This is a genomic window from Roseibium sp. SCP14 (genome assembly GCF_040329475.1).
GTDB lineage: Bacteria > Pseudomonadota > Alphaproteobacteria > Rhizobiales > Stappiaceae > Roseibium.
Window position 1 is genome coordinate 279,138 of record NZ_JBDZYH010000006.1, and the last position, 43,099, is coordinate 322,236.

General features: G+C 55.6%; 33 protein-coding genes, 1 tRNA gene and 1 pseudogene (1 of these 35 running past the window's edge). 17 read left to right on the forward strand and 18 right to left on the reverse strand.

The window, feature by feature from the left end:
- A protein-coding gene (locus ABLQ08_RS24285) for an adenylate/guanylate cyclase domain-containing protein (RefSeq protein WP_352947564.1) crosses the window boundary here: on the forward strand, nt 1-565 show its 3' portion. Its footprint begins 494 nt before the window's first position; the window shows 565 of its 1,059 coding nt (coding positions 495-1,059); the start codon falls outside the window, past its left edge; it ends in the stop codon at nt 563-565.
- Between the two features lie 37 nt (nt 566-602).
- Here the strand turns inward: ABLQ08_RS24285 and ABLQ08_RS24290 are convergent, their stop codons facing one another.
- The 5 genes from ABLQ08_RS24290 to ABLQ08_RS24310 form a co-directional block, all read right to left on the reverse strand.
- Nucleotides 603-3,485 carry an AsmA family protein gene (locus ABLQ08_RS24290; RefSeq protein ID WP_352947565.1) on the reverse strand — a complete coding sequence of 961 codons (2,883 nt, stop codon included), beginning with the start codon at nt 3,483-3,485 and terminating at the stop codon, nt 603-605.
- Between the two features lie 232 nt (nt 3,486-3,717).
- On the reverse strand, nt 3,718-4,887 hold the full coding sequence (locus tag ABLQ08_RS24295) for a DUF1513 domain-containing protein (protein ID WP_352947567.1): 1,170 nt from the start codon (nt 4,885-4,887) through the stop codon (nt 3,718-3,720).
- The gene (locus ABLQ08_RS24300) at nt 4,868-5,941 is read right to left on the reverse strand and encodes an imelysin family protein (RefSeq protein WP_352947569.1); all 1,074 of its coding nucleotides are present in this window, start codon (nt 5,939-5,941) and stop codon (nt 4,868-4,870) included. The genes ABLQ08_RS24295 and ABLQ08_RS24300 overlap by 20 nt, the downstream gene beginning before the upstream one ends.
- A complete protein-coding gene (locus tag ABLQ08_RS24305) occupies nt 5,941-7,470 on the reverse strand; it encodes a di-heme oxidoredictase family protein (protein ID WP_352947571.1) in 1,530 nt (509 codons plus the stop codon). The genes ABLQ08_RS24300 and ABLQ08_RS24305 overlap by 1 nt, the downstream gene beginning before the upstream one ends.
- Nucleotides 7,471-7,560: 90 nt before the next feature.
- Nucleotides 7,561-8,823, reverse strand: coding sequence for an imelysin family protein (locus ABLQ08_RS24310; RefSeq protein WP_352947573.1), 1,263 nt, complete (start codon nt 8,821-8,823; stop codon nt 7,561-7,563).
- A gap of 301 nt (nt 8,824-9,124) precedes the next feature.
- Between ABLQ08_RS24310 and ABLQ08_RS24315 the strand changes: the two genes are divergently transcribed.
- The 3 genes from ABLQ08_RS24315 to ABLQ08_RS24325 all read left to right on the forward strand — a co-directional run bounded on the left by ABLQ08_RS24315 (nt 9,125) and on the right by ABLQ08_RS24325 (nt 11,712).
- Nucleotides 9,125-9,601: a TerB family tellurite resistance protein gene (locus ABLQ08_RS24315; protein WP_352947576.1), complete on the forward strand. Its 477-nt coding sequence runs from the start codon at nt 9,125-9,127 to the stop codon at nt 9,599-9,601.
- 87 nt (nt 9,602-9,688) lie between these two features.
- Nucleotides 9,689-10,444 (forward strand): glutamine amidotransferase, encoded by a 756-nt coding sequence (locus tag ABLQ08_RS24320; protein WP_352947577.1) that lies wholly within the window; start codon nt 9,689-9,691, stop codon nt 10,442-10,444.
- A gap of 158 nt (nt 10,445-10,602) precedes the next feature.
- Nucleotides 10,603-11,712, forward strand: a complete 1,110-nt coding sequence (locus tag ABLQ08_RS24325) for a calcium:proton antiporter (protein ID WP_352947581.1) — start codon at nt 10,603-10,605, stop codon at nt 11,710-11,712.
- A gap of 72 nt (nt 11,713-11,784) precedes the next feature.
- Here ABLQ08_RS24325 and ABLQ08_RS24330 read toward each other — a convergent pair whose 3' ends face one another.
- Nucleotides 11,785-12,735 (reverse strand): DMT family transporter, encoded by a 951-nt coding sequence (locus ABLQ08_RS24330; RefSeq protein ID WP_352947583.1) that lies wholly within the window; start codon nt 12,733-12,735, stop codon nt 11,785-11,787.
- An 80-nt stretch (nt 12,736-12,815) separates the two neighbouring features.
- Between ABLQ08_RS24330 and ABLQ08_RS24335 the strand changes: the two genes are divergently transcribed.
- Nucleotides 12,816-14,210 carry a PLP-dependent aminotransferase family protein gene (locus ABLQ08_RS24335; protein WP_352947584.1) on the forward strand — a complete coding sequence of 465 codons (1,395 nt, stop codon included), beginning with the start codon at nt 12,816-12,818 and terminating at the stop codon, nt 14,208-14,210.
- Between the two features lie 102 nt (nt 14,211-14,312).
- On the opposite strand, the gene ABLQ08_RS24340 is transcribed toward ABLQ08_RS24335, so the two are convergent.
- Both ABLQ08_RS24340 and pyc read right to left on the reverse strand, forming a co-directional pair.
- A complete protein-coding gene (locus ABLQ08_RS24340; RefSeq protein ID WP_352947587.1) occupies nt 14,313-14,909 on the reverse strand; it encodes a cytochrome P460 family protein in 597 nt (198 codons plus the stop codon).
- Nucleotides 14,910-15,099: 190 nt separating this feature from the next.
- Nucleotides 15,100-18,540: a pyruvate carboxylase gene (gene pyc, locus ABLQ08_RS24345; protein WP_352947590.1), complete on the reverse strand. Its 3,441-nt coding sequence runs from the start codon at nt 18,538-18,540 to the stop codon at nt 15,100-15,102.
- A 799-nt stretch (nt 18,541-19,339) separates the two neighbouring features.
- Between pyc and ABLQ08_RS24350 the strand changes: the two genes are divergently transcribed.
- The 5 genes from ABLQ08_RS24350 (at nt 19,340) to ABLQ08_RS24370 (ending at nt 25,524) form a co-directional block, all read left to right on the forward strand.
- Complete coding sequence (locus tag ABLQ08_RS24350) at nt 19,340-22,459, forward strand: helicase-related protein (RefSeq protein WP_352947591.1); 3,120 nt, start codon at nt 19,340-19,342, stop codon at nt 22,457-22,459.
- Between the two features lie 20 nt (nt 22,460-22,479).
- A complete protein-coding gene (locus ABLQ08_RS24355) occupies nt 22,480-22,860 on the forward strand; it encodes an RNA-binding S4 domain-containing protein (RefSeq protein ID WP_352947594.1) in 381 nt (126 codons plus the stop codon).
- A gap of 225 nt (nt 22,861-23,085) precedes the next feature.
- Entirely contained in the window at nt 23,086-23,418 is a 333-nt protein-coding gene (gene fdxA / locus ABLQ08_RS24360) for a ferredoxin FdxA (RefSeq protein ID WP_352947596.1), read from the forward strand.
- Nucleotides 23,419-23,872: 454 nt separating this feature from the next.
- Entirely contained in the window at nt 23,873-24,457 is a 585-nt protein-coding gene (locus ABLQ08_RS24365; RefSeq protein WP_352947599.1) for a CarD family transcriptional regulator, read from the forward strand.
- A 203-nt stretch (nt 24,458-24,660) separates the two neighbouring features.
- Nucleotides 24,661-25,524, forward strand: a complete 864-nt coding sequence (locus ABLQ08_RS24370) for an RNA polymerase factor sigma-32 (protein ID WP_352947602.1) — start codon at nt 24,661-24,663, stop codon at nt 25,522-25,524.
- 24 nt (nt 25,525-25,548) lie between these two features.
- On the opposite strand, the gene ABLQ08_RS24375 is transcribed toward ABLQ08_RS24370, so the two are convergent.
- Nucleotides 25,549-26,601 (reverse strand): alpha/beta hydrolase family protein, encoded by a 1,053-nt coding sequence (locus ABLQ08_RS24375; RefSeq protein ID WP_352947604.1) that lies wholly within the window; start codon nt 26,599-26,601, stop codon nt 25,549-25,551.
- A gap of 144 nt (nt 26,602-26,745) precedes the next feature.
- Here ABLQ08_RS24375 and ABLQ08_RS24380 point away from each other — a divergent pair, with 144 nt between their 5' ends.
- Nucleotides 26,746-27,846 (forward strand): helix-turn-helix domain-containing protein, encoded by a 1,101-nt coding sequence (locus tag ABLQ08_RS24380; protein WP_352947606.1) that lies wholly within the window; start codon nt 26,746-26,748, stop codon nt 27,844-27,846.
- A gap of 38 nt (nt 27,847-27,884) precedes the next feature.
- Here ABLQ08_RS24380 and ABLQ08_RS24385 read toward each other — a convergent pair whose 3' ends face one another.
- Both ABLQ08_RS24385 and ABLQ08_RS24390 read right to left on the reverse strand, forming a co-directional pair.
- Nucleotides 27,885-29,366 (reverse strand): M48 family metalloprotease, encoded by a 1,482-nt coding sequence (locus tag ABLQ08_RS24385; protein WP_352947609.1) that lies wholly within the window; start codon nt 29,364-29,366, stop codon nt 27,885-27,887.
- Nucleotides 29,367-29,382: 16 nt separating this feature from the next.
- Complete coding sequence (locus ABLQ08_RS24390; protein WP_352947612.1) at nt 29,383-30,204, reverse strand: hypothetical protein; 822 nt, start codon at nt 30,202-30,204, stop codon at nt 29,383-29,385.
- Nucleotides 30,205-30,607: 403 nt separating this feature from the next.
- On the opposite strand from ABLQ08_RS24390, the gene ABLQ08_RS24395 reads away from it, so the two are divergent.
- Both ABLQ08_RS24395 and ABLQ08_RS24400 read left to right on the forward strand, forming a co-directional pair.
- Nucleotides 30,608-30,684, forward strand: a tRNA-Arg gene (locus tag ABLQ08_RS24395).
- 69 nt (nt 30,685-30,753) lie between these two features.
- On the forward strand, nt 30,754-32,313 hold the full coding sequence (locus tag ABLQ08_RS24400) for a HEPN/Toprim-associated domain-containing protein (protein WP_352947615.1): 1,560 nt from the start codon (nt 30,754-30,756) through the stop codon (nt 32,311-32,313).
- A 443-nt stretch (nt 32,314-32,756) separates the two neighbouring features.
- Here ABLQ08_RS24400 and ABLQ08_RS24405 read toward each other — a convergent pair whose 3' ends face one another.
- Nucleotides 32,757-33,629: a hypothetical protein gene (locus tag ABLQ08_RS24405; RefSeq protein ID WP_352947618.1), complete on the reverse strand. Its 873-nt coding sequence runs from the start codon at nt 33,627-33,629 to the stop codon at nt 32,757-32,759.
- Nucleotides 33,630-34,192: 563 nt separating this feature from the next.
- On the opposite strand from ABLQ08_RS24405, the gene ABLQ08_RS24410 reads away from it, so the two are divergent.
- The 3 genes from ABLQ08_RS24410 to ABLQ08_RS24420 are packed head-to-tail and all read left to right on the forward strand — an operon-like array spanning nt 34,193 to nt 35,545.
- The gene (locus tag ABLQ08_RS24410) at nt 34,193-34,507 is read left to right on the forward strand and encodes an ArsR/SmtB family transcription factor (protein WP_352947621.1); all 315 of its coding nucleotides are present in this window, start codon (nt 34,193-34,195) and stop codon (nt 34,505-34,507) included.
- Entirely contained in the window at nt 34,504-34,893 is a 390-nt protein-coding gene (locus ABLQ08_RS24415; RefSeq protein WP_352947624.1) for an SRPBCC family protein, read from the forward strand. Before ABLQ08_RS24410 ends, ABLQ08_RS24415 begins: the two co-directional genes overlap by 4 nt.
- A 46-nt stretch (nt 34,894-34,939) precedes the next feature.
- On the forward strand, nt 34,940-35,545 hold the full coding sequence (locus ABLQ08_RS24420; protein WP_352947627.1) for an ATP-dependent Clp protease proteolytic subunit: 606 nt from the start codon (nt 34,940-34,942) through the stop codon (nt 35,543-35,545).
- A gap of 100 nt (nt 35,546-35,645) precedes the next feature.
- Here ABLQ08_RS24420 and ABLQ08_RS24425 read toward each other — a convergent pair.
- From ABLQ08_RS24425 to ABLQ08_RS24435, 3 genes and pseudogenes are all read right to left on the reverse strand, one after another.
- Nucleotides 35,646-35,990 (reverse strand): annotated as a pseudogene (locus tag ABLQ08_RS24425) (IS6 family transposase); the annotation flags it as partial.
- Nucleotides 35,991-36,137: 147 nt separating this feature from the next.
- Nucleotides 36,138-39,287, reverse strand: a complete 3,150-nt coding sequence (locus ABLQ08_RS24430; protein WP_352947630.1) for an efflux RND transporter permease subunit — start codon at nt 39,285-39,287, stop codon at nt 36,138-36,140.
- A 4-nt stretch (nt 39,288-39,291) separates the two neighbouring features.
- Complete coding sequence (locus ABLQ08_RS24435) at nt 39,292-40,431, reverse strand: efflux RND transporter periplasmic adaptor subunit (RefSeq protein WP_352947633.1); 1,140 nt, start codon at nt 40,429-40,431, stop codon at nt 39,292-39,294.
- Nucleotides 40,432-40,624: 193 nt separating this feature from the next.
- Here ABLQ08_RS24435 and ABLQ08_RS32670 point away from each other — a divergent pair, with 193 nt between their 5' ends.
- Nucleotides 40,625-40,879 carry a DDE-type integrase/transposase/recombinase gene (locus tag ABLQ08_RS32670; RefSeq protein ID WP_417714946.1) on the forward strand — a complete coding sequence of 85 codons (255 nt, stop codon included), beginning with the start codon at nt 40,625-40,627 and terminating at the stop codon, nt 40,877-40,879.
- A 149-nt stretch (nt 40,880-41,028) separates the two neighbouring features.
- On the opposite strand, the gene ABLQ08_RS24445 is transcribed toward ABLQ08_RS32670, so the two are convergent.
- The 3 genes from ABLQ08_RS24445 to ABLQ08_RS24455 all read right to left on the reverse strand — a co-directional run.
- Nucleotides 41,029-41,460 (reverse strand): cysteine rich repeat-containing protein, encoded by a 432-nt coding sequence (locus ABLQ08_RS24445; protein WP_352947636.1) that lies wholly within the window; start codon nt 41,458-41,460, stop codon nt 41,029-41,031.
- 122 nt (nt 41,461-41,582) lie between these two features.
- Nucleotides 41,583-42,224 (reverse strand): hypothetical protein, encoded by a 642-nt coding sequence (locus ABLQ08_RS24450; protein ID WP_352947639.1) that lies wholly within the window; start codon nt 42,222-42,224, stop codon nt 41,583-41,585.
- 565 nt (nt 42,225-42,789) lie between these two features.
- Nucleotides 42,790-43,099, reverse strand: a 310-nt coding sequence (locus tag ABLQ08_RS24455) for a helix-turn-helix domain-containing protein (protein WP_352947642.1), incomplete at its 5' end; no start/stop codon positions are given.

The window sequence follows — 43,099 nt, forward strand, 5'->3', positions numbered from 1 at the left end:
CGAAAGCGTCTCGGTCGTAATGCTGGACTTCGTGGACTTCACCAGGTTCGCCGCCGAACACGACCCGACAGTCACATTGGGTGAATTGAACGACATATTCACCGCCTTCGACCGGATCGCCGAACAGTTCGGTTGCGAACGGATCAAGACCATTGGCGATGCCTATCTTGCCGTTGCAGGCATGCCGGAACCTTCCCCGGACCATACACGTGCGGTTGCCAATTGCGCCGTGCGTTTCATCCGGTATCTCGACCGGCGGAATCAGAGCCACCAATACAAGTGGCAGGCCCGCATCGGTCTTGGCACCGGTTCTGCCGTCGGCTCCGTCGTCGGAATCCAGAAATACGTTTATGACGTCTTCGGTTCAGCGGTTAACCTCGCGGCCCGCCTGCAGGAATTTGCCAATCCCATGTGCATTGTCGCCCCGGACGAGATGAAGGAATTCCTCGTAGATGAATTTCATCTCGTTGACCTTGGCAAACAGGACATCCGCAGTTTCGGCGAAATGCGCCTCATGCGTGTCTCGCCAGGCATCGAACTGGCACGCAAGGCACGGCAGTATTAACCGGTGACCAGGGTCGGTACGTTTGCTTCGGCAGACGTCAGTTCTCTTTCTTCTTCTTGCCGAAGACATTGCCGAGAAGGCCCGAAGGCAGCCCGAAGCCCTCTTCGACCGCCTTCAATACTTCTTCATCATCGACGTCGCCTTCAATAACCTTCTGGACATCGATCTGCGTCCGTCCTCCGGTCGCGCGATTGATGACCTGGTTTGCAGTATCAACGAGTTCCTCCGACGGGGCCTGCTTGCCCTGAAGAATTGAGATCAGTTCACCACCGGTCTCTTGAAGCTGCTTGTAAGCAGCCTCCGGGTTTTCCAGAATACCCGCAATGTCGGGATAAATGCGCGGATCGCTCCAGGGCCCCTCGATCAGGATCGGCACGCCAAGTCCTGACATTTTTTTGTCTGCGCCCTTGCGGCGCGGTACCGGAGCCTGACCTTCCAATGTTGCGACGATCTTCGGCTCGACTCTCCAGTTGAGGGTTTGTCTGGGCATATCCGTCTTGCCCTTGCCGGTCATACGCACCAGCGGACCGGCCATGGCAAGATCTTCGGTACGGGCGACGCCGTCTGCAATCTTGAAGGTTGCTCCGAGAGAGCTGAAGTCGGTCTTTTCTGACTGGTTTTCCTGCCAACCCAGCAAGGTTTCGACGGAAAGCCCGCGCACCATCTTTGGCACATTGATGCCCCGGATCGCACCGTCGACGAATTCAAAATCCGCATCGCCGTTCAATCCCTGAACAAGCGCCTGTTCGCTTCCGCCTTTTGAGCTGACGGCCAGGTTGATTGCCGAAGTGCCTTCGATCCAGTCGAAATCGGCCGCGTCACGCAGCAGCGGATAGGCATCGAGCCCGGACAGTGAGAACTTCGCCTCCACCTCTGGAATTGCCGCCGCACCATTCAGCTTGATGGTTCCTGTTCCGGCGCCTTCGTAAAGGGCAAGTTTTTCAAGATTGGCCGTCAGAACACCGTTCTGAATGGTCGTTGAAAGCGCACTTTCATCGACTTTGATCTTGTCCCAGCGAATTTCGCGTGTTGTGACCTTGAAGTCGACATCGACCGCCTGGAGTCCGGAGAAGTCGATGGGATCGGTGCTCCAACCGGAAGACGGGCCGGAGTTCTTGCTGCTGCTTCCGCTGTTCGAATTCCCGGAAGACCCCGAGCCGCCGCTTGCGGCCTTGGAACCGCCACCAAGGTAAGGATCGAGAACCAGCTCGCGCAATGCCAGTCTGGCGGTCACTTTGGGCTTCCCGCCAAATTCAACCCGTCCATTAGCTTCGCCGGAAGTCTCGTCCAGCGTAAATCGGGTTTCCTCAAACGAAATCGTATTTCCCTGCATTCCGAAGATGCCCGAAGCCTTGAATGTCTTCAGCCCGTCACCTGCTCCTATCGGCTGCCCCATCCAGGCCATCAAGCCACGTAGGTCCGCCGTTTCAACCCGAACGGCTCCATCAACAGAACCATTCATGGCCGCCCGGCCATCAAATCCGGCACTGACACGATTGCCTTTGACAGTCACTGAAACGGGGGCGGCATCCCCGGCGAGCAGGCGCGCCGTGTCGGCCTCGCCGGTCAAGCTGAAGCCTTCTCCGCGCCAGGACAGCGCACCGGTCAAGGCAACCGGGTTCTCAAGTCCTTCCAGTTCCACATCCATTGCAAGGTTGGTCAGACGATCGGCATTCGGATCGCCGCCGACCGAGGAGGCCAATCCCAAGCCGCCGATTTCACCATCGGCGATGGAAACCGACCCATTGATATCGAGCCCTGCTACAAGTTCTTCACCGGTAAGCCCCACGGTCTCAAACGCAAGGTCGGCACTCAGCTTGCCGCTCGCAGGCAGATCCTGTCCGGCAAGCAACAGCAGGTCGGCAATCGAACCTTCCTTCAGTACCAGGCGCCCGGAAATTTCCGGCAGCAACCCGGAGAGATCGGCGTCAGCGGCGCCACCGAGCGACAGTTGCCCGAGCATCACGTGCAGGTCCGCAACTGAAACAGCGGCCTCCGAACCGGAAATCTTTGCGTCCAGGGAGAACGCTCCGGGATCCGTCGCCAGATTTTGCCCTGCCAGTTGAGCCACCGCCTTGAGCGACGGACCGTTTCCTTCCACTGCGAGATTTGCCCTCAGCGGTTCCATTCCGGCATCGCCCGCGACCGTGATGGTGTTTTCGCCGGTGGAGACTGTCAGAGAGACCGGCACCTGCTCTCCGCCGACCAACCCAAGCGGATTGGTCAGGGATCCTGAGACGCTGAGCGGAATATCCTGCAAGGAGAAACTGGAGGCAAGGTCCGCGTCTCCGGCAAGATCCGGAGCCCGGAGCGTCAGATCCAGGTTGCTGATCTTGATCGGTGTCGTGGAGGCCTGGTCCTTGTAGGTCACCGATCCGCCGGTGATACGGAAGCTGTTGACGCCGATGCTCTTCAGATACCCTTCGGAAGACGTGACGGCCCGGGGTTTTTCAGTGTTTGACGGCACGCTTGAAGCATCCGGCTGAGCGGACGGTGCTGCCTCTGAAGCCACCGAAGCCTCGTCTGCCAGCCTCCGGCGCGGTTCCCAGCTGGTTCGCCCATCCGATCTGACTTCCAGATAGATGTCCGGCTGATCGAGAGATATGCCGTCAACCTGAACGTTTCCCGAGATCAGCCCGTCCCAACCGAGCGTGAATTCGACCCGCGAAGCCTTTGCGAATTCCACCCCGTCGGCACCGGCTTCCCCTGCTATGCCGATATCCTCGGCAACAAGCGAGAACCTGGGAAACAATGACAGGGAAACGGGACCGTCCAGCCGGACCCGCCACCCAAGGCGCTTGTCCACCTGTTCGACCACCTGATGCTTGATCTCTTCCTTGGGCAGGAACATCGGCACCACCAGAAGGATGGTCACCAGCACGATTACCAGGCTGCCCAGTCCGATCAAAAGCCTACGCATGTTGGAGCGTCTCCCTTACACGAATCGGCCTCAATGTAGACCAATCCGCCGTCAAAAATGCCCTCTGAATTTGACAAAAGCAGGAAATTTGCCGTTTCGCACTCATAGACGCGGCTCCCGCATTTGTTGAATGCAGGAGCTCTGCTCTCTTCCGGGGCAATAAATCTTTTCCGGACACCGAAAGCATGCTTTTTCGTTTCAGGCAAGTCCGGAACGTGCCGCAGGGTCAATATCAGCCGAACGCCGCCATGTGATTGTCCCAGGAAAATCCGGGGGGCCTGGCCAGGATTTCAGCCGGCTCTTCTGCATCGCTCACATATGACAAGCCGCCATTCCCGTCAGAAATAAGGAAACTGCCCTGATCAATTGGCGCGACGCCGCAACCGTCCGGAATGGCTTGCGTTCCAAGAAACGTACCGTTTGCCACGTCCCAGAACAACGTCTGCCCGCCGCGGGGCGCTGACGTAGCAATCACATCGCCAGCCGCATTGGCGGTCACCGAACCGATGTAGTTCTGTAGCCGCGACGCGACCGCTCCCGGCATCTCCCGAAGTTCCGGCATTTCATCGCGAGAGAAAACTGTGACCAACGGCGGCGTTTCGCTCAGCGCCCCTTGGAACTGTCCGCCGACCCAGGCCCTGCCATTTGCGTCCAGGGCCATATGGCGAAGTGAGAGCTGGTGAAGGGAAGCATCGAGACCATGTCTTGCCAGCAAATCTCCGTTTGCGGCGTCAAGAAACACCACGGAAGGAGACATGGTTTCCAGGTTGAGCTTTTCCCTGCCTTTATCCGGATGGGTTTCGATCCCGCCATTGGCAACGATCAAGGTACGTCCGTCATGGGACAGCAAGATGTCGTGGGGGCCAATGCCGTGGGTGTCGAGCTCGCCGATACGCCGGGTCTGCGGACCGCTGATGTCGTAGACACCGACCACGCCACGAGCTGCATCGAAGTCATTCTCAACGGCATAGAGCAATCTGCCGCCCTTTGAAAAACAGCCGTGCCCGAAATAGTGCCGGCCCGTGTCCGCAGTCAGCAACTCGGGCTCGGCCTGGTCGAAAGGCCGGAGGATGATCAGGAAGGTACCGGGGCGCCGGGCAAAAGCCGCAAGACGTGTTGCGTCCGGCGACACGGCAACGCCATGTCCACGCCCGGGAAGGGAAATCTGGGCAAGCACCTGGCCGAGTTCATCCACGATGCCAATTCCGAAATTCCCATCGGCTTTCTTGAAGGCACTTGCAAAGAGCGGCATGCTTTCCGCGGCATCGCGGCTCAACAGACTGTCAGCCAGCGGAGAACCGGAAAAGACAGTCGCAGCGGTAAGGCCGCCAAGAGCGGTCAGGAAACTCCGCCGCGATAAAGTGCATACCCGGCGGGAGGTTTCAGTCGCCATCAAGGGCATTGAAGCCTCCGGCCAGTTTCAGAGCTCCCGCGACCTCCTGGGCCATCATGTCTCTGATCGCGTTCAGCGTAACGGCGAGTGCGGCCGTCAGGTTGTAGCTGCCGTCTTTGCCAAAGTTCAGACGCAACGGCGGCGTCAGTTTGTCCAGATAGCTTTGCGCATTCTTGAATTCAAAGCCCAGCGTATCAAGAACCCAGCGGTCGCTTTCGGACATCAAAGGCTTCAGGTTCATGCTGTTGACAGCATCGCGGATACCGGAAAGCTCACCGGACAGGTAAATGATCGCGTTTCGGGAACGTGAAAACGGAAACCGGCGCGGCTTGGCTTTTTCCGCCGAAGACCCCAGCGCAGGCAGGATGTCCTGATCCCGCATGATGATCACTCCGGTCACCAATGCGTTGAAAACAGATTCAAGAGCTTCCTTGGAGGTGCGGAACCGTTCGTTGTCCGGGCCTGCCGACAACAGAACAGCGCTATATCCCTTGGGATCGGCCCATTCCGTTTCGAGTTTGGCAGCAATGGAAGCAACGTTGCGGGCAATCGCAGTTGCATAACCACAGTCGAAATCCCTGGTTTCATCCGAAGATCCAAGTACGACCTCTCCGTACTTGTTGAATGCGATCAGCTGCAGGGCTGTCAGCCCCTGGACCGCGACGCTTTTGTCGCGAAGGCTCTCTGGCGAAAGAACGGCAGGATCCTGGGCTGCATATATTTTTCTGATTTGACGCATGCCGGTTCCTCTCGGGTCCGGCATGAACGCCAGTCTGCTGAGGCGATCATCTTCGACAAGCGGTCCGAACCTGAGAAAATGAATTCGGGAAAAATCGCGTACCGTTTCTGTGAAAGCTTCGTAAAAGCCCGAGATCGTTGCCTTTTTTTCCTCGGCACAAATGGCCGAAACTGCGTCTGGAAGCTTCGCGGAGCTTTGGGAAAACTCTGCCACTGCGGGGCGGACATAGTCAGCAATAAAGTGCTCAAGGGGAGGATTGAACTCCTCGGAAGCCGCAGGATACGAAAAGCAAACTGCAATTGCCGCTATAACCAACCGCCGCATTATAAAGACTCCAAGAACCGGATCAGTGAACGACGGTCATCAGGTGTCAGGGACACGACAACGTCTCGAGCCGCCTGGGCTTCGCCGCCATGCCACAAGACCGCCTCCAGAAGGTTGCGCGCCCGCCCGTCATGCAGGAACCGGGTGTGATTGTTGACTGTCTGCGTGAGACCGATACCCCAAAGCGGCGGCGTGCGCCACTCCTGTCCGTTTGCATCCCCGACCGGACGGCCATCCGACAAGCCTTCCCCCATGTCATGAAGGAGAAGATCCGTATAGGGCCAGATCAGCTGAAACTGATGTGCCGGATTTTCGGCATCGCGCCGCGTGACGTATTTCGGCTGGTGACAGGAGACGCATCCGGCTTCGTAAAAGATCTGTTTGCCCTTCAACACTTGCGGGTCGTCAACATCACGGCGCATCGGGACAGCCAGGTTTTCCGAATAGAAAGTCACCAGGTCCATGACCGGGTCTGGAGCTTCGGACGGGCCAAGTTGAGCCTGTTCGCCGTGAGGCAATGCCCGGCATTCCTGTTGGGCATCGGTGCAATCGCCGTAATTGTCGGGCTTGTAAGGGGTGCTGATGCCGATGTCGCCAGCAAAGGCTCCGGCTGATTGGGCGCGAATGGTCGGATTGGATGCCTTCCAGCCGAAACGGCCGATCGTCAACTCTCCGGTTTCCATATCCCGGACCCGGCTGACCTTGCCGGAAATACCGTTTCCATTCAGATCGTCCGGGTCGGCAAGTGCTTTGATATCACCTGGATGTATGGCTTGCAGGAGCCCCAGACCGATCATTGGAGGCGCAACGCGCGGTGACGTCATCGTATCTGGATGCATCTCGCCGAAACCGAGATCCCGGACCTTGTATGTCGGCTTTTGCAGAACGGCGATTTCACCACCATTCAGCTCGACCTCAATATTCTCAAGCTCGATATCGAACTTGCCTTCCGCCGAAAGGCCTGGGACGGCGAATGCCTGGAATTGCCCGCCGTAGGTCGGCTCGGGAACCGACAGGATCTCTTTGGCGTCAAGGGCCTGCCGATCTTCATCGCTCTGAGGGGGAATGGACAGGCGCAGGAACAGGGAAACCGCCTCATCGCCGGGACGCGGCGGCCGTCCACGGCCGTCCTTCAAATGGCATCCCTGGCAGGATCTTGCATTGTAGAGCGGGCCGAGACCGTCAGACGCCTGCGTCGATGAAGGCGAGGATGCCCAGAGCTTTTTGAAGAGCCCGTTACCGACCTTGAACGTGTGCTGCTCTTCAAAGGTCAGATTGGTATTTGAATGAGAAAAGGCATCTCTGTTGGGCCGTCTCTTCGACGTGCCCGCACCACCTTGCATGGGTTCGAAAAGTTCCGGTTTCTCAAAGTCCGCCGGGCTCTTCAGCACCTTGACGGCCTTCGCTTTGTCCTTGGCGGACAGATCGCCTCTGTGAGACAGGGTCTCTTCTGCAATCGCAGAACCGGTAGAAAGTAAAATAGCCAACATGGCGCCGGAAAAGGCGCTGGTCACGGGGGCCAGTCCCATAAGTCGCATCCTGAACTGTTGTCCGCGAGCCCCAATTCGCAGACATGAAAGAAACGTCAGGCGGCTTTGACACCGCCTGACGCAAAGATCTTATTCGAAGACAGCGCCCGGGTTGTCCAGGCTGTCGGAGCCTTCAAACGCGATTTCGTCCAGTTCGAGAACCTTGACGACGCGCTCGATGGAAGAAGTCTGGTCAACCAGGGCGTCGACGGCAGCCTGAATGACGGCATTGCCCTCTTCGTTGCCTTCACCGATCATCTGATCGTATGCCTCACCGCCTTCAGCACGTGCCTTCATCGTTTCGAATGCTGCGAGCGTGGCATCGAGCTTGGTTTTCATTTCTTCAGCAAGTGCCGGATCCTTCGCGGCAACGAGCTCTGCAAGCGAAGCGCCGGAAACATTGTTGCCGAGCGGGCTCTTGTACTCACCGAAGTAAACGTTCCGGATACCGACCACATCGTTGTAGTGAGACAGGTGGGTGTTGTCGGAGAAGCAGTCATGCTCTTCTTCCGGGTCATGCAGCATCAGGCCAAGCTTGATCCGCTCACCCGCCAGTTCGCCGTAGGAAAGCGAGCCCATACCGGTCAGGATGGTTGCGAGACCACCGTTTTCGCCCTTGCCGGAAAGTTCTTCGCGAGCTGCTCCACCCGGAGCCCAGGCCGCAGCCATTTCTTCCAGGTCGGTAATCAGCAGATCTGTAACGGCTTTCAGGTACTGAACACGACGCTCACAGTTGCCACCGGTGCAGTTTGCAGTGTCGAAATCAGTTGCCGGACGGCTGCCGGCACCGGCATCGGTTCCGTTCAGATCCTGGCCCCAGAGCAGGAATTCGATAGCGTGGTAGCCGGTTGCAACGTTTGCTTCCACTTCACCGGCTTCCTGAAGCTTGTCTGCAAGAAGGCCCGGGGTGATTTCGGCTGCATCAATGGTCTCACCACCGACCTTCAGGCTCGGGTTGGCAATGACATTGGCAACATAGAAGTCGTTTTCTTCCGATTCATCGCCGTAGGATGCGTCGACATAGTCGATCAGGCCTTCATCCAGCGGCCACGCGTTTACCTTGCCTTCCCAGTCGTCGACGATCGCGTTGCCGAAGCGATAGGCTTCTGTCTGCTGGTAAGGGTTGCGCGCCTCGATCCAGGCCGCACGCGCAGCTTCCAGATTGGCTTCGGTCGGCTCGGCAATCAGCTTGTCGATCGCAGTCTTGAGCGTCTTTGCGGTCTCAAGCGAGTCCGCGTATTTTGCCTGTGCGATATCGCCATATGTTGAAAGAACGTCGGCCGGAGCTGCTGCGAACGCCGGAGTTACGAACAGAGCGGTTGCGGCCAGAAGGCCAAGCTTGAAGGAATTCATTGTCCCATCCCAATATTTGAGGCGCCGTCTTGCCAAGGCGCCAAACAGGCGAAAACTGAATGATGTCGCGGCCCCACGAACCGGAACGCGAGTCGCGTAAAACCATTTCATGAGGGTAAAAGTCAAGAAATAAATTCAGAAAAATCAATAGTTTAGAACGATTCAAAAAACTTGACTTGGAAATGTAAGTTTAACTACTCATATCAAGGTCTTAAAAGAGACATCAACACTTTGATGCTAAGGGCAGATTGGTATAGCAATAGAAACCGGCCGAGCGGACCGGACCATGGGAACGTCGAAAATGCTGAATGCACTTAAGAGCTTTGTTCGTGAAATTACTTTTGGCGACAGCGGCAAGAAGACCTTCGCTGAAGATGACAAGCGCCTTGCGGCGGCCGCCCTTCTGTTTCATCTGATTGATATCGACGGCATCATCGAAGACAGCGAAAGCGAGAAACTTCGCCAGATCCTCAAGAAGCACTATGAGCTGACGGATCAGGAGACCTCCGAACTCATCGCAGCCGCCAAGCAGCGTGATGAGGAAGCGGTTGACCTTTATGGCTTCACCTCGGTCCTGAAGCGCACCACGGACGAAAACGAGCGCCTGGCCATCGTCGAGATGATGTGGGAGATCGTTTATGCGGACGGTCATGTCCATGAATTTGAAGACAACACAATCTGGCGTGTTGCCGAACTGCTCGGCGTTTCGACCCGGGACCGGATGACACTTCGCCACAAGGTGGCCCAGTCGGCACCTGAAGAAGAGGACAAAGACTAAGAGCGATCACTTGGCGGTCCGGGCACTTTCTGGTGACGCCTTTTGTCAGGGGTCGATTTTTTGTCGGCCGTCCCTCATATTATTCCCATGAGACTTCCTTTCGATCCAGGCAGCAACCGCCCCAAAATTCTGATCATTCTTCATCAGGAAACCTCCTCCCCCGGCCGTGTCGGTCAGGAACTGGTCAAACGCGGATTTGCACTGGATGTTCGCAAGCCCCGCTTCGGCGACTCGCTTCCCGACACGCTAGAACACCATGCCGGTGCCGTCATTTTCGGCGGACCTATGAGTGCCAACGATCCGGACGCCTTCGTTCATAAGGAAATCGACTGGATCAAGGTTCCACTGGCGGAGGAAAAACCCTTCCTCGGCATCTGTCTCGGCGCCCAGATGATGGTCAAGCATCTCGGCGGCACCGTGTCCGGTCATCGTGACAGCCTGGTCGAAATCGGCTACTACCCGCTGCAGCCAACCGCAGCCGGCAAGGAGCTGATGAGCTGGCCGAAAAAAGTCTATCAGTGGCACCGGGAAGGCTTCGACCTGCCGAGGGGCGCGGAACTTCTGGCCGGAGGCCCCACCTATCCGAACCAGGCCATTCGCGTTGGCCGGGCAGCTTACGGCATTCAGTTCCACCCGGAACTCACCCACCAGATGATGGTTCGCTGGACCACAAAAGGCGCACCGCGCATGGAACTTCCCGGCGCCCAGAACCGCCGCGATCATTTTGCAGGACGGTTCGTCTATGATCCCGACGTCAGGAAGTGGCTAGACCGGTTCCTGGACATCTGGATCGGCACCGCTGCGGCACCAGTTGAATATTGCCAGCTGAAGGCGGCGGAGTGATACGACTGTATCGGTTTAACGCGTGGGTGCCGCAATCTAAGCCTTACTCAAGCTCCCCAGATTCCGAAAAACGTTGATTTAGCAATCAGAACGAACTGAAGTATTCTGATCTCAAACCTCCGCACTGACCCCGCGAATTTTATCGTGAGGAGGAGATCATGGACATTGAAACCAGATCACCCAAGACCCCACTCACCTTTCTCCGCGCGGAGATGGCCTGCTGGGTCGGACTTTTCACGGTCTTGCTGATGTTTACGGTAGGCAGCAACTGGCTGGACGACCTTTCCAACCCGATCTGGTTCCTTATCCTCTTTCTCGGACTGTGCGCCGTCATCCTTTGGGCTGCTTTCGGGGTCACCAGACACGCGGACTGTCTGGCGATCATGCTGGGCGAACCATACGGCACGCTGCTACTGACCGTCGCCGTGACCGGAATGGAAGTTGTCATGATCGTCGCCGTTGCCTTTTCCGGCAGCAGCGCTCCAACCGTTGCGCGCGACACGATGTTCTCTGTCGTCATGATCCAGCTGAACGGTCTTGTTGGCCTGGCTTTGTTGATCGGCGGCCTCACCCATCGCGAGCAATACTTCAACATTCAGGGAAACACGACTTTTCTCGCGGTCATTGCCGCACTGTCGGGCCTGACCCTGATACTGCCGAAACTGATGCCCGTTCCGGCATGGTTCCTGATCGCCGCAACGATTGTTCTTTATGGAACGTTTCTGGGCATTCAGACCATGCGCCATCAGGGCTATTTCAAGTTTGCCGAAACCGAGGGAGATAATGCCGACGACCATGGTCATCACGGTCTTGTCCTTCGGCCAAAGCCCTATCACGTTGCCTTTCTGCTCCTGACAATGTTGCCCGTCGTTCTGCTGGCCAAGAAATTCGCGATCCTTGTCGACCACGGCGTCGATCAGATGGGCGCTCCGGTCGCAATTGGCGGTCTGTTGATTGCCGTCCTTGTGCTATCGCCTGAGGTCATGAGCGCCATCAAGGCAGCTCGCGAAAACAGGATGCAACGCTCGGACAACATCATTCTGGGAGCAACCCTGGCCACAATCGGACTGACTGTGCCTGGCGTGACCATTGCGTCGCTGATGACAGGAAACGCCGTTGAGCTCGGTCTTGACGATGTCGGAGTTCTTCTTCTCAGCCTGACCTTGCTGATTTCCTTCATCAACGCCTCAACCGGCCGAACCAACATTCTTCAAGGCCTGATCCACCTGACCCTTTTCGCCGCGTTCCTGCTGACCGTTTTCGCGTAGGGGCTTCCGAATTTCCCACAAAAGATCGGGTAATCAGGAGCCTCGAAACTGCCGCATGACCAAAACGGGATGTCAGGTCACATTCTCCCTTGGCTTGACGTTCTTCAAGCCGGCCAGTGTCAGTCCGTAAATGCAGCCAACTACAATGACGAGTGCGATGACCTGATACAGCTCGATGCTGTTGCCCAGAAAGACGACAGCCAGAACCATGGTCAGCGCGGGCCACGGCGTGGTGATCGAACTGGCAAGCGACACATCGATATGCCGGACGGCATAAAACCAGACGATCAATTCCAGGAAATAGACCAGCCCCATGACCGCTGACGTGATCTGAAAAATCGAACGCCCGGCATGCAGGATTTCCTCCGGCGCCATAATCGCAACAAGCACAAAGAGGAACACCGTGGAGATCGTCGCCCTGAAGAATGTCACCTGCACCGGCGTAATGGGTGTCCGGCCGAGTTCTTCCTTGATGATGACATGGGCGATGCTCCAGAGCAGCGGCACACACAGACTGACAAGAAACCAGGGAGACAGGCCCGACAATCGAAAAGTGCCGCCTGTACCAAGGTAAAACAGTGTCCCGATCAGAACCGCTGTGAGCGCCAGCTCAATGGCGGATTTTGTGCGTTTCAAAAACAGGCTTTCCCAAAGAATTGCGAAAAGCGGATAGGCCTGAATGGCTATGGCCGCATTGGCGGCACCGGCTTTCTGTACCCCCAGGACGTAAAGATAGGTCGACAGACCGAACGCCGCTCCGGTGGAAATTGCCACGAAAGGCAAGCGCTTTTTCTCATGTCGGGAAAGACCCGCATCAAAGATGCCCTTTACACCCTTTTGCAATTCAATTCCGAAGACCGGAATTGCGAAAATCACCTGCCAGACCGAGAGCGCAAACGCGAAGGAGAGCGCGCCGACCTCCGGAGGCCTCGAATTAGAAATGATCGGCATCACGCCGAGAAACAAAAGACAGATCAGGGACAGCAGAACACCCTTTCCGACTGATCGAGATGAAAGGACCATCAGACTTGCTCGCTAAATTGCATTGACTGCAGATAAAATTGATAAGAAGCTAAGTAGGATGCAATCAAAACATTGATCTGATGGCAATTTGGATTCCAAATCTCAAGGGACGTCGCGGCCCCAAATATCTTCAAATCGTTGATGTGATGGCTGAAGACATCGCTTCCGGGCGACTGTTGCCGAATGCGAGGCTTCTGCCGCATCGGGAACTGGCCTATCAGCTTGGAATTTCGGCCAACACGACCAGCCGTGCCTATGCAGAAGCCACCAGGCGAGCGTTGCTAAGAGGAGAAGTGGGACGAGGCACCTTTGTTCGCGTTCCCGGCGCCGTGCCGGAAAATGGCGAACACGGTACTTTGCTTCGCCAAGAAAACGGACCGGTTGATCTGTCTCGCAATCTTCCGCTGCCCGGCTTCTCCGAGCCGCACATACGGCGCATCCTCAAGGAAATTGCAGCCGATACCAGGCTTCCGTCACTTCTGGACTACCAGACGGACAAGGACCTTGATCACCACAACGATGCCGCCAGGGTCTGGTTCTCAAATTGCGGGATTGATGCTGCCGCCGATCAGGTTGTCATGACAATGGGGGGACAGCACGGCATACTTTGTTCGCTTATGTCGGTGTTGAATTCGGGGGATCTGCTGCTGACGGAACCCCTCACCTATACGCCGGTGCGCGCAATCGCCGAACGTCAGAGGTTGAATACGGCAGTCGTGCAAATGGATGACGACGGCGTCATTCCGGAGGCCTTTGAAGAACTCTGCAGTCGAGCAAAACCGAAGGCCTTTTATCTGACACCCACGCTGCAGGCCCCGACCACAGTGACCCTTCCGACCCAGCGCCGGAAGGCGATTGCGGATCTCGCACAAAGATACAATGTGATCTTGATAGAAGACGACGTGTTCGGTCCACTCAAGGAGGGCCGCCCGCCGCCCATTGCATCCTTTGCGCCCGATCACACGATCTACGTGACCAGCCTGTCAAAAACCGTCGCACCGGGTTTGAGGGTAGGGTTTTTGCGTGCGCCCGACAGATTGGTTCCCGCCCTTCGCCATGCGATCAACCTGAGCGTCTGGATGCCCCCGCCGATGACCCTGGAAGTTGCGGCAAGGGTGATTAATGACGGAACGGCTTTCAAACTCGCCAAGAAGCAAAGAGATGCGGCGGCACATCGGCAAACGCTCGCCCGAACGATCTTGAAGGAAGTGGATTTCACTTCCGACCACCATGGCCTCCACATGTGGATCAGGCTCCCCGCCGATTGGAGAGCGGATACATTCCGGGCACAATGCGCCCGGCATGGCGTATTGGTCAGCGAGGGCCGCAGCTTCGCAGCCTCGTCAGCAACGGCGCCGGAGGCTGTTCGTATCTGCTTGAGCCACGAAGTGAGTGAACTGCGCCTCATGAAGGGACTGCAGGTTCTGGCAAACCTGCATCACCAGGCACCAAGTTCATCCGCAATGGAAATCTGATCCGGCGCCAAATGGCAGGCGATCATTCAAAGCCTGAAATACCTTTTGAACCAGAAGAGCAGCGAAACACCCACGTCTTCCGCCACCACTTCACTGGCATGCCTATTTGATCCGGGCATCTTCAACCGGATAACCAAGACCGCCCTGCTCGCCGAAATTGCCTTGATGGCATTCGCTGCAGGCAACGAGCACGTTGACCGCCTGCGGCGTGCCGTTGGGTGCTACCATCATGTAATACCAGTCGTCGGTTTCAGGGGACTTGCCGGCTGCCACCTTCTCCATGAGGAACAGAGGCCCCGGGCTTGCCTTGCCATCGTCGTTCACGGCAAAGGATTCCTTGGCGATCTTGGTGCCCGCCGGAATGTTCACATTCTCCGGCTTGTATTTCAGATATTCATCCGCTCCGATGGAATTGACGTAAGTGACCAGAAACCGCCCACCGTGAAAACCGGGAGCTGCCGGAAAAGCGCTCACCTTGGTCCAGCCCGGATAATCCTTGACGAAATCCTCGGGTATCCAGCGTTTCGGCCCCTTCTGGTACCCCGCCTGCAAATCCGCCTTCAAACAGTCGTAGACCGCCTCGGCCTCGGCGCCGGTCAGTTCGTCGCCGGGTTTTTTCGCGTCGCAGGCCGCATGAGCGGATGCCGTTAGTAACAGGGACGCAATGGCGCCGCCCAGCCAAACAGGTAGCTTCCTCATCATTCTCTCCCATAGCTACCGCCTCAAAAGAGACAGGACGGGAAAAGCATCCGGGTGAAGCAAGCTCGCGTTCAATTCACATGAAGGGTGACCATATGTGAACTCGCGTGATCGAAGAAGATTATGTAAATGAATTCAGATAATTAGTGAGCGGATCGCGTCAACGTGCGATCCGCTCACCTTTGCTCGATCAGCTTTCAAAGACGACCAGAAGGTCCTTGGCGTCGATCTGCGCTCCAGGCGTAACCAACACTTCCTTCACGGTGCCGTCACGTTCTGCATGGAGCGCGGTTTCCATTTTCATGGCCTCGATCGACACAAGAACGTCTCCGGCCTTGACTTCCTGACCGGTCGCGATCGCCACCGTGGAAATGACACCGGGCATCGGCGCGCCGACATGGGAAGCGTTGCCGTCTTCCGCCTTGCGCATGGCCGCTGCGCCGGTGGCGCCGTGAGCCCGATCCGGAACCTTGACGTTGCGAGGTTGGCCATTGAGCTCGAAGAACACCTTCTTCTCGCCCTTCTCATCGGTTTCACCGATGGCCTGGCAGCGCACCACAAGGGTCTTGCCCGGCTCCAGGTCGACGAAGATTTCCTCGCCCGCCTCCAGTCCGTAGAAATAGACCGGCGTCGGCAGGACCGACGTCGGACCGTATTGCTGTTGCGCCTTGTCGAAGTCCGTGTAGACCTTCGGGTACATCAGATAGGAAGCAAGCTCGGTGTCGTCGATGTCATGACCGGTCGCCGCAGCTGCCGTTTTGCGCTCTGCATCGAGATCAGCCTCGTCCAGAAGCGAGCCGGGACGAACGGTAATCGGCGTTTCACCTTTGAGCACCTTGTTCTGCAGGGCTCCCGGCCAACCGCCCGGAGACTGACCGAGGTCGCCGTGCAGCATCTTCACGACACTGTCCGGGAAGGCAACGTCCTTTGCCGGGTCCTCGACCTCTTCAACAGTGAGGCCCTGGCTGACCATCATCAGCGCCATGTCGCCGACAACCTTGGACGACGGTGTCACCTTGACGATGTCGCCGAACATCATATTGACGTCCGCATAAGCCTGCGCGACCTCGTGCCAGCGGGTTTCAAGCCCCAGGGAACGGGCCTGTTCCTTGAGGTTCGTGAACTGACCACCGGGCATTTCGTGCAAGTAAACTTCAGACGCACCGAAGCGCAAGTCGCTTTCGAAGGCGCGGTATTGAGTGCGCACAGCCTCCCAATAGAAAGAGATCTGACGGATCGTCTTTGCATCGAGACCGGTGTCTCTTTCGCTGCCGCGCAGCGCCTCCACAATGGATCCGAGACATGGCTGAGATGTCAGACCGGAAAGCGCATCCATGGCCGCATCGACCGCGTCCGCTCCTGCCTCAACGGCTGCCAGAATTGTTGATGCCGCGATGCCCGAAGTGTCATGCGTATGGAAATGGATCGGCAGATCCGTTTCCTGCTTCAGTGTCCTGATCAGAACCTTCGCGGCTTCCGGTTTCAGGAGGCCCGCCATATCCTTGATACCGAGAATATGGGCACCAGCTGCTTCGAGCTCCTTCGCCAGACCGACATAATATTTCAGATCATACTTCGGCCGCGCGCTGTCCAGCATGTCGCCGGTGTAGCACAGCACACCTTCGCAGAGCTTGCCTGCTTCCTGGACGGCATCCATGGAAACACGCATGTTTTCCACCCAGTTGAGGCAGTCGAAGACCCGGAACAGATCGATGCCGTTGTCGGCAGCCTGCTTGACGAAGAACTTGACCACATTGTCCGGATAGTTGGTGTAGCCGACACCGTTGGAGCCGCGCAGCAGCATCTGCAACAGGATGTTCGGCGCCTTTTCCCGGATGTGATGCAATCGCTCCCACGGACTTTCCGTCAGGAAGCGCATCGCCACATCAAAGGTTGCACCACCCCAGCATTCCAGCGAAAACAGCGAGGGCAGACCCGCGGAATAGGCATCCGCGATGCTGACGATGTCATGGGTACGCATGCGGGTTGCCAGCAACGACTGGTGGGCATCGCGCATGGTGGTATCGGTGATCAGCGCTCGCTTCTGCGCTTTCATCCAGTCGGCAAAACCTTTCGGGCCGAGATCGTCCAGCAACTGCCTGGTACCGGCTGGCTTGTCGTCGCCGAAATCCGGAACCACAGGCGCTGCAACATCCTTCGGCGGACGCGCCCGGCTCTTGGTTTCCGGGTGACCGTTGACGGAGACATCCGCAATGTAGGTCAAAAGCTTGGTGGCACGGTCCTGGCGCTTGGTCTGCTCGAACAGGGCCGGCGTGTCGTCAATGAAGCGGGTCGTGTATTTGTTTGCCCGGAAATCTGCATGATCGATGATGTTTTCAAGGAACACAAGGTTGGTTGCAACACCGCGAATACGGAATTCGCGCAAGGCGCGGTCCATGCGCTTGCGCGCATCTTCTGCGGTTGGCGCCCAGGCAGTGACCTTTTCCAGGAGCGGGTCGTAAAAGCGGGTGATAACCGCGCCGGAATAAGCTGTACCACCATCGAGACGAATGCCGAAGCCGGTGGCGCCGCGATAGGCGGTGATGCGGCCATAGTCCGGAATGAAGTTCTGCTCCGGATCTTCCGTGGTGATACGGCACTGCAGAGCGTGGCCGTTGAGCCGGATATCCTGCTGGGCCGGCACACCGCTTTCCGGTGTTCCGATCTTTGCACCGTCCGCGATATGGATCTGGGCCTGAACGATATCGATTCCGGTAACCTCTTCGGTCACCGTATGCTCCACCTGAACGCGCGGATTGACCTCGATGAAGTAGATGGCTCCGGTGTCGGCATCCATAAGGAACTCGACGGTACCGGCCCCCCGGTAGTCAACCGCCTTGCCGATCTTGAGACCGTACTCGCATAGCTCCGTGCGTTTTGCCTCCTCCAGATAAGGCGCCGGCGCGCGCTCAACGACTTTCTGGTGGCGACGCTGGATCGAACAGTCGCGCTCATAAAGATGGACGACGTTTTCGCCGTCCCCGAGGATCTGAACCTCAACGTGACGCGCCCGCTGAACCAGTTTCTCAAGGTAGATCTCGTCCTTGCCGAAAGCTGCCTTGGCTTCGCGCTTGGCCGCCAGGACTTCTTTTTCCAGCGTGGCCTCATCCGGGATCACGCGCATGCCGCGTCCGCCGCCGCCCCAGGAGGCTTTCAGCATCACCGGATAACCGATCTCCAGCGCCTGACGCTTGATTTCTTCAATGTCGTCCGGCAGTGGGTCGGTCGCCGGCATGACCGGCACACCGGCCTCGATCGCCAGATTGCGCGCGGCAACCTTGTTACCGAGACGGCGCATGGTTTCCGACTTCGGGCCGATAAAGGTGATGCCGGCCTCTTCGCAGGCGTCAACGAATTCCGGACTTTCCGACAGGAGACCGTATCCCGGGTGAATGGCATCCGCGCCGGCATGTTTGGCAACACGGATAATCTCGTCGATGGACAGATAAGCCTCGATCGGGCCGAGTCCCTTGCCCACCTGGTAGGCTTCATCGGCCTTGAAGCGATGCAGCGCCAGTTTGTCTTGCTCTGCATAGATGGCGACGGTCTTCAGACCGAGCTCGTTAGCTGCCCGGAAAACCCGGATCGCGATTTCGGACCTGTTTGCAACGAGAATTTTTGTTATCGCCAAACGCCCTCTCCTCCTAATTTTACGCAAAAGCGGAGCTGATTTTGGCAAGATTTCTACTTTGGTCGGAGGCGCTTGAAAAGGGGCAGAAATGATGTCCTTTTTTTTACCAGGAAAAATATTTTGCGCCTGCACCCGTAACTCTTGGAAAAAGAACGCATATTCGCCGATTTTCCCGTCGAATGCTTCGGTTCGAAAAAATTTGCAGCGCAGCAAAAATTGGCAAAATTCAGATTTGAGAACCGACAAAAATCGCGTTTTTCATGTTTTGCCCCGGTTTGAGACAGACTGATTAATGCGCATGACGACGAAGATCGGCGATCAAAAGTCCAAAGCCAGCTGATTAGACCTCATCACTGCCAAACCTACTAGATGTTGTAAGAACAAAGCTGAAACACTTTCAAATCACCGATTCGTCCGGGATTCGTTCTCCATGTGTCCAATCGTTAACAAATGTCAGAGTCCAGAAATCCGAGTAGTTTTTTAAAAATTAATCATTGACACGGATTCGCCGCAATTCACACCACCCCTCCCGAACTGAATCAAACCATTGACCAGATTCATGATTTCGTACCAACCCGAAGGCAGAAGACCACATCTTGTAGGGAACAAATCCTGAATCAACGAGAGTCAGCGATTCGGTTTCGGTTTGTTCCAGAGTCGTTCTCCACAGGAAACTTTTCTTCGCAATTTCCGTCACTTCACCCCAAAAGAATTAGCGACACGGCCAGTCCTGGTGTGCTAGACACGCGACACTAGATATAGGCGCAGAGCCGAAAGAAAGCCGACCACAACCAATTCCATGTCCCGCCCTCAGCCCCTGCCGCTGCCTCCGTCAGCCCGGTCCCGCACTGTGACGGCAGTCCTCGGACCGACGAATACCGGCAAGACCCATCTCGCGATCGAACGCATGCTGGCACAGCCTTCCGGGCTGATCGGCCTGCCGTTGCGATTGCTCGCGCGCGAAGTCTATGGCCGCGTTGCTGACAGGGCAGGACCAGAATCCGTTGCGCTGATCACCGGTGAAGAGAAGATCATCCCGGACAATCCGCGCTTCTGGGTGTCCACGGTTGAAGCAATGCCGCTGGATCTGAACACGGAATTCGTTGCAATCGACGAGGTGCAGCTCGCCGGAAATCTCGATCGCGGCCACGTGTTCACCGACCGCATCCTGAACCTGCGCGGCAAATCGGAAACGCTGCTTCTGGGCGCTGCGACCATTCGGCCGCTTCTGGAAAAACTTATTCCCGGCCTCAACGTCGTCACGCGGCCCCGCATGTCGGTCCTGGAATATGCAGGTTCGAAAAAGGTTTCCCGCTTGCCGGCCCGATCCGCTGTGGTCGCATTCTCGGCCGACGAAGTCTATTCCATTGCCGAACTGATCCGGCGTCAGCGTGGCGGTGCGGCGGTGGTACTCGGCTCGTTAAGTCCGCGCACCCGCAATGCGCAGGTCGAATTGTTCCAGAACGGCGATGTGGACCACCTGGTTGCGACCGATGCCATCGGCATGGGCCTCAACCTCGACGTTCATCACATTGCGTTCGCAGGAAACCGAAAATTCGACGGTTATCAGTACCGCCAACTGACCCCCGCGGAGATGGGACAGATCGCCGGACGCGCCGGCCGGCACACCAAAGACGGCACCTTCGGCGTGACCGGACGGGTCGATCCGCTGGATGATGATCTTGTCGAACAGATCGAAAGTCACCACTTTGACGGCTTGAAAGTGCTGCAATGGCGCAACAGTTCGCTGGATTTTTCATCCACCGGCGCCTTGCGGCGAAGCCTTGATACCGTCCCGAAAGAAGAGGGTCTCGCTAGGGCGCCCACTGGTGACGATATTACCGCGCTTGAACATTTGTTGCGCGATAGCGCAATATCTGGAATGGCAACAGGGGCAAAATCAGTCGAATTGTTATGGGACGTGTGTCAGGTCCCCGACTATCGTAAGATCGCCCCGGCAAACCACGCAGAGTTGTTGAACACGATCTACACACATCTGATGCAGGACAATTACATCGCGGATGACTGGTTCACCCGTCAATTGGCCTTCGCAGACCGCACAGATGGTGATATCGACACACTCGCGAACCGGATTGCACATATCCGGACCTGGACCTATGTCGCAAATCGCCCTGACTGGCTGGCCGATCCGGCCCACTGGCAGGGGGAGACACGCGACATTGAAGATAAACTATCTGACGCCCTTCACGAGCGGCTGACACAGCGCTTCGTGGATCGGCGGACAAGTGTATTGATGCGACGTTTGAGAGAGAACGCAATGCTGGAAGCGGAAATTACATCGAGCGGCGATGTGCTCGTTGAAGGTCAGCACATCGGAAATCTGCTTGGCTTCCGGTTTGCCCCTGATGCGGCGGCAGAAGGACCGGATGGCAAGACCGTCCGGGCTGCCGCACAGAAAGCCCTGACCACTGAAATCGAAGCCAGAGCGGAAAAGCTTGGGAAATCGGAAAACGCCGATTTCGTGCTCACGTCCGATGGAGCCATTCGCTGGCGCGGAGAACCCGTGGCCAAGCTGATGGCCGGCGAAGACGTGTTGACACCAACCGTGCTGTTGCTGGCGGACGAACATCTGACGGGGTCTGCTCGCGAAGCCGTACAGGGACGTCTGGACCTCTGGATCAAGGCGCAGATCGATACGCTGCTCAAGCCTCTGATGGATCTGAAGTCCGGCGAAGGTCTCGAAGGTCTCGCAAGAGGTATCGCTTTCCGCATCGTTGAGGGGCTCGGCATTCTCGAGCGCCAGGACGCCGCCGATGAAATTCGCCAGCTGGATCAGGACATGCGCGCTGGCCTGCGCAAGCATGGCGTTCGTTTTGGCGCCTACACTATTTTTGTCCCGGCCCTGCTGAAACCCGCGCCAAGCCAGTTACTCGCACAACTGTGGGCACTGAAGCACGGTGCGCTCGACATGAACGGCATGGCAGAGCTGCCACAGCTTTCAGCATCCGGGCGTACGTCGATCCCGGTTGACGAAAGCATCGAAAAAGCCCTTTACAAGGTCGTCGGCTTTCGGGTTTGCGGCCCACGCGCCGTGCGTGTCGACATTCTGGAACGTCTGGCGGATCTCATTCGACCGCTGATTGCCTGGAAGCCTCTGGACGCCGAAGTCTCCCCTCCGGAAGGTGCGATTGAGCAAGGCGGCGGCTTCACTGTCACCGTTGCCATGACGTCTCTGCTCGGCTGCGCGGGTGAGGATTTCTCGGCTGTCCTGAAGTCTCTCGGCTATCGGGTCGAGACCAAAGAGGTTCAACGACCGGTCACGGCCAAACCTGCCAGTGAGCAGGAGAGCGGTGACACCACCAAGGCTCCGGAAGCTGTTGACGCTCCGCAAGTCGCGTCTGAATCCACGCAGTCGCCTGATGCACGGGAAGAGGTTGCTCAATCAGCAACGGCTGAAACTGCAGAGACTGAGGTAGCTGAAGCGATTGCAGCTGAAGCCCCGGCCGGGGACCCTGACACGGCAGTAAACGTTCAGGCGACTGTAGATGCACCGGCGGAAGTCGCTCAAAATCCGGAAGAAGCAGCACCTGAAGTCTCAGGCGAAACTGCGGCTTCTGGTGACGAAGCAACTGCTGAAGCGGAAATGGAAACCGTCACCATCGAAATCTGGCGCCCGGGTCGGCACGATCGTCGTCCGAGAGGCCGTCATGACCAGCGGCGCGGAGATAACCGCAGAGGGTCTGGTCCAAAAGGCGGCCAGGGCGAGAAGCGTCACGGCAAGGGCGGCGGCAAAGGCGGCCCCAATCGCAACCGCGGTGGTCATTCGCATGGTCAGAAAGGCTTCGACGGCGGCAACCGGCGCGGCAACGCTCCCAAGGACAAGCCGATTGATCCGAACTCACCGTTTGCAGCCCTTATGGCGCTGAAGGCCGATATGGACAGCAAGGACAAGAAGTAATCTCTGCCGCACAAACACAAATGGCAGGCGGCAACCTGCGCATAGACAAGTGGCTCTGGTACGCCAGGGTCACAAAGTCCCGGTCTCTTGCCCAGAAGCTGGCGACATCCGGTCATGTCCGCGTCAACAAGGACAAGATTGCCTCCGCCAGCAAGACCATCAAGGAAGGTGACGTTCTGACAATCGTGTTGGAACGCAGGGTCCTGGTCCTTAAGGTCATCGCACTTGGCACCCGGCGCGGCCCTTATGAAGAAGCCCGGAAACTATACGAAGACCTGTCCCCCCCGCCACCGCCCAAGAAAGAAGCGCCACCGCCACCTCCGGGCCAACGTGAAGCGGGGTCGGGCCGCCCGACGAAGCGGGATCGGCGTAAATTGGACGCCTTTCGTCGCGACGACTGAAGCAAAATTCTGAAAGAGCTGCAAAAACAGAATAACATTCTCTTGTAACGCCGGATTGCGTCATCCTGTGCGCTTGCGCGCATCCGACAAAAACGATACCCAACTGCGATCAGAGAATTGAACCGTGCGCCTCCCATGGATTGTGCTGCACGAATATAACCGCCGGATAAAGCTTGAGATACATTTCGACGTTCTCATGCAGGGTTGGCACGAAGCGAGGATACGATGACCTACGTCGTCACGGACAACTGCATCAAATGCAAATACACCGATTGTGTGGAAGTCTGCCCGGTTGATTGTTTCTATGAGGGTGAGAACTTCCTCGTCATCAATCCGGATGAATGTATCGACTGCGGTGTATGCGAACCGGAATGCCCGGCTGAAGCCATTCTCCCCGACACTGAACCTGGTTTGGAGAAGTGGATAGAGGTAAACGCAGAGTATTCGGAGAAATGGCCGAACATTACCGAGAAGAAAGATCCGCTTCCGGAAGCTGAAGAGTTTGACGGCAAGGAAAACAAGTTCGAAAAGTTCTTTTCGCCAAATCCGGCGTCCTGATTCGCTTTAGACGCTTGCGTCAGACTGACGCAAGCGTCATTTCGGCATTAAGCGATTGCAATTTCATCAGGAAATCTATCGGCTGCCGCGCAAGTAAGGGCAGGCGGGACATGGTGTTTGCGCACTGCAAAAGAGCAGTACTTTAATTTTCCACAAAAGTATGTTACAAGTGGAAGATAGTCGCCAACCATGAGAACAACCCCCAAAACGGAGTCTTGAAAACGTGTTCGGGTCTTTTCGATACCGGACAACGCAAGATCCCGGCAGCTCATCTGTCTGAGATTAGGTTTTATAGTGGAAATCGGCGACTGACCAGCCCTGACACGCCGCATATCAACAGGCGTTCCACATTGGATCGCTCGGCGGGGTTCGTGTCGCATAAGAACAGGTGACCGCACAGCGGTCCTTCCCGGCCCTAAACGGGCCGATTAACTGCGCAGGAGAGAATACGAGTATGGCAACGAACACCAAAAAGACCGCGCAGCGTCAAGGTTTCAAGACTGGTGAGTACATCGTGTACCCGGCTCATGGGGTCGGCCAGATTACCGCCATTGAAGAACAGAATGTTGCGGGTCACTCTTTGGAGTTGCTCGTTATCGTTTTTGAACAGGACAAGATGACCCTACGGGTTCCTGTCGCCAAGATCGCTTCCGTTGGAATGCGCAAGCTCGGCGATCCGGCAGCCGTCAAGAAGGCTCTGGAAACCGTCCGTGGCCGTCCGCGTGTCAAGCGGACCATGTGGAGCCGCCGCGCACAGGAATATGAAGCAAAAATCAATTCCGGCGATCTGATCGCAATTTCCGAAGTTGTTCGTGACCTTTACCGGTCCGAAAGCCAGCCGGAGCAGTCCTATTCCGAGCGCCAGCTTTATGAAGCTGCCCTCGACCGCATGGCACGCGAAATTGCTGCCGTGAACAAGTGCTCCGAAACGGAAGCTGTCAAGCAGATCGAGCAGAACCTGGCCAAATCCCCAAGCCGGGCAAAAGCTGCGGCGGAAGTTGATTCCGACGATGATGAGGACAAGGAAGAAGCCGCCTGATTTCTGCGGCATTCTCTGGTCTGTAAAAATGAAAGGGTCCGGCTCGTTTCCGGACCCTTTTTTGTTCAGTTTATTGTCGAGTGCACGCCTGATCGCGCACCAATCACAAAGAAGTGCACAAAATATGCCCCTACGGTAGCAATAAGTGATCTAACCTAAGCTCTGGTACGTAAATTCACCGATAACTTATCGGAGCGTCGAATATGTCCCTGAACGAAAAACGTCAGCTGGTTCAAGCCGCTATGAAGGCCCCCTACCTCTCTCGTGAAGAGGAGCTGGAGCTTGCGGTTCGCTGGCGCGAAAACAGGGACGAAAAAGCACTCGAAAAACTCTCGCTTTCACACATGCGCCTGGTCATTGCAGTCGCTTCGCGTTTCCGCAATTTCGGTCTAAATCTCGGAGACCTGATACAGGAAGGCCATGTCGGCTTGCTTGAGGCTGCAGCTCGTTTCGAACCGGCTCGCGAAGTCCGGTTTTCAACTTACGCAACATGGTGGATCCGCGCATCCATCCAGGACTATATCCTGCGGAACTGGTCCATCGTACGTGGCGGGACCTCTTCATCGCAAAAGGCACTGTTTTTTAACCTGCGGCGGCTGCGCGCCAAACTCTCGAGCAATCAAACGCCCCTGACCGACAGCGAACTTCACCAAAAAATCGCGGATGCGATTGGAGTGAAGCAATCCGATGTCGCCTTGATGAATGCGCGCTTGTCCGGACCGGATACCTCTTTGAACGCGCCTGTAACCGACAGTGACGGCTCCAGCGCCGATCGGCAGGATTTTCTGGTTTCCGATGCTCCACTTCCGGACGAAATCGTAACCGGTAACATCGATGCCGAGCGACGCAGAAAATGGCTGAAATCGGCACTGGAGGTTCTCAGTGAGCGCGAACTCAAGATCGTGCGCGAGCGCCGATTGACCGAAGATGGTGCAACCCTTGAAGCGCTCGGGCTGAAACTCGGCATCTCCAAGGAACGGGTTCGGCAGATAGAAAGCCGCGCCATGGAAAAGCTCAAATCAGCTCTTCTGGCGGTACAGCCGGACCAGGCCGTATATCGCGCCTAGTCCGTAATTGCGCTGATTCAGTCCTCAATTTTCAAGCTCCTCAGATGGACCCGGCTCGGGGTTCAGCACGAATGTCGCGACCGCCCTTGTTATCTGCCGATGGATTTCTGCGCGATCCACCCCTGCCGGATCGTCACAAACGGGATCGTCTTTTTCTTCCTGTAAAATCTTCGCTCCCTGCTCCGTACATTCATCCAGAAAAGTGAAGTGATTGGCGGGAGACAAGGTGACATGCGTCACGTGTTCCAGCTTGCCGATCAGGTTGCTGCCGGTCGGTCCGATGTCAGCCGCATTCCAAAGGTTCCGTTGCCCCAGACTGATCAGTTGAACTGGGAGCTTCATCCGCTCGACGCTTTCATCACGCACCGCGTAGGTAAAACCGGGATCAATGGAGACGACGGCCTGAACGCGGTGATCTCTGCCGTTTGCAGCCAGGCCATCCGACATGACTGCCAGATCGACATCCCCTTTGGCAAAGAACACACAGTCCTGCGCCTTGTCGCCAAACTTCAGGCAATACTCGGCATATGTATTCGGTTCAAAGGTCACGCCACCCAAGCTCAGTGCAGTCGCTCCACCAAGAGAAAACCCGGCAGCAACGATCCGATTTTTTTCGATGAACCGGGAAAAATAGGGGTCGTTCAAAAGATGATCGAGAGCGGCGCTCAGATCAGCTGCCCGTTCAGCCGGCTGCAGGGAGCGACGCGGAGAAGAGTCTCCCGAAGTGGATCCCGGGTGGTTCACTCCAACAACGATGATGCCTTTCTTGGCGAGTGATGAAAACAACCAGGAAAGTGCATCCATATTTCCACCCGATCCGTGGGAAAAAAGCACGATCGGGTAGCGCCCTTTCCTGACACCGGCACCAACGAGAGCTTTCGTTCCCTTGAAAACCGGTCCCTTGCCGATAAAGCCGGCATAGGTTCGAGTGCCGGCGGGATACCATACAGACCCTTGCAACCGGGCAGGACGATGAGCAGCGGATACAGAGAACCGATCATATCCGGCAAGCTCCGGATCGGCAGCAAAGGCGGAAGCCACGGGCAGAAGGGAAAGCGCAACCAAAAGAGACTTCATTTGTCCGGATCCATTTCTATTTCTGACAAGGATCCGTTACTGAATTCTGCGTCAATGAACGTCCTGAAACCGGAAACAGGTCGCCTCGAACCGGTTTTCGTCCTATCGCAATCACCTGTTCACGAACGCACGAACGAGCTGAGTATGATTGTATTGCCCCTTCCGATGTTTGTCGCCTTGGTGCTTGGCTTCCTTTTCGTACAAGGCGTGCTCGCCAGAAACCGGCCGGCGCTGTTTTCCGCGCTTCTTCTCGTGTGCGCACTCCAGAACCTGATCGTTGCTCTGGCGCAATATTACCAACTGGCTCCGGCCTGGAAACTTCAGCCGGTGAGCGCATCGTTGATACCGCCTCTGGCATGGCTTGCATTCGTTTCCGCTTCCATACGCCCCGTAACACTTGCAAGAGACTGGATTCACGGGTTCGGCACGGTGTTCATCGCCTTTTGCGCGTTTTTCGCGCCGATCACGCTGGACATTGCGCTCATTGCGCTGTTCTTCGGATACGGATCGGCGATTCTCGCAAACTTGCACCTCCATCGGGATGCCTTGCCTCTGGTCCGGCTGGATACCGGCACCATCCCTCAGAAAATCTGGACCGCAATGGCCGTTTCCTTGCTGTTTTCGGCTCTGACCGATGCGCTGATCGCATCTGCCGTTCTGGGTGGAAATCTGAGCTGGGCCCCCAAAATCATCAGTGCCGGTTCCGTCGCTTCTCTATTTGCAATCGGCGTTTTGAGCCTGTCTCCCGATTTGCGCGCGATTGATCCCACTCCGCTTTCAGCATCCGCTGAAGGCACTCCACTGAACGAACCTCTGACATCGAAAGCGGATTTTGAACTGGTTGATCGCCTGAATGAATTGCTGCAGTCCAGAAATCTCTATCTTGACCCCGGTCTGACACTCAGCAGGCTGGCCCTCAGACTGGGCGTTCCGGCAAAGAAATTGTCCGCTGCCATCAACAAGACATCGGGAGAAAACGTCTCCCGCTATATCAACGCATATCGCATTCGCCACGCATGTTCCCTGATTGAAAACGGTGCAAACGTAACAACAGCCATGCTGGAAAGCGGGTTCAACACCAAGTCGAATTTCAATCGCGAATTCGCAAGAATAACCGGGAAGACGCCCAGCAACTGGAGCAAGTCGCCTTTTCCGACTGAAAGTCAGCAGTCAGCGCAACTTAGTAAACCTGACGACCGTCATGACACATCTTGCGGCAGGCAACCGATGGATAGGGCCGGCTAAACATCCGGGTGTTCTCGCCCGGTTCCGAAGGCAGGCAGCTAGTCGACCACCAGCTTGACCGCTGTGCCGACCGGTATCGGCTTGTTCGGGCTCAAATCGTTGAGGATCGAGAAAAACTCCAACCTGCGCGACGGTTCGACCCCGCTCATGCCAACGGCAAGTTTGCGCGGAGTATCGCCCGGCTTGGCCTTGACCACCTTGATCCTCAAGGACCGCAACCGGGCACGTTCAGTCGGCGTCAACTGCTTGAAGCTGTCAATCGTCTGGCGGAAGTCCTTGTCGAAGGTGTCATTCGGCGACCGGCTGGCGAAAATGAAGCGATAACCGGTTTTCCCGATGCGAACGACCGCGATGCGGAACGACCACCCTTGAGTGATGGCTGCACCGGTAACGCCCGGAAGCCCGTTTATCGTGGTTTCGCGCACGCTTTCCGGCAGCAGGCCGTTGATCCAGCCGGACTTCATGTAGTCGACAAGACTGGAATACCTGCTGACATCGGCACCGTCGAACCGGATCGCCGTTCCCGAACCGTTGCTTGCAAGTACGGCTTCCGGGGTATTTTCCAGGATATAGCCCTTGGGTACGGAAAAACCGATCCCGAGAGCCTTGTGCAGGAATGACCTGCCTCGGACAAAGCCTTCCAACGGGTCGTCGCCAAAGAGCATGCCGTTGATCTGGCCAAGATACCGGTCGCGGTCGCGTTCACCGATCCCGGGCGCACCTATCTGGCGGGCAGAGCGAACGGCAATCTGCAGACGCTCCGGTGTCGAGGGATGCGAGGACAGGAAATCCGGCGCGGCAGAGGCCGCCTTGTCGGCCGACTGGTACTGCGCGAAGGCTGCCATGGATCTCAGGAAGCGGGCAGCGGCATAAGGATCATACCCGGCCTTGGCCAGTGTTCTGACCCCGATCGCATCGGCTTCCAGTTCCTGAACCTGGCTGAACCGTGCGAAGGACAGCTGCGAGGAGACAAGCGCCTTCCGCGCTTCTTCGGAATCCTGAACCACGTCGGTCAGGATCCTGTTTGCCAGCTGCTTGGCTTCGGCCCGCTGCGCACGTTTGATTGCGTGGCTTGCCGTTACATGAGCCATTTCGTGCGCAAGAACGGCTGCAACTTCCGACGTGTCGTTCGCCAGCGCCAGCAGACCACGGGTGACATAAAGATATCCACCCGGCAACGCGAATGCGTTGATGGCGGGCGAGTTCAAAATAGTGATCTTGTAGCTTTGCGAGGGGTCGTCCGATGCGGCAACCAGACGTCCGACAACGCTGGCAACGGCTCTTTCAGCGCCCGGGTCCTTGTAAACGCCGCCATATGTCGCGACGACGCGCGGGTGTTCTCGCGCTCCGATATCGCCTGCCAGGTTCGGTCGCAGGGTCCCGGGTGAGACCGTCCCGACACTCGCCCCGTTTCCAAGCAGCTGGCAGGAGGCAACGACAAGCGACAAAGCACCAACCAACCCGGCGCGCGCCCAGCTGCGCACCGTGCCAAGGTTTTTTCTCACCCTTGTCCGAAGCATTCTGATGTGCGGGAGTTTAGTTGATGTTTCGGCCGCCACGTCCTGCCCTTTTGTCCTCAAGTACCGCCAGTTGCTCCGGATGACGGAGCACAATCAGCGGACCGTCCCGTACCTGGACTACACCGCGAATTTCGACGGTTTTGTTCGCCAGGTCCTCTATTCGCCAACCGTTTCGCCCGAGCGCCGCGTCGAACTCTGCCTCGTCGGAGGCTTTCAGTGTGACGGTGAAATCAGTCTTCCAATATCTTCCAAAATTCAGATAGCGGGTGCTGCGCGTTTTTCCAAGTGAAACAACGCGCCCGTGCGCAATTACATATTGCCCGGCTGACGCTTCGAGTTCTTTCAGGTCAGCCGCCGAGTAGACAGGGAGGTGTTTTCCTCTCGCCCAGATGCCGGACTTTTCACCACGCGCCAAAGTCTCGGCCTGACGCAGATGATCGGCACACGGACCGGAAGCCTTGTCCGGCGCAAATACGGCAACCCCGGCTTCCAGTTCAGCTGCCTGAAGCAGCCTTGACGCATCTGCCTCACGCACGACAATCCAGGCCGGGATAAATCCCCAGCGATTGGCCGGTCCTGCCGGAATGGCTTCCAGCACCTGCCGGTTTCCGGCGGCGTCACTGCCGTGCGCAACCAGGATGGAAGACCTGTCGGAGGCATGAGATTGAATGTCCGTCGCCAAAAATCGCTGCCCGGTCCTTGAAACAAATACACGGTCGGCGCTCTTCTCCTCGACGGCAACCGCTTCGACACCGGCAGGAACACAAGCTGAGATTGCGGCGTCCGGGGAGTCGTCGGCGTTGACGGCGTTCCAGGGACTGCCGAATAGAACAAGCAAGACGGCACACGGCAAGGACCTTCTCACAAACAACCCGCCTACGCCCTTACCGATGCAGAACTTTCCCGGTAACTGCCAAAACTCCTTGAACACCTGCTGCCCTCTCAGCCCGTTCAATTCAATCGTTCTCTGCTTCAAACTACCCCTGCAGCGACATCAACAGCTCGCTCCGGAGACTAGATCCGAAGTTGTGTTTCCATCATTGACGAGAGAACGGTCACGACGAAACCACTTGCTAAGGAGCGAATAAGGCAAGTCAAAGACATTGCGCCATTCTGTCGTCAAATCAGCCCTTAAATTTCCATCTGGATGCCGCACTGATACACAATAATCCCCATCCCGCCCCGGCTTCGTCCCTGAGGGCTCGCATAGATCGAAAAATCATGCTAATCGAGCTCCTCAAGGCCCCGTAGCTCAGCAGGATAGAGCATCAGATTCCTAATCTGAGGGTCACAGGTTCGAATCCTGTCGGGGTCACCAATCTTTTCAAATACTTAACCTGTGGATGAATTTCACGTTGCGTAAGCGGCGTCCAAGTGGCGTCCAATCATGCAATCGAGTTCGGTTCTGCTTTTGGCGTTTTTGGGAGTCGGGAAAAGCTGGTTGCGTGAGGACAAAAGACCTGACCTCTGTCAAATGACCTTTTTGGGGCCGGAGGCGGACCGTCGGTTTCCGTACGAAAAGTCATTGAAGCGGACGTTCACGCAGCGCAAGTTCGCGGCTGGTTTCGGCCCAATCCTGACATTAGTGCAATCGGCCGCAAATGTCGGCTTAGACCCCAGACCGTACGGCGTCTCGCAAGTCGTTCGTGGTTTCAGAGCATCTATCCATCCGTTAATATACGGTATGGGTTCAATGATTCATCTTGCCGTAGGGCGTCTGGAAATCGACTGGGGCCAGAATTTTGGCTTCCAAGACCATTCAGCTTTGTTTCAGGGCGAGAAGGATATTGCTAATATTCCCTATTACTACGCGGGAAACCAAGTCGGAATTGACTTCGAGAGTGACACAATTTGGGAACCGATAGTCGAGCTTAAAGAAGGTTTGACCAAACCCCTTCCACTTGTGATCGACAGAATTAACTTGCTCGGTCACACCTTTGACCAATGTGAGAAGGAGTTCTTGTTCCGCGCGCAGTTCAACGACTTTGATCCTGATCGTTTCACTTTTTCTCAGTTACGCGATGCCCTCGCCAAAGTCGATGTTACGGCTCTATCAGCCGATTATGGCGATGGCGGTCAGGATTTTGGGAAGTTTTTCCGCCGAGAGCTGGCGCCGCGGCTTGGTCTCGATGCGCTAGCTAAAGATGATTTCGAGACCTATCACCGGATATCGGAGGCGATGGAGAACATGAGTGCTTATACGGTGCTTCATCTCCTCGCACGTAATCCCCACGCCGCGTCATTGCCAGTACAATGGTCGTTCAATGATATTGACACAGGGGGCTATGCGCGCCGTGAAGATTTCGTACGATTGCTCGATCCCAGCGCCCGTTTCCTGATCGTTACTGAAGGCAGCTCCGATGCCAAGATCATCCAGCATGCTCTTAACCTGCTTCGCCCTCACGTCGCAGACTTTTTCTCTTTTGTTGATATGGAAGAAGGCTATCCATTCTCGGGCACCGGCAATATGTTCCGCTTCGTGCAAGGGCTCATTGGAATAGCGGTCCAGAATAAAATTCTCGTTCTGTTTGACAACGATGCGGAAGGTCTCGCCAACCATGGTCGCTGCGCTGCGCTAAGCGTGCCTACCAACATGCGTATCCTCGCACTGCCAGACCTTCCCGACTTTACGACGTTCAGGACGCTAGGCCCAGACGGTGAGCATACTGGTGATATCAACGGACGCGCAGCCGCCATTGAATGCTATCTCGATCTCGGCGACAAGGCGCGTGTTCAGTGGACAAATTTCAACCGAGCGACCGCTTCATACCAAGGTGAACTCGAAGGCAAGACGCGTTACATGCGAAAATTCCTGGAACAGCGTGAGCGCAAAAGTGGCTACGATTACACCCGCATTGAGCAGGTGCTCGACGTCCTGATCGGCGGCGCAGTGTCAATTGCGGCTACGGAAGTAGCAGAAGAGTGGCAGCGACACTTAGAGTATTGATTTGAGTAGCAGTTTTGCGCCTAATTCTCACGCGAAGTGTCAGAACATATGCTCTAGTTACACCCCAGACGTTGCTCCGCACAAAAAACTATCTATTGCTTAGCTAGGGCATCAATCTCCCTCGGCTTTGTTCGCATTTCCGCCATTGGTTTCCGTTGCAGCAAACGTCCGCTCTCCGCCCATTTTAGTCCTTCACTCAACCTGCAACGAACGTCAGCTTCCGGGACACTATATAGAACCGATGAACGACCGATTTGGCGGGGCAATGCCGTCATTAAGCACGCGCGCGCAGTAGGTCGGCTTCGAGCCCGTTTACGACATTCCAATTCGAGAGTTTTCGCCACTTTCGGCCTGATCCGGAATTGGTATTCATTTCCAGTATTGGCGAAAATCTCACATAACAGTATGAGCTTTCAGCGCTCCGATCCACGTCCGGGTCACAGTCAGGGAAAGTTGTACGGTACGGGAACCCACCGCTTCGGATGCGTTGCGCGAGTGCGGTTCACGTACCTCTGCTCGATAGGCCAATCGGGATGTTTCACAAATTTGAAAAAATCACCAATTTGATCTTTCCAATTGTGGATCAGCCGATACTGAGCCGCGAGCATGATCGCGCAGCCACATACGGCATCAATCGCGTGCTCTACAGTAGCTCTAGAGAAATGAAGCTCCCTGTCATGTTTGACGGCATTGTAGGCATCATACCACGGCAGCGATTGGGTGGCAGCTTGCGCACTCCAACTTGAGAATGGAGAACGGCTCGGTATGGATGGATAATAGCCAAGCTGCACTTCATATTCTGTCAATCGAAGTGGCTGAAGTACTTTGACAAAGTCCACGGTTGACCAGCGGGTAGGTCCGCCCGGTGGCACATAGCCGTTGGCCGTCAGCACGCCCTTACATTCATTCTCGAATTCCATCGCTGCGAACAACAACGTATTCCGGATAAGATGTCCGTATAGCGCCATGTTGCCCGTATCTGGTTCGACAGAGTGAAAAATATTCTTGATGTTCCCTACGAGAATTGAAAGCTGATTAAGACCAGATGACAAGGACGCTTTATCGTGTGGAAGTGCAGGCTGAGCGTTCTCTGCCATGACGTAGAGCGGCCCGGGAGCAGGCATGTTGATGTAGCTGTCAGTGCCCAGTTGAGGACGAGCCATCCGTATTCGGTGCTTCAAAGCATCGAACTCACATCGCCTGAAGCTTAATTGTCGTCGAGCACCGTTTAAATGACCTGGAATATGCTTCGGATATTCGGTTGCTGCATGCGCATCATCGTCCGCTTCGAACAATCTTGCTGCGAGCCATTGCATTTAGTTGCCCGATGCGTTCCGGCAGGAAAGGAAATCCAATGGAAACCGACGAGTAGCATGGGCTGAGGCGGTTCAACGGCTTCGGTTTGGGAGGGCAAGATAAAAGGAAGTGGTGCAACACCCTTCTCCCACTAGTCTGCACATCGGGTTTCACCTGCACCAGGCGTCAAGCTTCAGGTGCAGACAAATGAAATCAAACCTTTGAAAACCATGGCAAAAACCTAGTGCAAGCAAAGCACTGACACGGTTTCAATGGGAAAAGACCCCCTAAGGGGTCCCCCTCGCGCCCGCTAGGGAGCCGTGGCTCGCCTGCGGCTGCGCCCGCACCACTCCCTTGCACTTGCTACCCCCACGCTCGCCACTTGGCAGGGGTGCAGGGCACCCCACCTTCGAAAGTGAGCCGGAGAGTCACAGTAAGTCGCAGTGTCGGCCTTCGGTCCGAACGGACACGACGATAGGTAGGTTCCCCATCACGGGTCTTTTGCAATTGAACGTATTCGGCCTGGAACAATCTCGATCAGACAAGGGTTGCGAATCACATAAGCGCGTGCTTATGTGTTATCGTGATGGAAAATGAAATATTCAAGGCTCTGGCTGATCCAACTCGCCGTGCGATCTTCGAAAAGCTAGCCTTCGGCCGCATGAATGCGAGTTCGTTGAGGGAAGGCATGGATATCAGCCAACCAGCAATGTCACAGCACCTTTCGGTCCTGTGCCAGGCCAAGCTCGTGCGCCAGGAACGGGACGGCCGTTATGTGAACTATGAAGTCGACCCGGATGGGCTCGCGCTCATCGCGAATTGGCTCGCAAAATATCGGGCCTATTGGCCAGCACGTATCGACGCGTTGAAAGCCCTACTGAAGGACATGGACCAATGAGCGATCGAGCAACCGAGGAAGAGACCGAAACAGCTGTTGCTGACGGCGCACAATCAGCTGACGTGGTTCTTGAATACGAACTCGAAGCTCCGCCGGAAAAGGTTTGGCGGGCGATCACGATCCCAGCGTTCAGAGAAAAATGGTTGCCGGAGAGGGACCTTGCCCAATCAGAGCCGCTGACAGAAGTGCCCGGCGAGGAAGTCTCTTACCGTATGAAGGATGGCACCCCACCATTTCTGGAAAGTGTCGTAGCATTTGAGCTCATACCCGAAGAGAATGGCGGTACACTCCTCAGGATCGTGCATCGGCTCACCGACATTCGTTTGATGTCGCCAATTTCTAAGGCAGCAAACAGTAATGAGCCGTTCCTGATGTTGGTTGCCTGACAAACCTTTTCTGAAAACCGAAATCTTTAAACTCAGGAGTTCGCCAATGCGCGAAGCGATGCAGCTCGTCCCGACGGTTGTTGAACAATCCAGCCGCGGAGAACGGTCTTTCGACATTTATTCCCGCCTCCTTCGCGAAAGGATCATATTCCTCAATGGGGAAGTAAATGACTCGGTGTCGGCGCTCGTCTGCGCCCAGTTGCTGTTTCTGGAAGCCGAGAGCCCAAAGCGACCAATTCAACTCTATATCAATTCGCCAGGCGGCGTGGTCACAAGCGGCTTCGCGATGTACGACACCATGCGCTATATCCAAGCGCCAGTTCACACGCTGTGCATGGGGACAGCCCGATCGATGGGCTCGTTCCTTCTGATGGCCGGCGAACCCGGCGAGCGTGCCGTACTACCTAACGCCAATATTCTGATCCATCAGCCGTCTGGCGGCTTCCAAGGACAGGCATCTGACATGGCGATCCATGCCGAGGAGATCCTGCGAACGAAGCAGCACATGACGCGTCTATATGCCGAACACTGCAATCGAACTTACGAGGAGTTCGAACTTGCGATGGACAGGGACAGGTTCATGACACCGGAAGAAGCTCTGGACTGGGGACTGATCGATCGCATCTTGGTCGAACGCGAAAAAACTGAATGATCAAATCAAGGGCATGTCGGGCGCTCAGCGGTCTCAATTCATTTTAACAAGGCTCAAATTGGCTCGGCTGCTGAAGACAATTTGCCGAGAGGTACAAGTGCTTTGCCGCTTTGGTATTGCGGGTGGCAGAGAGATAGAAATCGATGGTGTTGCCGAACGTGTCTAACGCACGGTAGAGACAGGGCCATTTTCCGCGGACATTGATGTAGGTTTCGTCGACCTGCCAACTGCCCGAAGCCGGCCGACGCCATTGCCAGCGAAGTCGCTTCTCCATTTCGGGTGCATAAGATTGAACCCACCGATAGAGGGTGACGTGATCAATGCGCACACCGCGCTCGGCCATCATCTGTTCAAGATCGCGGTAGCTGATCCCATACCGGCAATACCAGCGAACCGTCCACAACACGACATCGCCGCTGAAATGACGGCCTTTGAATGCACTCATGAAATCAACAGCCTACTGTGAAAAAGCTGCTTTTCACACCTGAGACAGGAACTTGCAACAGAGCCTTTTTTCCTACCAGGTTTATCAGGCATATCAACGTCAACTGCCTGCCTCAGGCTCGCAAAGCGATGCTATTGTCTACACCATTCAGGCCGAATGGGCTTGCTCTTCCTTTACATCTCCCGCCGGAGTTCCGTGTACCTTTTCGCGGAACCATTGGGCCACAACGTACAGCGCTGGAATGAAGAGGACGCCGACAAATGAAGCTGCGATCATGCCGCCGAATACCGGGGTCCCTACGCCTTTTCGTGCCAACATGGAGGCACCTGTAGCAACAACCAGCGGGAACAGACCTGCGATGAAGGCAAAGCTGGTCATCATGACGGCACGGAATCTCGATCGCCCCCCGTCTATAGCAGCATCGATGATACTCATCCCCTCTGCGCGGCGGTCCATAGCAAATTCTACGATCAGAATTGCGTTCTTGGCCGCGAGAGCGATCAGCACCACGAGCCCGATTTGCGCATAAATGTTGTTGGCGAGCCCAGCTATCAGCAATGCCGACATCGCACCACAGACCGCGAACGAAACTGACAGCAAAACGATCAACGGAATCGTCCAGCTTTCATACAACGCTACCAGGAATAAATAGGCAAAAAGAACGGCCAAACCCAAGACAATCGGAGTTTGGCCAGCCGCTGCGATTTCCTGTTGTGCGGTACCTGTCCAATCAAAGCTATAGCCTTTGGACAGCGATTTTGTAGCAACTTCTTGCATCGCGGCGATGGATTCACCCGAAGACACGCCTGGGGCCGGGTTGCCGGAAATGGTGACGGACCGATAGTTATTGTACCGCACTAATTTCTCTGGGCCGGTCGTTAATGCTGTTGTGGCAATAGCCCGGACAGGGACCATTTCACCCTTGTCGTTGCGCACATGAATACGGCCGACATCTTCGATATTCTGTCGGAACTTTTCTTCAGCCTCCAGATTCACCTGCCAAGTCCGGCCGAACAGGTTCATGTCGTTGACATAATAGCCCCCCATTGAAACCTGCATTGCTTGGAACAGCGTGCTGACGTCGACACCCAGAGTCTGCAGCCTTTCGCGATCAAGCTTCAGGTCCAGCTTAGGGGTGTTGGCCGAAAATGTCGTATAAACACCTGTCAAACGCGGGTCGCTGTTGGCACCGGTAATCAGCCCTTTGGCTGCGGCTCCCAGTTCAAGCGGGCTGCCACCCTGCAAATCCAGAAGCTGGAATTCAAACCCTGCGCCGGTGCCCAGACCCGAAATCGGAGGTAGATTGAACGGAATTCCAATGGCCGACTTCAACGACGCCAGATGCCGGTGAGTATAAGCAATCGACGCATCTACAGAAAGCGCGGGGTCGGTCCGGTCTTCGAAAGGCTTCATGATGGCGATCATGAAGCCCGCATTCGACTCTGTTAGGCCATCAAGAATGCTGAATCCAGTGACCGTCATCACATTCTGAACGCCCGGTGCATTCTTTAGAATTTCATACGTCTCGTCCATAACATTGGCCGTGCGATTGACCGATGCACCTTGAGGCAATTGGATTTCAACAAAGTATGCGCCTTGATCTTCGGTCGGCAAAAACCCGGACGGGGCGATCTTGAACAAGGTACCTGCGCCAAAAACCGCTACGGCCAAGAAAATCAGTCCAAGTACGGCGCGGCGTGCAAAAATCCCGGCGACGACGGCATAGCCGTCACGCGCATTGTCTATTCTCCGCGACAGCCATGCCAGTGGCCCCTTTCTGGGTCCTTCATGACGTTTCAACAGGATTGCACACAACGCAGGACTGAGCGTCAGTGCATTGAGCGCGGAAATCAACATTGAGAACGAGACGGCGACCGCAAATTGCTGAAACATTGCACCGGTGATACCCGGTACAAACGCAACAGGGACGAAGACGGACAACAGCACAAAGGTGATCGCCAAAATGGGGGCGGTGATCTGCCCCATCGCCTCCGCTGTGGCGTCAGCAACTGATAGGTCAGGCCGCTCCGACATGACCTTTTCGACGTTTTCCAGAACTACTATCGCATCATCCACAACGATACCGATTGCCAAAACTAACGCTAGCAGCGTCACCGTATTTATTGAGAATCCGAGCGCCAGCATGAACGCCAACGCTCCGATCAGCGAGACCGGAACCGCGATCAGAGGGATCAGAGCCATCCGCAGGCTGCCCAGGAACAGGAAGACAACGATGACAACCAGACCGAAGGCTTCGATCAGTGTCCTCACAACCTCATCAATACTGGCCTCGACGAAATAGACGGAGTTATACGGTATTTGCCATTTCACCCCATCGGGGAACGAAGGCTCGAGCTGCTCGATGGCTTTGCGCACTTCTTCGGCTGTGTTCAGGGCGTTTGCGCCGGGTGTCAGGTAAACACCAATCATGGCAGTCGGGCTGCCGTCAAATTGTGCAAAGGAATCCTGAGACTGCGCACCCAGGTCGACGCGCCCGATATCGCGCACATAGATGAATGAACCGTCCGGATCAGCCCGAACGACGATGTTTTCGAATTCCTCGACTGTGCTCAGACGTCCTTGCGTCTGAATGTTCAACTGAAACGCGGGGTCTTCCGTCATCGGTTGCGCACCAACTCGACCGACAGCAGCCTGCACGTTCTGGGAGTTCAGGGCGGTGATCACATCTGATACGGCCACGTTCAGGCCGGTCATGGTGTCAACGTCCAGCCATATTCTCATCGAATAGTTTTGCGCCCCGAAGATGGTCGCGTTGCCGACACCGGGCGAGCGTTTGATGCTGTCTAGCAGGTTGATGGTTGCGAAGTTCGACAGATAAAGCGTGTCATGCTCGGGATCGTCGGATGTGATTGCGATTGCCTGTAGCAGGGCCGTGGATTGCTTTTGCGTAATCACACCTGCGCGCACCACTTCGTCGGGAAGGGATGCAGTAGCCAGCGCCACACGGTTTTGCACATTGACGGCATTGATATCCGGGTCGGTTCCGGGCTTGAACGTGACCTGTAGGCCGTAGCTGCCGTCTCCACCGCTGGTGGACTTCATGTAGAGCATGTCGCTGACGCCAATAATCTGCTCTTCAATCGACTGCGCGACGGTACTTTCCACAACCTCGGCGCTCGCCCCGGGATAAAAAGCCGAGACTTGAACGGTTGGCGGAACGATGTCCGGCAGTTGCTGAATCGGCAGACGCGTGAGCGAGATCAGGCCAGCTAGCGTGAACAGAATGGAAATTACGATCGCAAAGCGCGGCCTGCGAATGAAAAGACGCGAGATCATCCGCTTATTCCTTGGCTGACTGTTGGGAGCTGGCGGCGGTCTCGGTCGTGACTTCCATGCCGACACGCACCTTCTGAGAGCCCTGAGTGATGACCTTGTCACCCGCCTTCAACCCATCGGTAACGACGGCCTGTGTGCCAGTAACTTCGCGCGTCTTAATCGGCGTTTTGGCAACTTTCCCATCGGTTCCGACCGTCAGTACAAAGTAGCCACCCTGGTCACTTTGCAGGGCGTCAGCCGGAATGATCAATGACTTTTCATCCGGACTGTCGATAACGCTGACACGCGCCAACTGATCGTTCAACAGGGCTCCATCCGGGTTAGGGAAAATGCCTCGAACAAGCACGGTATCAGTGTTTTCCTGGACCGTTGTATCAATGACAGCTACTTTGCCTCTGCTTTTGTAAGCCTCACCGTTCGCCAAGATGAGTTGCAACGCAACTTCGCTGCTTTCAAGGATTTCACCTTGTTTCTGGAAATCCAGTAGTTGCGCATTTGAGACCGGGAAGGTCACATAAATTGGGTCGATACTGGACAACGTCAGCAGCGTACCGCTCTGCGGGTTCACAAAAGCTCCGGTGCCTATACTGGTCAGCCCAATCCGTCCGTCGAAGGGCGCGGTGACTTTTGTGTAGGACAACTGGATTTGCGCATTCTGTAAACTGCCTTGTAACTGCATGATCAGACCGTTTGCCTGACCCTGCTGTGCTTCTGCCTTTTGTACGACCGATTCGGAGACATCACCGCGTTTAAACAGCTTTTGCTGACGGTCCAGTTGAATGTCTGCAAGCTTCTTCTCCGCCTTTGCCGCTTCAATCTGACCTTGGATCTGTGTGACGTCCGCTTTGTAGGAATCCGATTCAATCTCTATCAGGACTTCGCCCGAGGCGACTTTTGTCCCATCCTTGAAATTAACCTTTTCGACGAACCCCGCCACACGGGCAATGATGTCCACTGAGTTCACCGCCACGACACGACCGAGATAGGTATCGCTATAAGTTACCGACTCAAGCTTTGCTTCAGCGACAACAACTGATGGTTTTGGAGGCGTCTGCGCCTGAATTGACGTCGAAATCAGAAAGACCGACAGAACCGTATTGATCAAAGCTCTACAAAAGCGGTGACCAATTATGATAAACGACATTTCAAAACCTCTGCAGAATCCCAAACTTCATTCATCCAGAATCAAGTCAACTAACCAATCTCAGGTTAGAAGACTGAAAATCACGCAAAATTCGTGCCTATGCTGCCGATGCGGCACAACCCTGGATGGAGCCACCAACACCCGATTGTTTGATTGGAAGCTGCGTTCCTAAAGTGCTGCGCAGCGACAACTCATACCCAACGTTGAGTACGGCTCCCACAAAAGCTTGAACAATCGGGCGGAGAATTCTCACTTGCCGTTCCGAAAACGAGAGCGGACGCGACACGGCTTCCGATCACTCGGTTCACTGCAACATTTCGTGTCGAATTCGTCTGCAATCCGTGATCACTTCTTTCGGGCCCAATCCAACCGCTCCTCTTCTCAAATTCGAACCCATCGCTGTCAGGCCATGCTTGAGTGGAAGTTTGCGGCCGAACAAATTGCGTAAAAACAGCCGTAGTCTCGCGCGCGACTAAACCTTAGATAACCTGACAACACCGTGGATACGACTTCACCAAGCCGCCGATTGATTGTGAACGGCGATTGGAAAGACTCGCCGGTTGGCGAGCCAGGTCACGATCCGTATCGCCGAAGAACCTATTGAAGGTCTTCCTTTGCCTGCGAAAAAGCCTCCTTGCAGTCGGGCTGCAGCTTGTCCATGCTTTTGGTTAGACATTGAGCAATACGCCCGCCACCAACCGGAACGCCGTCACAATGCTCATCGATATCCGCATGGCACTGCTCGACTACATAGTTGACGGTATTCAGGATAATCGACAACTGCAGCAGGCCTGCCTCGAAGGCGATTTCACATTGCTCGGAGAGCTTGTCGTTGTGAGCCATTAGGCAGGCTGCAATTCTGCCCCTGCTTGGTGTTACGCTGTCACAATATTGAGCCAGCTCCTGCTTGCACTCTGCGCCAATAACTTCAGCAACAGACTGCTGAGCGGACACTGGTGCAATTGGCAGCAAAAACACCAGAGAAAACAGCGATAACTGCGCTGCAAACCTAAACATATTTGCGGTCACATGAGACCCTTTCACAATTCAGAATTAGAACGGCCATCGGGGCTAAGCTCCCCAAGCTCGCGAATTAGCAAACCGTAGACAGACCCTTCCGGGGCTCCGGTCAACGGCGCGGCAAGATGGACTTAAGGGCCACTGCAATAGTACCAGTAGCCTTCTGTCAGTGCAGAGTTGGTCCAGGTCCAGCACAGCGAGGGATCCGGCGGAGGAGGTGGGGTGTTGGCTGCGACAACGATGATCGCGCCCATCGTCACGCCAAACGCAACGGCCCCCCAACGAGCCCCTCTCCAACCATATGGGCGGGTCCTGACGTTGACGTGAACATTCACGTTTCGGTTGCGATTTACGTTGATGTTCGTGTTTTTGTTGCGGTTAATGTTGGTATTGCGGTTAACGTCGGTGTTACGATTAATATTGGTGTTGCGATTAACATTTTTGTTGCGGTTCACATCGTGACCACCAACTCGCGCCCCTCGGCTACGAGCGCTACCGCCCCCGCGCCTTTCGGCCAACTGCATATAATCCGTTTTCGATGACAATGCCGGTGATTTTTTCCAGCTATTTCCAGCTGAAAAATCGGAAGCCAAATCATGGGCGTTGCCAGGGCTAGCCGCAGATCCTATTAGCAATCCGGTCGTCAGAACGGAGATCAAACACAACCTAACAGACACTCGGTTTTTCCTTTCTTTTAAGCATAGTAGTCTCGTCCAAAGTCCTGTCGCACGATCGTCGATCTTCCCACGCAAACTCATCGATTCGTATGACATCAGCGCTCCAAACTGGCTCCTTCAGCGCAACCAAAAGAGACTTCCCTCTGTGAAGCTGGTCTGATGCTTACTCGCGACATAGGTGCACTAGGTGAGGGCAAAAGGTAGGGTTCTGGAGCGTTGATACGCTGTCCGTGCGGTCAAGAATGCTAAGAACTTGGCATTCTTGATCTTAGTTCAAAAAAATTTGGGTCAGACTTTCTATTCTGCGATAAAACACGCAAAACAGTCCAAACAAGAGGTAAATTAAAGTATTAAATCGAGACTCTAATAGTGAATAATAACTATTAAAGTCACTCAACATATGCATAGCATTACTTTATAATATTCAGCTATAACTCCATAAGCATAGTAAAGAGATGGGCTTTCAATGAAAAGATGCAATCTATAGTAGTATTCTGCGGTGCGAAAGTGATCCCTGCCGATTGTTAGGCTGTGCTCGCAAGCTTCGAACCTAGAAACGCAAAGCGGTCATACTTAGAAACGCAGCAAATTCTGCGACAGAATTCCGAGCTATTGCATCGATGAATTCATTGGTTCGGGCGCTTATTAAATAGCGCTCTTTCTACGAAGAATTCTCAGCCCTGGCAGCATCAATCCAATCGGACAGGGCTTTGGCGTCGGGAATTTCGATGGCGCCATACTTCAGTGCGATCAACCCTTCCTGCTCGAGCTTCTTCAGCGCTTTGCCCACTGACACCCGGGACGCCCCAACGGCGACCGCCAACTCGGACTGGTTCCAATGCAGAACGCCGGAAACTTCGGATTCCTCAGGCAAATTCTTCAACAACAGCGATGCTGTAAAGGCGGTTAGATTCAACAAGCGGATATCGTCCACGATGCTAAACGCCATATTCAGACGGTCCAATGCCATC

Bases quoted from the DNA above. Each gene is read 5' to 3' on its own strand.
- ABLQ08_RS24290 (WP_352947565.1), bottom strand. From the start codon at position 3,485: ATGCGTAGGCTTTTGATCGGACTGGGCAGCCTGGTAATCGTGCTGGTG.
- ABLQ08_RS24295 (WP_352947567.1), bottom strand. From the start codon at position 4,887: ATGCCCTTGATGGCGACTGAAACCTCCCGCCGGGTATGCACTTTATCG.
- ABLQ08_RS24300 (WP_352947569.1), bottom strand. From the start codon at position 5,941: ATGCGGCGGTTGGTTATAGCGGCAATTGCAGTTTGCTTTTCGTATCCT.
- ABLQ08_RS24305 (WP_352947571.1), bottom strand. From the start codon at position 7,470: ATGGGACTGGCCCCCGTGACCAGCGCCTTTTCCGGCGCCATGTTGGCT.
- ABLQ08_RS24310 (WP_352947573.1), bottom strand. From the start codon at position 8,823: ATGAATTCCTTCAAGCTTGGCCTTCTGGCCGCAACCGCTCTGTTCGTA.
- ABLQ08_RS24315 (WP_352947576.1), top strand. From the start codon at position 9,125: ATGCTGAATGCACTTAAGAGCTTTGTTCGTGAAATTACTTTTGGCGAC.
- ABLQ08_RS24320 (WP_352947577.1), top strand. From the start codon at position 9,689: ATGAGACTTCCTTTCGATCCAGGCAGCAACCGCCCCAAAATTCTGATC.
- ABLQ08_RS24325 (WP_352947581.1), top strand. From the start codon at position 10,603: ATGGACATTGAAACCAGATCACCCAAGACCCCACTCACCTTTCTCCGC.
- ABLQ08_RS24330 (WP_352947583.1), bottom strand. From the start codon at position 12,735: ATGGTCCTTTCATCTCGATCAGTCGGAAAGGGTGTTCTGCTGTCCCTG.
- ABLQ08_RS24335 (WP_352947584.1), top strand. From the start codon at position 12,816: ATGGCAATTTGGATTCCAAATCTCAAGGGACGTCGCGGCCCCAAATAT.
- ABLQ08_RS24340 (WP_352947587.1), bottom strand. From the start codon at position 14,909: ATGAGGAAGCTACCTGTTTGGCTGGGCGGCGCCATTGCGTCCCTGTTA.
- ABLQ08_RS24350 (WP_352947591.1), top strand. From the start codon at position 19,340: ATGTCCCGCCCTCAGCCCCTGCCGCTGCCTCCGTCAGCCCGGTCCCGC.
- ABLQ08_RS24355 (WP_352947594.1), top strand. From the start codon at position 22,480: ATGGCAGGCGGCAACCTGCGCATAGACAAGTGGCTCTGGTACGCCAGG.
- fdxA (WP_352947596.1), top strand. From the start codon at position 23,086: ATGACCTACGTCGTCACGGACAACTGCATCAAATGCAAATACACCGAT.
- ABLQ08_RS24365 (WP_352947599.1), top strand. From the start codon at position 23,873: ATGGCAACGAACACCAAAAAGACCGCGCAGCGTCAAGGTTTCAAGACT.
- ABLQ08_RS24370 (WP_352947602.1), top strand. From the start codon at position 24,661: ATGTCCCTGAACGAAAAACGTCAGCTGGTTCAAGCCGCTATGAAGGCC.
- ABLQ08_RS24375 (WP_352947604.1), bottom strand. From the start codon at position 26,601: ATGAAGTCTCTTTTGGTTGCGCTTTCCCTTCTGCCCGTGGCTTCCGCC.
- ABLQ08_RS24380 (WP_352947606.1), top strand. From the start codon at position 26,746: ATGATTGTATTGCCCCTTCCGATGTTTGTCGCCTTGGTGCTTGGCTTC.
- ABLQ08_RS24385 (WP_352947609.1), bottom strand. From the start codon at position 29,366: ATGCTTCGGACAAGGGTGAGAAAAAACCTTGGCACGGTGCGCAGCTGG.
- ABLQ08_RS24400 (WP_352947615.1), top strand. From the start codon at position 30,754: ATGCAATCGAGTTCGGTTCTGCTTTTGGCGTTTTTGGGAGTCGGGAAA.
- ABLQ08_RS24405 (WP_352947618.1), bottom strand. From the start codon at position 33,629: ATGCAATGGCTCGCAGCAAGATTGTTCGAAGCGGACGATGATGCGCAT.
- ABLQ08_RS24415 (WP_352947624.1), top strand. From the start codon at position 34,504: ATGAGCGATCGAGCAACCGAGGAAGAGACCGAAACAGCTGTTGCTGAC.
- ABLQ08_RS24420 (WP_352947627.1), top strand. From the start codon at position 34,940: ATGCGCGAAGCGATGCAGCTCGTCCCGACGGTTGTTGAACAATCCAGC.
- ABLQ08_RS24430 (WP_352947630.1), bottom strand. From the start codon at position 39,287: ATGATCTCGCGTCTTTTCATTCGCAGGCCGCGCTTTGCGATCGTAATT.
- ABLQ08_RS24435 (WP_352947633.1), bottom strand. From the start codon at position 40,431: ATGTCGTTTATCATAATTGGTCACCGCTTTTGTAGAGCTTTGATCAAT.
- ABLQ08_RS24450 (WP_352947639.1), bottom strand. From the start codon at position 42,224: ATGTCATACGAATCGATGAGTTTGCGTGGGAAGATCGACGATCGTGCG.